Here is a 57671-nt window from a genome sequence, read left to right as displayed (position 1 = left end):
ATGTATCATTATTCGTCTCCCTTTATCTTACATTTTATATCATCTTCGCCTATTCATGGTTCTTACGTCAATTCTATTGAGTCAATTTCATTCAAAAGTACGACGATGAGAGGATAAGATCTATATAAAGAATGCAGAATTGAGGAGACTAGATTTTTTATAAAAAATGAAGAACCCCACGAAATGGGGCAATCAGTTTACTGAGTAACTTTGAGGCTTTCTTTCTAATGATCTATTGATAGAAATACCCTCCAAAAAGGGAAATTCAGTTTATGTACTTCTTCACAAGTTCCCCTTCACAATCGTTCTTTTGGCTTTCTTGACAATCCTCCTAGTTGCTTTTGTATCAGAATCTTTTAACCACTGTTCACACAGGTTTATGACCCAATTTGGTTGTGTTTTACTAGCGTCATTGAGCCAGTTTCCAACAGAATCTTGAACATATGTTGATGGATCAGATTTGAGCAAATCTAGAATAGGCTGTGCCCTCATTGGCTCTTGTTTTAATGACTCAATATGCTTTGTCCAAACACCTCTTGGGCGAATAGCTTCTACTGAGAATCGGCGAATATTTTCATCTTTACTTTTAGCCCATGCTGTTAAATGTTCTATACTTTGATCGAGCTGATCCTTTAGGCTTTCTCTCACTGACATCCACGCAATTTCTCGAACTCCAAAATGATGATCAGCTGCAAATGGTTGAATGTACGCCAATTTCTCTTCCAAAGTTGATAAACGGTGTTTGTTCATATAAGCAGCCCAACAGCGGACGCTATCAGATACATGGTGAGTAAATGCCTGTAGCACTTCCGCTTGTTTTTCCCCATTCTCTTTCTGTAGCCATTCATCTAACAATTGACCGATGAGACGAATTGCTTTCATTCCAGACTCAGCCTTTTGTTGAGTGATCTTAGATGTTAAACCGTCTAAATGATGGTCTAAACCAACGGATGGCAAAACATGACGTAATAACGTCATATGATTGACAGCCAGCCATTCAGTTAAATTCACACTCTCTATTTTTCCCTGATTCAAAAGGAACAAGACGTCATGAGGGATATCAGTCCCCTTTCGAGCACCTTTTCGATTGATGATCTCCTCGCTTATTTGCATTTATTTTCTCTCCTTGTCTAGTGGTGCTTTTGTTTGATATTCATCGTTTTTAAAAGAAATATATGAATGCCTTCAATCTTTGGATATTGCCCCCTATTGTATCAAATAAACAACTTTACTGGTGCATTCTTCAAACCAAAAAGGAACTACCCGAAATAAGTAGTCCCTTCCATACAAAATTGAATTTAAGTTACCTTCCTTGCTCGATCACCTTCAAACTCTTCTGCTGAGAGATTCTGTCAAACGCCACCATCAAGATGGTCATGAGTAAAGCGAGAAGAACCGTTCCAGCACTGATCCAGCTCAGGTGCAATATAGATGTCCTGCTCAATACAATCCCCCCTAACCCCGAGCCTAAAGCAAATCCGAATTGAATAAATGATGTATTGACACTTAATGCGATATCAGGAGATTTCGGAACAAGGGTTACAAGATATAGCTGCTGAGCTGGTGATGTACTCCATGTAGCGATCATCCATATCATGATAACAGCCACCATGACCACGAGATTCCCTGTGACAAATGCTAGTAGCATGAGCATCATGATTTGCAAAGTGATGCCAGAAAAAATCGTGAAGATTGGCCCTTTTTTATCTGCTGACATCCCTCCAAGGCTTGATCCTAAAAAGCTGCATATTCCCGCTAGTAACAAAATGCCACTGATTTCTGTGATGCTTAGGTTGGCTGATTTTTGCAGGAAGGGCGTTAAATAGGTAAATAACGTGGAATATCCCCCTACATAGAATAACGTGACTGCCACTGCAAGTAATATTCGCTTGTCTTTTAAAATCGATAATTGCATACGAAGCGTCACCGGTTCTTGTTCTTTCATAGAAGGGATCCGCCTATACACCACAATCAGCGGAATAAGCGTGATCACTCCAATGGCTGCGAATAATCCTTTCCATCCGATCACACTGCTTAGAAATGTCCCGATTGGAACGCCTAAAACCAAGGAGCTGCTTAATCCCATTAAAATGATGCCAATCGCTGTTCCTCTTTTTTCCCGTTCTACAAGACGAGTTGCAACCGCCATCGCCACTACAATCGCCGTTCCCCCACTGATTCCTTGTAAAATTCTTGTGATCATGACCATTTCAAACGAATGGCTGATACTTGTGATGAAGTTACTTAAAATAAAAATGATCAGCGTCCATGTTAATATTTTTCTGCGGTCCATATTGATGGTTAGTGCGATGACAATCGGTGCACCGATTGCGGCCGAAAGTGCTAAAGATGTGACCAATAAGCCAGCAGTAGACGTTGTGACATGTAAATCATGTGCGACCATTTGAATAATGCCAGTAATGATGTATTCGATCGTTCCGATTAAAAAAGCTGCTAAAGCAAGTAAATAGACAACGGTTTTATTTTGCATCGTGACGTTTCTCCTTTGGGCCATGTTTACGATTTGATTTCATTTTTAATAGGAATTTGAATTTCAATGAGTCTGCCTTCTTCATTTTCTGACAATGGGTAATAGATTTCTCGGCCCGGCTGATCATCTTTCACGCGGTATCCGTTATGTTCAATCCATGTCGCCAGGTCAACACAAGCAGTTTGTGCGGATGGAGAATGGGAATGAAATAAGAGTGTTGCCATGGTGTCTTCTGCAGGTAACGTGCGAATTGTCATTCCCTGAGGAAGCGAGCACCTTAACGATTTGACGGAATACCCCACCTCAAATTCGAACTCACTTTCTTTATCCAGTGATTCTCTCCATAACACTACTTGTGGTCCCGAGATCGATTCTTGTTGATGTTTATGTAATAAATGATGAAACATTTGAAAGAATGAAGGGATTTCTTCAACAGTTCCGTTGGATTGAAAAGACATGATGCGTTTGCTTTCAACCGATTTGATGATAACCTCCTGTTCTTTTTCAACACACCCCTCTCGTTTGATGAGATGCATCCGCTCCTTAATACGGGCTAATTTCTGTTGTTCTTTTTCGATCAATTGCTGAATCTCACTCTCTTTCAAGAGAAACATGCCCTGAATTTGCTCTACTGAGATATCTTCACGAAGAAGCTGCCCCATTTGTTTTAACGTAAAGCCTAATTCCTTATAAAGAAAAATTCGATTGACCTCAAGTAACTGCTCAGCTGAGTAATAACGGTATCCCGAATCTTGATCGATCTGCTGAGGCTTTAATAAATCAATTTGGTCATAATATCTTAAGGTTTTGACAGGCACTTTACTTAACATAGAAAAATCGCCGATCTTGAACATCCTGCATCTCCTCCGATTTGTTGATCTGTTCACAGTATAAACCTTTCAGTTAAGGGGAAGGTCAACATGAAGTTGATTAAATTTTTCAAAAGCACAAAAAAACCTAGATTTCTCTAAAATCTAGGTTTTGCTCATTATCCTACTATTTTTTCTAACAATCCCATCTCTTCAACAATCTTTATATCATCCATAAATCGTTGCAAACTTACTTTATGCTCTTTCTTTTGTAAATGTGTTGAATAACCTAAGCATAGATTAAAAATACAATCTAACCTTTCTCCGACCCCACTATAAAAATAATTCGTCAATATTCCATTATTTTCACTTGCAAGAACCACAACTGTAGCGATCTCTAATACATATTCTATATCTTCTATAGAAATCGTTCGCTCCTTTTTCTTAGCAGTCATGAATTCATGACTATGAATAGAACGAATCCTACCTTCAAGTAAATTGAGTATAGACCTTTTATAGATGACATACACACTGTGAATATGATGTTTATCAGGACAATAGGGATCTTGTAAAATGAATTTTATACGTTCATCTTCTTTTTCCATTTTTATTGCATCAAGATCATATAATAAAATATGATCAATTTCTTCTATTTTCATAGGAGGAAACATGTGGGCTACATCTGTTTTGTTTTTCATTTGATCACCCCGAAATCTAGTCTCTCTTACTCCAAACGTTCCAATCTTTCAAGCCACTTGACAATAGTTCCGTTTGTAAAGTAATCGAGTATGACACCATCGCAAAATCGTTCAGCTCTCAGAACCCCCATGATGAGAGCCAGTACACACTGCGCATTTACATTTGAGGTGTCCACATTCTCTAAATCGTTCATTCCACCCTCAATGCCATTTTCTTTGAGGATCTCACTGTAGCGGGTAAGCTCCATTTCTTGATGTTGTTCTGCAAAGGTATAGACATCCTCGATAAAACGACGGACCGTTTCGGAATAATTCACAAAGGGCATCTGAATCGGGTGTTCCGCTGTTCCATCATTTTCTTGATCGATCACCCATTCTCCGATATGGTCCTCGTGAAGCATCGGTATGTATTTTGTTAGAATCTCGAATTGACTCATTCCATCCTCCTCTACCTCATTCATATGGTTTACTCTGATCGACACCTATGGATTGGTATATAAAAAAATCCGTAATTATCCTACCAGCTAGACACCAGTATTCAAATTACGGACAGTCTTTTATTTACTTCACTTTTTTACAGTCTTACCATTGATACAACACACTCCACATGCGCCGTATGCGGAAACATATCCACTGGCTGCATGTATTCGATCTTGTAGTCTTTTGACATATATTCGAGGTCTTTTGCTAGTGTAGATGGGTTGCAAGAGACGTAGACAAAGCGTTTTGGTTTGACTTGTTTAACGGTGTCTAGGAAAGTGCGTTCGCAGCCTGTTCTTGGCGGGTCGACGACGATAACATCGGGACGGAAGCCTTCTTTGACCCATTTTGGCAGCCAGTGTTCAGCTGTGCCTGTCACATAAGTTGCGTTTTTCATGCCGTGTTTTTTGGCATTTTTCTTCGCGTCATCAATTGATTCTTTGATAACATCCATACCTCTTACTTCTTTTGCTCCATCTGAGAGCCACATTCCAATGGTTCCAACGCCGCAATACGCATCGACTACCTTTTCTTTGCCAGTCAGTTTGGCCGCTTTTTTCGCTTCGTCGTAAAGCTTTAATGTCTGCTTCGGATTCAATTGGAAGAAAGCCCGTGCACTCAATTCAAAGGAGACGTCTCCTAAAAATTCTTGGATGACCATGTTGCCAGCTAGGAGCGATGTTTTATGCCCAAAGATGACTGACGTTTTTTCGCCATTGATATTGTGCATAATAGACGTCACTTCTGGCAGACGTTTTTGAATGGCTTCGGCGATTTCTTTTTTCTTTGGAAACTCAGGCTTTGATGTGACAAGGACGACTTGTACTTCACCTGTTTCAAAGCCGACACGCACAACAATCGAGCGCACGTCGCCTTTTCTTGTCCGCTCGTTGTAGACAGATACGCCGAATTTCTCTAAAATTTTGCGGACGACGCCTGTTGTTTTGTTCGTTTTCGGATGCTGGACGATACATTCCTTGATCGGGACAAGTTTATGGGAATTCAGCCCATAAAGCCCTGCGATGATGTCCCCGCTATGTGATCTTCCGACTTGGAACTGACTTTTATTCCGGTAGTGCCACGGATCTTCCATACCGATTGTTGGTCTAATGTCGATCTTTTCAACCGACAGCTTTGTATGACGCTCCATTGATTGAATGACAATATCCCGTTTTTCCTTTAACTGCTGCTCGTATGCCAAATGCTGAAGCTGACAGCCTCCGCACTCTTCGTATACTGGGCACGGCGGTTTCACTCGATGTTCTGAGCGCTTGCGGACTTTCCTCACCGTACCTTCTGCATATTTCGCTTGAACATTCGTTGCTTCAACTACTACTTCCTCACCTGGAAGTGCACCTGGGACAAAGACCACTTGCTTTTTAAAATAACCGACCCCTTCCCCATTAATGCCAAGGCGTTTAATGGTAAGCGGGAACTGCTGCCCCTTTTGCAGAAGGGCTCCTTGCTGTTTTTCTTTCACGTTTATTCTCTCCGTTCTATTTAAACCTTTATCGGTTGTCCTCATTTTATTCCATCTGAATAGTATATCACGACTTGGACGAAGAGAGAAAATGCCTTTCAATTATTTATCTGTCTCTATACTTCTCCATAAATAAAGGGAGGCGTAGCTTAAATACGGAGCCCACTCCTTGCTTAAAACTGCCATCTCTTCTTTTGTTGGCTTTTCTGGCAGGTCAAAGTGACGTTTGATCGCATTTTGAATCCCGATATCTGCCATTGGAAAGAGATTTGGTCTTCCAAGTCCATTCATGAGGACATTTTGAACCGTCCAAGGTCCAATTCCTCTAATCGGAAGCAGACGTTCTTCAATTTCAATATCCGTTAAGTCGTGTAATTCTTCTAAATTCAGAGAGCCGCTCACTATTCGCTTTGAGACATCAATCACATATTCCGCTTTTCGCTGACTGAATTGCAGTTTTCTCAAATCATCGGTTTCAAGTGATGCAATGGTTTCCGGTAAAGGGTCAAACCAGATGCCGTCGATTTGCTCACCATACGTATGAACAAACCGTTTCGTCAGCTCATAAGCAAATGCAAGATTGAGCTGCTGATGAATGATGCATTTCATCAAGCAATGATATAGATGGAAATCCAGCATAAGCGGCGTTCCGATATGACGTTCAAAAATGGGCGCAAGATTTGTTTGAGCAAAATGGTCATGCACGGCGTGTAATTGATGCTCCATGCCAAATATCCGCTTCACCTCAGAAAGGATCGCTTCCTCCGGCCCGTTAGCCTGTATCCGGAACGAAGGTGCTTCTTTTGTTCCTGTCGCTTGAACGACTGCAATGTACGGTTTATGATTCAGCCTCATCGGTACTTTGATTTCTCTTTTATCCAGATCGACCGCCTTTAATGGATCGCTCGACAAACGTCTCAGCACTTGATCGAAGTGATAGGGCGGTTCAACCAATAGGTGTTTTTCCCACATGTTTTTCCTCTTCCTTTCTGCCAACACACGCAGATGTGATTGTTTCACTTTGCATGAATGATTCTCTATATTGAATACTTTTAAATATAAAGAGTACAAGAATTTATCAGTTATATCTTCCTTATTTATGGTCATTCTCCTTTTGGATAGATGAAAATTTTTAGTCGAATTCAGCTAAAATTCGACAGCAATCTTCAACATTTTAGGATCATTTTCCTTAAATTAGAAATAGAACCTATGGGTGATATCTTCTATTTCAAAAATATTTGTATAATTATGACATATCAAGGAGGTGAACAAAGGAATTAGCGGATTAGGCAATCATTTGTTTCATCTTGCAGGAACATATTTACCTCATTGATAACCGGCTTCACCTAGTTTCACGTTTTACTAAAAGAAGACCCAAAATTTAAAAACAAAGGAGATCCGACCAATGAAAAAAACAATTCTTTCTGTTGCCCTTGCCACTGCTGTTTCTTCGACACTACCAGTATTCGCTGACGCTGCTGAGCAAAAAACTGCTCCAGTTTCAACAACTATTCAGCAAACTGTGTTAAACAAAGCTGCTGAAGGTAAAGCTTCAACAAATGCGACAAATGTTAACATTAACTTTGACGTACTTGGAATTGCCAATGCATTAATTAATGCTGCAAATGCTAACACGAACCGTGAAGGCTTTGTCAAAGGATTAATGGAGTCTGCTTTCTATGCTGCTGGCGCAAAATACAATGTCATGGTCTTTAACTTAAGCCAAGGCTATGAGACTCGTTTCAACGGTGTTAAAACGTTTGCTACTGTTAAATACGGAAGCATTACGTACGGAGTTTGGGTATTTGAAAATGGATCTTTCACAAACAAAGGTGATGGCGGTTACATCAACTGGGCATTTAGAGGTTGGTTCGACCGTAACGGTGGTTTCGTCAACTTCCGTCGTCCTTAATTCTCGCTTTATCCATCAATCATACACGCACATTGGACCGATCTCAGCGATGAGATCGGCTTTTTTATGGTGAAAACGTATAAGTTCACCGCCGGTGCTTCATGATATAATGCAAGTCTGGAGGGGTGCATATGCTGAAAAAACTTGCAGTGACAAAAAACGGCGACTTGATTGAACATGCAACATTGCAGCAGCTTTCAAGCCCCGATATTGCCTGGTATTGGATTGATTTTTATGCGCCAACGGAAAAAGAAGCAGCACTGTTAAAGGAATTTTTTCAGTTCCATCCGCTTGCGATTGAAGACTGCTTCCATTATTTACAGCGGCCAAAGCTTGATTTTTATGAAGGGTATTTATTTTTCGTCCTTCATGCCCTCAATCAAAAAACACTTCGATCTGAAGAAGTCGACCTGTTTGTTGGAGAAAACTATATCGTTACTTTTCATTTAAAGGAAGCACCCTACATTGATCGAGTCATTCGAAAGCTCAAAGGGTCTGATAAAGCACGAAAGAGCGGGCCAGAGCATATGGCTTATATGCTGATTGACCAGCTCGTCGATGATTATTTTCCTATTATTTATCAAATTGAGGACAGGCTCAATGAAATCGAGGATGAAGAAGGACATAAAACGTATGGTACATTAATGAACGAAGTATTCGGTATTCGATCCGATTTGCTCAAACTGCGCAGAACCATTATCCCGATGAGGGACCTCTTATATCGAATTGTGAACACGAATATGATGAAAAGCGATGCAAACCGGCAAGCATATTTTAATGATATTTATGATCATCTATTGAAACTAACAGAGATCGTTGAGTCAAACCGTGATATGACAGCCGATTTACGAGACAGCTATCAAACACTAAATTCCAATCGAATGAATGCCATCATGATGACACTGACCATTGTCTCGACGATTTTTATTCCACTGACCTTTATTGTTGGGGTATATGGGATGAACTTTGATAACATGCCTGAGTTACACTGGAAATATGGCTATTTTGGCGTACTGATTTTCATGGGTTTGCTTGTCTCAGGGATGCTTTTGTGGTTTAAACATAAAGGATGGTTTAGGATTTTTAAATAGTTTTTTGAGAGAAGTGCTTGAAAGGGAGATACTATGGAAAACTGGATTCCACTGACAGACAAAGAACTAAAGTACGCATGGAAAACATTTGATCAAAAGTTTAAATTTAACCCAAGCATCTCTCGCTTTCCCGGTTTTCAAGCACCATCTCCTTACATCACATATGATATCTCTGCTTATTTCGAGGACCCTTCTCTCCTAAGTGGGGATGAAGACCTTGAAAAGAAGGCACTGCTGTCTTTTCAGGAGAATATCACGATCACACCATACGGCTCATTTGAAAAAGATGAATTTGGAGAATGGAGAGTTCCTGTGCTCCCTATTTCTTTTTATCAAAAGAGATGACCTGGGGTTTACTAGGACATCCTTGGGAGCAAAGCATCACGATTTTCGGTGAGGGCTTGATTGACTCCTTTACTCGTCATCGTCCCCTTTTGTTCCAGCGTAAAATAAGAGAAGGATAAGTCAAAAAGCTTGCAGATGTCTGCAAGCTTTTTCTATAGCTGAGGGAGATGCCATACTTTTTCAAGCATGAGATCGTCTAAGCTTTTAAAGGTATATCCTTGTTTTTTTAAAGCAGTGATGGCATCATCAAGTGCCTCGGCATTGTCCCTTGAGACGGTATGAAGTAAGTAAATGGCACCCGGATGCGCCTGTTTCATCATTTGATTGTACGCATACTGTTTTCCTTTTTGATGGTGGATGTGCCAATCTACAAACGCTACTGACCAGAAAACGGTTTGGTAGCCAAGCTGTTTCGTTTCCTTTAGTACCCTTTCACTGAACACTCCGCGTGGTGGACGAAGGTAGAGGTTATCTTGTTTTCCTGTGATTTTGTATACCGCTTCATTGACACGATCCAGCTCTTCTTTGATTTCTTTCGTGCTCTTTGTTGTTAAATCTGGATGGTGATAGGAATGGTTGCCAATAATATGACCTTCCTCTGCCATACGTTTGACGAGCTTAGGCTGGTCCTTTACGAAGTGCCCAGTCACAAAAAAGGTGCCGGGTACTTGATGTTTTTTCAGCACGTCCAAGATTTTGGGTGTGTACCCATTTTCATAGCCATTGTCGAATGTAAAATAAATCTCTTTCTTTTTCGTATTTCCTAAATAGAAAGCATCATATTTCTTTAAGAGTGTCGTCAGTTCCTTGCCGGCATCTGCTGGCTTGTGCTCTTTGCTTTTAGCAAATCCCCAATGAATCGGCTGATTAGACACGGCTTCTAAGTTTGAAAAAGGCATCGATACAAAAAGCGCACATAGACAGATCAGTATGCATTTTTTCATTTACGTCACTTCCCGGTTTTTCTTCTATTGTGCAGAATATACCGGGTACTCATACACTTTTTGACCTGCCAATTTAAAGAAAAAAGCCCGCATCAGCGCGAGCTATTCTTCCTTCCAATCGGTTTTAAACCGTTCATATTTCGCTTCCAGGTCGTCGATCATCTGGATGAGTCTGTCTATATCCTCAACGTCTGTGGATTCAGGATCTAATGAATCAATCACATTCATAAACATATCTAATCGGTTCTTTAAATAATCAACCTGCTGTTCTTTGCTGTCTGCTGCCTTGCCCATAGATACACTCCCTTTAGCATTTGTTTATAGCTTATCTTTTTTTCCTTTGTAAATCAATTGTGTCCCCTCTTGCGTATAACGGTGATGGGGCTTAAAATTAACTGTTGGCGGGTCTATGTTTGCCCGAATGAAAAGGAGATAGATACCATGAACCAAAAAACAGCACTTCGCCCGATTACACCTGCATTCGACCCTTGGGAAGCCTATCTCGATGTGCAGGATTACGGAGAAATGAAGCTGACAAATATTGAATTGACGACAACGACGTTGTGTAACATGAGATGTGAGCACTGTGCGGTTGGCTATACTTTGCAGCCAAAAGATCCGAATGCACTGCCACTCGATTTACTGCTTCGCCGTTTAGATGAAGTACCGCTCTTGCGTTCCCTTAGCATCACAGGCGGAGAGCCGATGCTGTCTCTGAAATCTGTACGGGAATATGTCGTTCCTTTATTAAAGTATGCCCATGAACGCGGCGTCCGTACCCAAATTAATTCGAATTTAACACTTGATTTGGCTCGATATGAAGAGATTATTCCATACTTGGATGTCCTACACATTTCACATAACTGGGGAACAGTCGAAGAGTTTGCTACGGTTGGTTTTGCAATGATGGACCGAAAGCCAACCTTTGAACAGCGCGAGAAATTGTTTAACCGCATGATTGAGAATAGTCAGGCACTTGTGAAAGCGGGTGTAACCGTATCTGCTGAAACGATGCTGAATAAGCGTACGCTTCCTTATATTGAACACATCCATCGTCAAATCGTGGACGAGATGAAATGCCAGCGCCACGAAGTTCATCCGATGTATCCAAGTGATTTTGCCAGCGCCCTTGAATCATTGTCGCTTCCGCAAATGCGGGATGCGATTCATCAGCTGCTCGATGTTCGTGATGAGAACACTTGGATGCTGTTTGGCACATTGCCATTTTATTCATGCAGCACAGATGAAGAAGACCAGCGCCTCTTGACTCGATTGCGTCAAGCGAAAAATGTGACAGTACGAAATGACCCTGATGGCCGTTCACGGTTGAATGTGAATATTTTTGATGGGAATATTATTGTGACAGACTTTGGCGATACACCGCCATTAGGAAATATTGAAACCGATACGTTGCAATCAGCTTATACACGCTGGATGAACACAAAATTGGCAAAAGAACTGAATTGTCATTGCCCAAGTGTGCAATGCCTTGGTCCGAATGTTCTTGTGAAAAACAGTTATTATCAAGATGTTGATTTTACTTCTCGTACAGCCAGGGGGTAACCGATAGATGGACGAAACATTTCTGACAGTGGTCAAGAACAAATACATTGAAATTCTCCTTGTTGGCCTCATTCTTTGGCTTGCCGTCTTTATGATCAACAAAGCGCTTCAGATTTTCTTTAAACGCACTGAATTCATTGAAGACAAGAAGAAAAAAACGATTGAGAGCTTGGTCAAATCGGTTTCAAAGTATACAGCTTCCATATGTTTTGTCTTATATGTGATTTCTCTATTTTTTCATGACTTTGGGAAGATTCTTGCGGGGGCTGGTGTCGCTGGAATTGTCATTGGTTTTGGCGCTCAGACCTTGATTCGTGATATTTTAGCCGGCATCTTCCTCATTTATGAAAGGCAAATTCATAAAGGTGACTATGTGACGGTCAATAATCTTTTTAACGGAACCATTGAAGAAATTGGTCTCCGGTCTTTGCAAATTAGAGAATGGAGCGGCAAGCTGTTAACCATTTCAAACGGAGACATTCGTCAAATCCAAAACTACAATATGCACTACATGCGTATCACAGAGTCAGTCTTGATCAGTGCAAACCAAAATCCTGACATTGCTTTCAAGGCGCTAGAAACAGCATGTGATCAGTTAAATCAAATGCATCATGATTTACTGAAAAAAGATGAATTCCAAAACGCCATTGAACCTTTTCAGGTTCATGGCATTATGGGGCTCAATAAATTGAATCGCGGGATTGAGATCACCGTAAAAGGAATGGTCGAGGATGAAAAATACTTCGAAGCCGCCCTCGCTGTGCGAAAAGAAATGATCACACAACTTCATCAGCATGATGTGAAATTGCTTGAGGATCTCGTCTATCCACAGCCTGCAAAATAACCTCATTTGTGATGGGGTTGTTTTTTTGATTGTTTTTAGTTAACCAGTTAATTATAATATTATATAGTTAACCAATTAACTAAAAGGAAGGATGTTTACATTGAGAAAAACTGAAGCGATTTTTTTATTAAGCAAATGTATCAAGAGGTGTTAATCCAATTAGATATAGAAAAGGTGGAGACTTATTTTTCTTCAGATTATCAGCAAGTCACTGATGGAAAGGTCTCTTCCCTTGATGAATTTAAAAAGCATCTCTCCACATTAAAAGTCATGACAAAACAGCTCGACATCCCTACCTTTCACGATATGTTGTTTGATGAAGAGACTCAGCAAGGGTGTTTTCGTTACACTGTACATGTTGAGCTGTCCACAGGAGACCACGGTCTAATAGATGTGATGGCGTTATTTACTTTATTAGATGGTAGAATCATTCGGTGTGATGAGCTGACTAGACCGCATGAGAAAAATAAGACGCTTGAACAACTTGGACATATCAGCTAAGGAATTCTTTTCTTTTCAGCCCTCTTACTTCTATCCTCTTGACTGATTCATGTATAATAGAAAGCAGATTGATTTCATGCAGCATGGGGACCCTCATACTGTGTATTTACTAATTGAAAGAGAGTGAATAAGATGGGTCGTAAATGGAACAACATTAAAGAAAAGAAAGCATCAAAGGATGCCAATACAAGTCGTATTTACGCAAAATTCGGGCGTGAAATCTATGTGGCTGCCAAGCAAGGTGAGCCAAATCCAGAATCAAACCAAGCACTTCGTTTTGTCCTAGAACGTGCAAAAACATATAGTGTCCCAAAACACATTGTGGACCGTGCGATTGAAAAAGCAAAAGGCGGTGCAGAAGAGAACTTCGATGAGCTGCGTTACGAAGGATTTGGGCCAAACGGATCTATGGTGATCGTTGATGCCCTGACCAATAACGTCAACCGCACAGCGTCTGATGTTCGTGCAGCATTTGGGAAAAACGGCGGAAATATGGGCGTCAGTGGATCTGTTGCTTACATGTTTGACCAAACAGCGGTGATCGGTGTCGAGGGGAAAAGTGAAGAAGAAACGCTTGAACTTTTAATGGAAGCAGATATTGATGTACGTGACATTATGGAAGAAGATGATACGGTGATCGTCTACGCTGAACCAGATCAATTCCATCAAGTTCAAGAAGCCTTCAAACAGGCAGGCGTAGAAGAATTTACTGTCGCTGAAATCACAATGCTGCCTCAAAACGAAGTGACATTAGATGATGAATCGAAAGCACAATTTGAAAAACTCATCGATGTATTAGAAGAGCTTGAAGACGTGCAGCAAGTTTATCATAATGTGGATTTAGGGGAATAATGAGCTAAGCCATCGTAGTTGTTGGATTCATTCAACTTCTGCGTTGGCTTTTTTATTGTCTAGGTAAGGTTTACGTTCTACTCAAGACCATGTAATATGAAGAAAGAGTCGTTTCCACAAATAACCAAGGAGCTGAGTTTCATTTTTAAAACATGGTGGTTTTCGTATTATGGCTTTATGATCCTCCCTTTTATTGGTCTATGCTTAATTTTCAACAATTTGACGATATTCACGAAAGTCTTTCTCTTTCTTTTCTTTGTATATCTTTTATATAACGCCTTTGATTTTTACATTCATGAAATGAAAAAGAAAAAAGATAGGACATCTTAATCAAAAAACAGTCATCTCCCCTTGGTAAGAGGAGATGACTGTTTTTAATTCATCCCTTGAAACCCAAACGTCAGGTGATCCTGAACAGGAATCCAAGCGCCGATTCCTTGTGAGGTCACATTTTTTACGACAAGTTTGCGTTTATTTCCCTTGAGCACAAGATACACTTCTCCGTAAGTAACCTTTCCTTTTTCGTTAATCGCTGGAGCGTACGCATGCAGGGTTGCTGCTTTTTTCGGAGATACGTGGTAGGACTGATCTCGCTTTGTTCCTGCACCAATCACTGTGTCGAAGGCGAGCGGAAGTTTTGTTTTTTGGATGGCTTTTTGCATCATCAACGTTTTCACATCTTCTGGGTTTGGTACTTTTGCTGTGAGCCCTCCACTTACTTTTACTTGTTGCTTTTGCACATATTTGCCGATGGCTGTTTTGTTTCCGCCTCTATTATCAATGTGATTCGTGTTCACCTTTTTGTATTCCCAATTGGCGACGGTTTCGTTTGAATCATAGCTGAGTGCCCATCTTCCAAGAAAAATCGTTGCCCTGTAGCCAACTGCTAGCGGTGTACCTGAGATACTGGATTCATTCAGCATTTTAATTAAATGTGTATTTTCAATTGGTACACTTGTTGTTTTAAATAATTCGGCCGTCAGCTCGCTCGGCTGGAGCAGCGGTTGATCTTGCGACGCATTTGGATACGTATTTTCCTTTGAGATACTGGCGACAGACGATGGCACCTTAAACGGCTTTACTGCCTCGGCTGGAAAACTGTATAGAAAACTTAAGGATAAGAGAACAACAAACATGATGCGGGGCATCTTTTTCATATCATCACTCTTTCTCATTCATTTTTCCATAGTATTTTCCCGAAAGACGTCCCTTATCCACAAAAGATTATAAAAGGAAAAATCCAATCGCCATAATGAAATAGGCAGCGAGCAATGTAGCACCTTCAAACCAGTTCGTATCCCCATCATTTGAAAGGATGACCGTTAGTAAAACAGCGGATGCCATGGCAATGAGCTCTGGTAATGAGAAGATCAGTGGCATTTGCTTTTCAAAAAACAGAGAGCTGATCACAAGGATCGGTGCGACCATCATGGCGACTTGAAGCGTAGAACCGAAAGCAATTTCGACCGCGACATCCATTTTGTTTTTATACGCCATAATGACAGCAGAAGCGTGTTCTGCTGCATTACCGACAATCGCAACAATGATGACCCCGATAAACAGTTCACTCCAGCCAAACTGTTCTCCGACTGTGTCAAATGTATGGACGAGCCGCTCTGAAATATACGCCACAGCAATTGTCGCAAGGAGTAAAATCGTCGTGGCAAACTTCCCCGACCACTCTGGTGTTTCTTCTTCCGTCGCTGCTTCCCCTTCAGCAATTTCCTGCTTGGCAACATAAACACCTCTGTGGCTGACCAGTTTGAAATAGAGTGCTGCGACATAAAGCAAAATCATCACGATGCTAATGCCGATACTTAAAACAAATTGACGATCTTCTGCCATCCCTATGGAAAAGACTTCTGGAATGACAAATGCCACAATAATCGCAAACATAAGAAGCCCAGAGTTATGCCTTGCATCGTGGACATTGAACTCTTGTCGTTTAAATTTCAATCCGCCAACGAAAAAAGACAGTCCAGCCACAAGCAGTAAATTGCCGATCACTGAGCCAGTGAGTGAAGCAAGGACAATAGCGGTGAGTCCTTGTTTTAATGCAAAAAATGAAATAATTAATTCCACTGCATTTCCAAAAGTAGCGTTTAACAAACCGCCAATTCTTGGTCCCGCTATAATGGCAAGACTCTCTGTCGCTCTTCCCATAAAACTTGCAAGACCGATGATGGCGATACAATAGACGGCGAACATGACAGCCTGCGGGAAATGAAGAAAACTGCCAATTACAGATAATGGAACACCAATTGCGACAATCACAAGAAACAAACGATTCATACAGCCAATCTCCTTTACATCATATCTGACTGTTATTCTTTCGTGAGTGCCGGCATCATATACATTTAGATTCGTTCGTGTGAAAGGGTGATATCAATCGTTCCTTTCACGGATTGCACCATGGAGCAATGCTTCAACGCAAGTTTCATTACTTTTTCCAGCTGTTCATCAGAGGTGCTGATGCTTTCAAAGATCATATGTAAATGAATATGAGTGATTTTGTTTACAGTTCCTTCTCTTGTCGTTTCAGGTGTAATGGTCAGCCCTTGATAGGATATTCGTTTTTTCCGGCATACATGAATGACCATTTCTCCAAAACAGCCCGCAATAGCCGAGGTGAACAATTGATACGGCCTGTATCCCGCTTCTTCATTTCCTGAAATATGTAGCTGCCTTTGATCAGCATTTGCGATCCACCGATCATTTTCGTATATCAGCTTCATTCCTTTTCCACCTTTCTATTGAAACCCCTATGGTTCCATTGTACGATGAAAGCATGAACTTGTAAGGAGCTTCTTATGTCGAGAATTCATTTTATGATTTTAATTTTACTTGTATCCGTATCTGGTTTTTCGCAGGGAGCGTTACTGCCAGTTATTTCGATTATTTTCGAACATGCCGGCACTTCCCCGACGTTAAACGGACTGCATGCCACCGGTTTATATCTCGGCGTGCTGCTTGCGTCTCCTTTTATGGAAGCGCCGCTGCGCCGCTTCGGATTTAAACCATTGATCGTCATTGGGGGCGCTGCTGTCTTTTTAAGTTTGTTTAGCTTTGTCTTTATTGAATCTTATGTGGTCTGGTTCTTCTTGCGGCTGATGATCGGCATCGGTGATCATATGCTTCATTTCTCCACACAGACGTGGGTAACCTATGCCTCATCATCTAGAAATCGCGGGCGAAATATTTCATTGTATGGGTTATCCTTTGGACTCGGTTTTGCCGCTGGCCCTTTTTTAACACCACTCATTGAAATCAATCCATCCTTGCCGTTTATTGTGTCTGGTGCAGTTAGTTTGTGTATTTGGCTGCTTGTGTTTGTTTTAAAAAATACATATCCTGATACAGGTGAAATGCAGACGTCAGAGCAGACAAATAGTTTGAAGCGCTTCAAGAAGGCGTTTCAATTTGGCTGGGTAGCGTTTATGATGCCGTTTTGCTATGGCTTTTTAGAAACGACGCTCAATAGTAACTTCCCTGTGTATGCGCTGAGAAGCGGGGTGACGATAGATGCTGTTGCGTTTATTTTACCTGCGTTTGCGATTGGGAGTATTGTTTTTCAGCTTCCTCTCGGGATGCTGAGTGACCGTTTCGGCAGACGACGCATGATTTTAGTTGTGACACTCGTCGGTTCATTCTTTTTCCTTTTAGCAGGGATTTTCATTCAGTCCGTTTTGGCTGTTGCGATCTGTTTCTTTATCGCAGGTATGGCTGTAGGTTCGACCTTCTCACTTGGCATCAGTTATATGACGGACTTATTGCCAAAGCATCTGCTGCCTGCTGGGAATTTGATGTGCGGGATGGCGTTTAGTGCAGGAAGTATTCTCGGTCCGGTTCTTGGCGGATTCTTTGTGCAGACGTTCGAGGGCATGAATTTACTTTACCTTGTCAGCATTGTGATTTTATTTGTGTTTTGTTGTGTTCGATTTGGGAAGACGCTGGCAGTGGTTGAAAGTAACTAAATGGAGGATCTATTTTGTTTACATTTAACATTTCAGATGACTTAAAATTGGCATGTTTACAAGTAGCCGATGCAGAGGCATTATTTGCACTTATCCAGCAGAATAAAGATCACTTGGGAGAGTGGCTACCATGGGTGAATCACTGTCATCGCATAGAAGATGTTCAATTATTTATTCAATCTGCCCGCGCTGCCTATGCTGAAAAAAAAGATATAGAAGCGGGTATCGTATTAAACGATCAATTAATTGGGGTATTCCGCATGACGTTTCTTCATCGGATAGGCAATATTGGGTATTGGATTGGTGAAGATGCGCAAGGGAAAGGTATTGTGACCAAAACAGTGAAATGTATGACAGATGCCTTTGCTCCTGAAGTCGATGGATTTGAAATCTTTTGTCCTGTTGGGCATGTCAGAAGTGAACGTGTTGCGATGAAAGCAGGCTTTCAGCTCGATCCAAACTATCAGCCAAAGCCTGATGCAACTTTTCTCCTGAAGCGTTATATACGGAAATTGAATCATTAAAAACTCCCCTGCACCTATGCAGAGGAGTTTTTTCATCTAGTGATACCCATTTTGCCCATTCGCACTTCCACTTGTTTTGTGCTTTGGCTGATGGCCTTTGTTTTGTTTTGTGTTGCTTCCGCCTTTTTTCGATTGTTTAGACATTCGGTATTCCCCCATCCGTCAAGATTGAACATGTTCGTTCTCCTTTAGGATGCCCGGATTTCTTCACACCTTGCCTGGTACGATTTTACGCTTATGTAAAAGCGCATTGAGCTCGCCGCCGAGGATGATCATAATGCCGGTTAAATAAAACCAGATCATTAATATAATGATTCCCCCAATGCTTCCGTACATCGCACTATAGTTAGCAAATTCGCCTACATAAAATGAGAACAGCATGCTGACGAGAATCCAGCCAACAGAAGCAAATATGGCACCCGGCATCACAAATTTCAATTTCAGCCTAATGTTAGGGGCAAAATAATATAGGGATGTAAAAACAATCAGTAAAATCAGTGGACTAATAATCCATCTCATGGCTGTCCAAATGGTGAGAAACGCATCTGACTGCCCTACTAATTTGGCAACGAATAAGCCAAGTTCTTTTCCAAAGACAGGCAGCATCAAGGCAAAAATAATCGTAAGCACCATCGCAATGGTTAAGATAATCGATGTTAAACGTACGAGAATGAAGGAACGATTTTCCTCAACTTCGTAAGCGTGGTTAAATGCTCTGACCACCGCATTAATGCCGTTGGATGCAGACCAGAGTGCCGCAATAATCCCGAATGACAACAATCCGCCGTTACGGTTATTCAGCGTCTCTTCGGCAATGGATTCAATCATCGAAAGCGCTCCCTCTGGCGCATAACCAGAAATGACGCTTAGAACATCCTTTGATGTCAGCGGCAAATAACCAACAAGCGTCAGCACGAAGATGAGAAACGGAAATAATGAAAGCAAAAAGAAATACGCAAGCTCAGCTGATTTTGCCGGTCCTTCATGCAGCAAAAAGCGTCCAATTAACGCTTTAACAAAACCCATACGCCTCATCTCCAATGATCAATCTTTCTGTTTCTTTTGAAAGTGATCCTTTGTTTCTTCAATAATCTCTAATACCTTTGGTGTTGTTTCCTTTAACTGATTCACCTGTTCATTCAGAAAAGACAAATCATCTGAGACCGTTCTCATCAATTGCTTCGTTTCTTCCATTTTTTCCTTCACGCAAGCAGACATCTTGCCAGGCTCCAGGCGGTATTCATCCAGCTTTTGCTGGCAGTCATTCCATTTTTCTTTCAGTGCAGTTCTTGTTGGACGATGAAATAATGTCAGCAATATGCCGCAGGCTGCGCCTATAACAGCTCCCCGAAGCACGATTTGTTTGTTCTCTTCCATCTCATCTGATCTCCTTTCCGTTAAAGGTGTTTCTCTTTTTTTACATACGTCAAAAAACGATCAATTCCTGTTTCAATTAAATCATGTACTTCCTCAAAGTTCCCAGTGTAATAAGGATCTGGCACATCGTCTCGATCGTCGTCTTCTACAAAGTCAAGAAGACGGCCAATAAAGTGATGTTTTCCATAGCCGGCTAAACTGCGGAGGGCGCCTACATTTTCAGCATCCATCGCAATGATATAGTCGTATGTGGTGATATCCTTATCCATGATTTGTCTTGCAGTCATTCCTTCATAGCTGATGCCCTTTTCATCAAGTAGCTTTCGTGTTCCTTCATGCGGAGGACTGCCTTGATGCCAGCCGCCAATGCCTGCTGAATCAATCACAAAGTGTTCACTCAGCCCTTCGTCTTCGACTCGTTTTCTAAACATCGCCTCTGCCATCGGTGACCTGCAAATATTGCCGAGGCACACAAATAATAAATGAATCATCCTTCATTCTCCTCCTATCTTTTCCCTAAGAATCCCTTTGGAAAACCTTTTCTCTATCATATCAAGCCCTTTTTCTTTTGGAAACTTTGCAAGAAAAACTCCCATCGGCATTGACAAAATACACAAAAAAAGGAGAAACTTTAGGAGAATTACACAAACAAAGGGGGACATTAGATGGGAATCATTGAGCAGTTTGTCACGACGATGAACAATTTTTTGTGGGGGCCTCCCCTATTAATTTTAATTGTTGGTACTGGAATCTACCTCACCTTTCGGATCCTCTTCATTCAAATTAGATTACTTCCTTATTCTTTAAAGCTCGCTTTTTCAAAACAAGACAAAACATCAGAGGGAGATATCTCCCATTTCCAAGCATTAATGACGGCTCTTGCTGCAACTGTCGGTACAGGGAATATCGTCGGTGTTGCCTCAGCTGTCATTGCAGGTGGTCCTGGTGCAGTATTTTGGATGTGGTTTGCTGCATTTTTCGGGATGGCGACCAAGTTTGCAGAAGCTGTTCTGGCTGTAAAATACAGGGTCAAAAACGAAAAAGGCGAAATGTCTGGCGGACCTATGTATTATTTAGAGCATGGCTTAAAACAGAAATGGCTAGGGGTGCTATTTGCTGTTTTCGGTGCCAGTGCTGCCTTTGGGATCGGCAACCTGGTACAGTCTAATTCCATCTCAGGCGTCATGAATTCTACTTTTCAAATTCCAACATGGGTAACAGGTATCATCATTACCGCCTTTACGGCACTCGTGATTTTAGGCGGAATTAAAAGTATCGGCCGAGTGACATCTATTTTTGTACCAGTCATGGCTTTATTTTACGTCATTTGCGGGCTCATCATTCTTGTCATGAATGCTGATCTTGTTCCGGGCGCAGTCAGTCTTATTTTCTCAGATGCCTTTACAGGTCAAGCCGTGGCAGGTGGTGCAATTGGAACTGTCATTCGCTGGGGTGTCGCACGAGGAGTCTTTTCCAATGAAGCTGGTCTTGGATCAGCACCAATTGCTGCTGCAGCTGCGAAAACGGATATGCCTGCCCGTCAAGCTCTCGTCTCTATGACGCAAGTGTTTATTGACACCATCATTGTTTGTTCTATCACTGGCATTACGATTGTCATGGCAGATATGTATTTAACAGTGAAAAGTGATGCGCTGACTTCGTTATCCTTTGCTCACTTCCTCGGTCCAGCTGGCTCAACCATCGTGGCAATCGGGCTGCTCCTGTTTGCCTATTCAACCATCATTGGCTGGTCCTATTATGGAGAGAAATGCTTTACATATTTGGCGAAGGATTCGTACGTCATGTATTACCGTATCGTGTTTGTGATAGCTGTCTTTTTCGGTGCCGTGTTTAAGAATGACTTCGTCTGGGGCGTAGCAGATATGCTCAATGGACTGATGGCCATTCCAAACTTAATTGGCCTCATCGGTTTATCAGGTGTTGTGGTGTTTGAATCCAAACGAATCATTGATAAGATCAAAGAGGAGAAAAAGGAAAAAAACATTTCAGTGTCGTCATAATAGCCCTTTTATTCTTTTGCTTTTCTGTTAAAATAGACATATTATTCGACACATGCAGGAAAGGACGTGCCGCCCTTGTCACAGCAAAAAGCGGCTGAAGTCAATCAGCTGATTGAAGACATTTCGCAAAAGCTCAATATGCTGAATATTGGAGTCATCAAAGCCGAAGACTTCAGTCCAGATAAGTATGAAGATATTGAATTTCTTCACCAAATGGTGATGAAAAAATCTTCATTCAGCCCAAGTGAAATGCAAGCCATTGCAAGCGAGCTGAAAAGCTTAAGAAAATAATCGTGCACCTGATACTGGATTGCGGTTGACGCCGCTTTCTTACATCCATGCACAGAAAAAGCCAGCACCTCGCAAGGTGCTGGCTTTGTTTATCCTGTCAAAACTACTTATTTTGCGAGCAGTTTTAATGATTCACGGTTAAATGCTGGAATGTCATCAGGTGTACGGCTTGTGACAAGTTGATCCTGACAAACGACGACTTCTTCATCTTTGAATTTGGCGCCTGCGTTTTCCATATCTACTTGAATGGATGTATAGCCGGTCGCGCCTCTTCCTTCCAGCGTCTTCGCTGTAATAAGCAATTGCGGTCCATGACAGATCGCAAATACTGGTTTTTTCTCGTCCATAAAGGCTTTTGTGAATTGCACGTAGCGATCATCCGCACGCAGAATGTCTGGTGAGAAGCCGCCAGGAATCAGAAGTGCATCGAAGTCTTCTGGTTTCACGTTATCGATAGACGCATCGACTCTTACTTCTGCCTCTCCTTGCTTTCCTTTCACTGTTTTTCCTTTTTCGTTTTCAATTACTGTGATCTCATGGCCTGCGTCTTTAAAGGCTTTTGCAGGCTCGGTGAATTCAACATCCTCAAAGTAATCTGTTAAGACAACTGCAATTTTCTTACCCATGTAGAAACCCTCCTGCTTGATTATCGTTTACACTACACACTATACCCCCGCCAATTGAAATCAAACATCCTATCCTATCCCTATGAGAAAACCCCCTTTCAGAAAAATAAGCATTTAGACTCATTCACATTCCCTTAACAAGGTAATTCGTATGATTTATGTTATCTTTACAATAATCTGCAAAAAATAACTACAAAAGTTAACGAAACATTTCTACAATAGGTATTGTGGTCAAAAAAATTAGAAAGGCGGAGATCAGGTGAAGAAGCAAGCACATAGGTCTAAACGAAGGAAAAACCTGTCTATTCTGCTCACTTCCATTATGTTGATTAGTCTCATTCTCCCAGCAGTACCTACTCATGCAGAAACAGAAAGCGGCAGCGCCGTAAAGGTCAGTATCTTAGCCACAACGGATGTTCATGCGAACATGATGAATTACGATTACTACAGCGACAAAGAAACAAATGAATTCGGTTTGGCAAAAACAGCCGAGCTGATTGACAAGCACCGTTCACAAAATCCCAATACACTCCTTGTTGATAACGGAGACCTGATTCAAGGAACCCCTCTTGGAGAATACGTTTATAAAAATGAAAAAGACAGCATCATCAATCAAACAAAGGTTCACCCCATTATTCATACACTCAACAAATTAAAATATGATGCAGGTACACTCGGCAATCATGAATTTAACTACGGTTTATCTTTTCTTGACGGTACCATTGCGGGCGCCAACTTCCCGATTGTCAATGCGAACGTCAAAAAGTTAAACGGAGAACACCGATTTACTCCTTATGTCATTCAGGATAAAACCTTTAAAGATGCAAACGGAGCCTCCCAAACTGTGAAAGTCGGTTACATAGGATTCGTACCACCACAAATTATGACGTGGGATAAGAAACATTTAGATGGACAAGTTCAAGTGCAAGATATTGTGGAGTCTGCCAATGAAACCATTCCAGAAATGAAAGCAAAAGGCGCAGATGTCATCGTCGCTCTTGCTCATACAGGAATTGAAAAAACAGCTTCACCTAAAGGATCAGAAAATATGATCTTTGACCTTGCCACGAAAACAAAAGGCATTGATGCGATTGTGTCTGGCCACCAGCATGGCACATTCCCAAGCGCTGAATATAGCGGCGTTGACAAATTTGATGTCGCAAAGGGAACCATTAATGGCATTCCTGTCGTCATGTCAAAAAACTGGGGAAGCTACCTCGGGGTCATTGATTTAACGCTAGAACCAGACGGAAGCAACTGGAAAGTCACAGATGGAACAGGCAAAATCGAATCCGTTGCCGGGGTGACATCTCAAAACAGTACAGTGAAAGATGCCATTCAAACAACTCACCAAAACACCCTAGATTACGTCAGAAAGCCAGTTGGAAAAACAGAAGCAGACATTAACAGCTTTTTCGCTCAAGTGATGGATGACCCTTCTATTCAAATCGTGACAGATGCCCAGAAATGGTATGCACAAGAAAAAATGAAAGATACTTCGTACAAAAACTTGCCGATACTCTCTGCGGGTGCGCCATTTAAAGCCGGCGGACGCAATGGTGTGAACTATTATACAAATATCGCAAAAGGTGATTTAGCGATTAAAAACATCGGCGATCTCTATCTTTACGATAACACCGTACAGATTGTAAAACTAAAAGGCAGTGAAGTAAAAGACTGGCTTGAAATGTCTGCAGGTCAGTTTAACCAAATTAAACCAAATACTTCAAATGAACAGCCTATTTTAAACGAAGAATACCGCTCATATAATTTTGATGTGATTGATGGTGTGACGTACCAAGTAGATGTCACACAGCCTGCTAAATACAACACAATGGGCACACTTGTTAACGCTAGTGCGAACCGCATCAAAAACTTGTCTTACAATGGAAAACCCGTTTCTGACAATCAAGAATTTTTAGTCGTGACAAATAACTACCGTGCATCTGGCGGCGGAGGCTTCCCGCACCTCACACAAGATAAAGTCGTGCTTGCCTCAGCAGATGAGAACCGCCAAGTGCTGATGGATTATATTATTGAACAAAAAACCATTAACCCAAGCGCAGATCAAAACTGGTCCATTGCACCAGTAAAAGGCGCAACCGTCACCTTTGAATCTTCTCTACTTGCAAAACCGTTCGCAGAGAAATCAAGCAGCGTCGACTTTATTCGGAATGCCAGCACAGACGGACTTGGCGTGTACAAGCTAGCGTTTAAAGATGATGGTACAACAGAACCACCTGCAACAGACAATTGGCATTTAACGGTGATGCATACAAACGATACACATGCCCATCTGGATGATGCAGCAAGACGCGCAACCAAGATCAAAGAAGTTCGCGCCCAAAGCGAAAACAATATTTTATTAGACGCTGGAGATGTCTTCTCTGGTGATCTCTATTTCACAAAATGGCAAGGACTTGCCGATCTGAAACTGATGAACTTAATGAAATACGATGCCATGACGTTTGGGAATCATGAATTTGACAAAGGTCCATCTGTCCTTCGTCAATTCCTGACAGGTGACGCATCCAGTGTAGATGCTAAAAACCGTCATCAGTTTGAAAAACCGAACTTCCCGATCGTGTCATCAAACGTGAATGTCTCTAAGGAAAAACAGTTAAGCGACTTAGTGAAAAAACCAGCAACATTTAAAGCTGGTGAGAAAAAAGAAGCTGGCATTTACCCTTACATTCTACTTGATGTAAATGGTGAAAAGGTCGCTGTATTCGGTCTCACCACTGAAGACACAGCCATTACATCCAGCAGTGGTCCCAACATTCAATTTCAAGATGCATACAAAAAAGCAAAAGAAACAGTCAAAACCATTCAAACTGAAGAAAAAATCAATAAAATTATTGCGCTCACACATATTGGCTATAACCGTGATCTAGAGCTGGCTCAAAAAGTAGATGGCATTGATCTCATCATTGGTGGTCACACCCACACCCTTGTTGAAAAATTAAAGGTCATCAATAAAAAAGAACCAACGATTGTTGCGCAAGTAAAAGACTACGGACAATTTTTAGGAAAAGTAGACGTGGCCTTTGACAAAAAAGGCGTCGTACAGCCAAAAGAATCTACTTTTGACCTCATCACGATCGACGACTCTGTGAAAGAAGATGCGGACGCAAAAGCGATTCTTGATCAGTACAAGGCAGATATCCAAGATTTAAAAACCGAAAAAGTCGGGACGTCAGATGTCTTCTTAGATGGACAGCGTGAACACGTCCGTGCAAAGGAAACAAACCTTGGAAACTTTATTGCAGATGGCATGTTAAAGAAAGCACAAGAATCTGCTGGGGCTGACCTTGCCATTACAAACGGCGGCGGTATTCGAGGCAGCATTGAAAAAGGAGATATCACATTAGGGGATATTTTAACTGTGATGCCTTTTGGAAACACACTATATGTCGCAGATTTAAAAGGCAGTCAAATTAAAAAAGCGCTTGAACAAGGTCTTTCAGGCATTGAAGAAGGCGGAGGCGCATTCCCTCATGTAGCCGGTATTGAATATACGTTTACACTGAGTAAACCAGCTGGCAGCAGACTGATTGATGTCAAATTGAAAGATCAAAAGGGCAATCTGACTGACATTGATGATCAGAAAACATACCGCGTGGCGACTAACGCATTCGTCGGCACAGGCGGTGATGGCTACAGCGTCTTTACAGAAGCGTCTCATGGTGAAGACTTAGGCTATGTTGACTATGAAATTTTCAAAGAGCAAATTGAACAGGCAGACGGTCATATTTCTCCAGTCATCGACCATCGAGTGAAAGAAGTATTCCTTCCTCGCTTGAAAGGAAAAGGCGCCTATGACATTCAAGATGATGAGAAATTCCAAACGTATGTGCAGCATACGAACAAAGCATTGCTCTATTTAGACAAAGCAACCGAAGCGAAAAAGGTTCAATTGTCTCTATCAAAAGGGCAAATAGCTGAACTGAAGAAACGAGAGCAAGATCCAAACGTCACTATCTATCATGACAAAGTCGGTCTAGCATTACCGCTCTCCAATTTATCAGAGCAACAAACAGATATATCAATGGCAAAAACAAATAAAGTGAAAAACGCATTAACCGACACATACGATTTCCAAATCAAACAAGATCAGAAAAATGTCTCTACCTTTAAAGATCCCGTCACACTGTTCTTTACATTAGACGCGCCTGAAAAAGCGAAGAAACCAGGTGTCTATTATGTCGATCGTGAGAAAAACCGCTATGCCAAAACAAGTAACGGTTCATTCGAAAACGGGATTGTCTCAGGTAAAACGGAGCACTTTAGTGAATACACCGTACTCAATCAAAGTGAAGCGGCTGGAACAGCTCCAGACCAAACTGGCGGAGACGGTGGAACTTCTGCTCCAGGCGGTTCGGATCCAAGTCAGGATGGAAGCGGCATGCCAGGCGGCACACTGCCGAATACGGCAACAATGATGTATACAGCGGTATTAATTGGCTTGCTCATGCTCGCCTCAGGCGGTATCCTTTATTACTACCAGCGCAAGCGTACAAGAAACAAAGTATCATCTTAATAGAAAAGGACAGAGCATTTGCTCTGTCCTTTTTTGCATCTCACTATTAATCTTGGGATAAATACATCCAATGACGATCATCAAATTCTTTCACATCATCTGACCCTATATGACGCAGCATTCTATTAAAGAACGTGATATCATCTTCATCATCAACGGCATATAAATCCTCTTGAACATATTCTCTCGTAATGAAATTCGTTAAGTTCGTGTTATTCACAAATTCAGCAAAGTACGATTTCACAAGGGTTAAATCTTCTTCACTTAATGTTTCATCACTGATAATTGAGATATGAAATACATTCAAAATCGCTTGAATGTCTTCTTCATCCATATAACATAATGGCTCTAATTTTCTATCTTCTTCCGTAAACGGTTTTCGCGTGTCTTCAATGATGACATAACATAAAATCCTGTGATCTTTCATCACGCTAAAAATTTCTAAATCTCGTAATTTTAATGGTCTATTCAGTCTGATCATTTGTCCTCCTAGAATGTTGCTCTTGTTTCCCTAAAACCTGAAATAGACAGAGCCTCGGCCCTGTCTATTTCTCTCTTCTAGCAAAATCCACGAATCTGAAACGATCTAGCCGGTGGCGGCTTTCAGTGTATTGGAATAGACTCGTATCCTCCAAGAACACATAATTCTTCACCACCACCACATGATCAAACCCGTTCAAATCGAGATACCTCTCATCTTCTTCAGTACATGGCTCGACCACAAATTCCTTTTGTGCGTAACTAATCGAGACCCCAAGTTCTCCTTCAATATACTCATAGATCGATCCTTCACAAATGTCCTTAGACAAGAACGGTACATGTTTTTGCAAGAAGTAATCTTTGTCTAAAATGACTTCTTCTCCGCTAATATTGCGAGAGCGAATGACTTCCCAAACGTCCTCCTGCCCACTGATTTTCAGCTGAGACTGAATATACTGATCTGGCTTGATTAAACCGAACTCATGAACCGTTGTTACCGTCTTTCGCCCAAGCGTTTGGGAAAGCTCTTTAAAGCTGACAAGACCCGAAACTGGGAACTGCATTTTCTCCCGATTCAGCAATACTGAGCCTTTCCCACGAATTTTTTGGATATAGCCATTTTGCACAAGGATGTTTAATGCCTTTCTCACCGTCTCACGGGATGTGTCATACATGACAGATAGCTCATGTTCTGATGGGAGGATGCCTTTATCCTGCCATTCACCTTGTTCAATTCGTCTAGCGAGCTGATCATAAATCACTCGAAACTTATTCTCTTTCATTTTCCCTCCGCCCCATTTACTAGCGTTTGGTTAAATGATAAACGATTGACTCATATGGGCGCAACGTAAATCCCTTGATATCTGCCGGCACATCCTCATAATTGGACAGTAAGACTTGCCCTTCCATTTCATTGACATCCTTTGCAAGCTCATCTGGAAGTGTAAAGTCCGTCTCGCCTGCATAAAAATGGTTGATCACGAGAATCTTCTCATCTTTGCCTTCTCGGACATATGCAAACACCTTTGGATCATCTGAAAGCAGTAAAGTAAAGCTTCCATAGGTGATTACATCAAGTTCCTTACGAAGCCTACAAAGGGCTTGATAATGATAAAAAATCGACGTCTCATCTTTTAAGGCAGCTTCTACTGAAATGCCGTTTTGAGCTGGTTCAATCCAAGGCGTACCTTTTGAGAACCCCACATTTTTTTCCGAAGTCCATTGCATAGGTGTCCTTGCGTTATCTCTTGATTTGACCTGTAAAATCGCCAAAGCTTCTTCCTTTGTTTTCCCTTTTTCAAGCATGACTTCGTACATATTGAGTGATTCGATATCGCGGTATGACGAAATGTCCTCAAAGCGAGGATTCTTCATCCCAATTTCTTCACCTTGATAAATATAAGGAGTGCCTTGCATCAAATGAATGGTGGTCGCCAGCATCTTCGCTGATTGCTGATGGTACGTGCCATCATCACCGTATCTAGACACGATGCGTGGCTGATCATGGTTGCACCAAAATAGTGCGTTCCAGCCGCCGCCCTCATGCATTTTCGTCTGCCATTCTGACAGAATTGATTTCAACTCTAGAAAATCAAATGGCGCAATGGCCCACTTTTCACCGTTAGGATAGTCAACTTTTAAATGATGAAAATTAAACGTCATATCCAGCTCCTGCCGATCAGGTCTTGTATACCGAATGCAGTCTGCAATATTCGTTGAAGACATTTCCCCCACGGTCATGCTATCGTATTTCGAAAACACTTCCTGGTTCATTTCATGCAAGAATTCATGAATTCTCGGCCCATCTGTATAGTACATACGCCCGTCACCTTGCACTGATTGCCCGGCATCATCTAAAAAGCGTTGATCCTTTGAAATGTTATTGATGACATCCAGTCTGAATCCATCGATCCCTTTTTCAAACCAAAAGTGCATGATGTCATATACTTTCCTGCGCACTTCATCATGTTCCCAATTGAGGTCTGCCTGGGTAACATCATATAAATGAAGATAATAGTCACCTGTCGCTTCATCTAATTCCCACGCTGGCCCGCCAAACTTTGACTGCCAGTCATTCGGAGGAGAGCCGTCCGCTTTCGGCTCCTTCCAAATATAATAGTCTCGATACGGGTTTTCCTTCGACTCTCGGGAGGCTTGAAACCACTCATGGAAAATAGATGTATGGTTCACAGCGAGATCCATGATGACACGAATCCCTCGTTCATGTGCTTCTTTCAGCATGTGCTCAAAATCGGCCATTGTGCCGTACATGTCATGGATTTTTGTATAATCACTAATATCATAACCGTTGTCATGCTGTGGTGACTCATACATAGGAGTCAGCCAAATACAATCCGCCCCTAGCTCTTTAATATAGTCGAGCTTTTTCGTCACACCATTGATATCACCTGTACCAGAGCCTGTTGTGTCTAAAAAGCTCTTCGGATAGATTTGATAGACCACGGCTTTTTTCCACCACGGTTCGTTTGTTTGTTGATTCAATTTCCTTCACCACCACTAGTTAAGTTCTTGTGATACATCCTTCTTCTTAAGTTTTGCATATAAAAGGGTACCAATGAATGGGACGATCAGCACAATCACCATTCCGATGGCAAATGCCCCCCAATATTTCGGAATGATCGAGAAGATTCCTGGAATGCCTCCAACGCCGACTGAACTTGCCAGTACCCCTTGTGAGGCAATAAACATACCAGCTATCCCTGAACTGATCAGGGCAAAAATAAACGGGAATCTATAGCGCAAGTTCACCCCAAACATCGCCGGTTCAGTAATCCCCAAGTAAGCAGAAATACTTGATGTCAGCGAGAGCCCTTTTTGCTTTTCATCTTTTAAGACAAACATCATCGCAAGTGCCGCTGATCCTTGAGCAATATTAGATAGTGCGAGCATTGGCCATAGGAACGTGCCGTGCAGTTTTGAGTTAATCAGCTGAATATCGACAGCTAGGAACGTATGGTGCATGCCTGTAATGACTAACGCTGCATATAATCCACCATATAAAAGGCCGCCAAGTGCTGCGAATTGCTGGAATACAGTGACGAGTCCAGATGTTAATACGTTTCCGATCGCAAATGTAACGGGACCAATGACGATAAATGATAAAAATCCAATGAGTAGTAATGTAATTGGTGCAACAACTAACAACTGAATACTTTCAGGTGTCCGCTTTGTAATAAATAATTCGAGCTTTGCGAGTAAATAGGAGGCGACAAGTATCGGAAGAACCTGCCCTTGGTAACCTACCTTTTGTACTTCAAGTCCAAACAAATTCCAGACAGGAATGTCACCTGTCTTTTCCGCCGCTCCATACCCCCACGCATTCAGCAGATCTGGATGTACAAGCATCAGTCCGAGGACCATCCCTAAAAGCGGATTACCTCCAAACCGCTTGACAGCCGACCAGCCGATTAATGCTGGCAAAAAGGTAAAGGCAGTACCTGCAATCAAGTTGATCATATTTGCTAAATCCGCCCATGCCGGATACACATCCACAATGGATTTTTGATCAAAGAAAATATCAGGAGCTGTTAAAATATTATTAATCCCCATCAATAAACCGGCTGTCACGATAGCTGGAAGGATTGGAATGAAGATATCTGCAAGCGTTTTCACCGCACGCTGCAGTGGATTTAATTTCTGATCAGAGGCACGCTTGACGTCCTCTTTTGTCGCTTCGCCGATTCCCGTCTGTTTGACCATTTCGGCATAAACCCGATTCACCACTCCTTGACCAATGACGACTTGGTATTGGCCATTCGCTGAGAAAGATCCCTTCACTTCATCAATTTGTTCTAGTGCTTTCTCATCCACCTTACCTTCATCTTTTAGCACAAAACGAAGTCTTGTCACACAATGTGTGGCTTGATCAATGTTTTCTTTGCCGCCAATGGCTTTCACAATCTGATCTGCCGCTGCCTGATAATCAGCCATGCTATCCCCTCCGAGATCGTTTTTTTATAAGAAAAAAGAATCAAAACTTGTATATACATGTTCACTTCATATTTTATATTTGTATATACATGTAGTCAACAAGAAAATGTAGCGCTTTCATAAAAAAAGCTCCCTCAATGTGCTCAAAGAGGCAGCGTGTCATCATCTTTTTTTATGCTCCGTTAGTTTTTCGTAGACCCTATTCTTATAAAAGGAGGAGGCTGGTCGAGCAAACGTTTGGCGCTTGGATGTGAGTTCATCAAGGCGTTTTTGTTTTTCCTCACATACGAGAGAGAGTTTTTTTCTTTCTTCTCCATCTATACTCGTTTTCAGTAACTCTTTAACCGTCATTAGTTCTTTTTTCAAAGCTGTTTCTTCCCCGGCAAAGCCAGCATTTTTCATGATTCGATAGCCCATCCTCAGTTCTTCAGGTACATGAGCAGCATCATCCTTTGGCAGAGGTTTCCCAAAACCTGCTAGTCCTTCAAAAGCTCCATGGTCCATCGCCTTTTTGATCCGTTCTTCTGACAATCTCTGCGCAAAATCCATGACACGTCTCCTTTCAGATCGTCTGATATTTTGGTTAAGCATAGCAAAAAAGCTGACTCTCTCACAAGAGCCAGCTTTCTCGTTATTTTTTGTCGATTTTAAAAGTAGATACCATTTGTGCCAAGTCCTCTGACATGTCAGAGAGCTGTTCAATCGCACTTGAAATTTGCTGCATGCCAGCACTTTGTTGTTCTGTTGCTGCCGCTACTTCTTGAGAGCTTGCCGCATGTTCTTCTGACACGACCGAAATTTGTTCAATCGATGTAGAAATTGTTTGATAAGCGCGTTCTACCTGCTTAATAGATTGAAGCAAATTGTTCGTTCTGCTTGCAAATTGAGACACTCCATCATAAATACCAGCGAAGTTCTGCGAGGTGCCTTTCATTTGCTCACGGCCTTCTTCCACTGCTTTACTGCTTTCCTCCACGCTTTCAAGGACACGCTGACTATTTTCCTGTGTGCCAATGACTAAGTCTGAGACCGTTTTAGCTGCATCAGCTGACTGTTCAGCTAACTTACGGACTTCATCAGCCACAACAGCAAATCCTTTTCCTTCTTCTCCTACACGTGCGGCTTCAATAGAAGCATTCAGTGCAAGCAGATTCGTTTGCGCTGAAATGTCCGTAATAATGGAGATGACACTTTCAATTTCTGTTGAATGTGATTGCAATTCTTCTGCCGCCTGCTTTGAGCTTGTCATCATGTCGTGTAACATGTTGAGATGTTCAAGCACATGCTGCACCAATTTTTGACCAGATTCTGACTGCTCTTGTACTTCTGATGAAACAGATTTCATTTCATCCACTTCTTTTGTCACGCCTTCGATTTGAGTATCAATTTCCGCAACAGATGTTGTGCAGTCTGTAATGTTTGCGACTGAATCATTGATTCCTTCACTCATATTCGTCATCGCTTCTGACACTTGTTGTGCACTTTGACTAGATTCCGTTGTCACTGTGCGAAGCTGTGAAGACATTTTCGACACTTCACTTGATGAGTTTGAGATCTTTCCAATAAGCTCTTTGATCCGTCCCTGCATTTTCTGGAAGGAAGCCGCTAATTGACCGATCTCATCTTTACTTTGAACTTCTACCATGCCAGTTAAATCACCATCTGCAATTCGATCCGCTGATTCCATTAATGAACGTGCTGGTTTTGCAATTCTTCTTCCCATGAAGAATGAGAAGAGTAATCCACCGATGAGCACAATCGCAGATGCTACTGTGATATAAATTGTCAGCTTTTTCGTTGTTGCTGGAACAACAGACGCATCTAAGTCAATTCCTAAAATCCCCGTGAGTTCACCGCCTGAATCTTTAATCGGTAAAAAGACGGATTTATGAGTCCCATACGAATCAACATAAATGTCACTTTTGACCATTTTATCTTCAGAAAGAGCTTGTTTCATTTCATCTGAAAAGACATAATCTTGATCAAAATCATTGTCTTCCCCTGTTAGTACGATGATTCTTTCTTTGCCGCCCTTATTTGATAACACGTATAAGTTCTCAAGCGTATGATCTTTTTGTAGTTCTGTGAATTTCTTTTTGATCTCCACATAAATAGGATCATCCTTCCCGCTAATGCTAAGGACATTTCCATCCATATTATCGATTTCTTTTTTCGCTGTATCAATATCTGTTGTTAATCGATAATCAAATTGCTTTAATAATTGGGAAGATAAATCCTGGCTAACTAAATAAAATGTTAGAACGAATAATGCAACGGTTGCGAGTAATGTTACGACAACGACTGACATGATTTTGGAGGATATCGTAAGTCCCCCAAACTTCCTTTGTTTCGCCATTTTTTTCTACATCTCCACTCTCAATTTTAATTTAAGCCTCTACACTTTCAAATTGTCCACAAACAGATGCAATCACATCTTTTAAATAAGATACGATATGAGGGATATGCTCCGGTAACGTATAAGGTGAAATCACAAAAAATTTACTCACACTTAGATAGAATTCTTGACCTTCTTTGGCATTGACTTGTAAAAACTTCGTTGTATCGCCAAAGAACATTTCGTCTCTTTTCTCTCCAAGCTTTTCAAAGAGGATTTTGTTCAAATCATTGTTGCGCTCAATTTCCATAGCAGTTGCTTCACCAGACACTTCTTCCTTAAAACGAGGAGAGCCGTCTAGGTAAATTCTAAACAATGTAGCCATTCCGACATTGTCATCATTGACGACTTCTGCTTGTGGAATTTCCTGACGAAGTGCTTCTCTAAATGCAAGGTTCACCTCTAAAAATTGACCGAGCAAGCGCTGGTATCCTTCAATTCCAAACGTTAGCAGCACACTTAGCATGCTGATGGAGCTTCCCATTCTTGAGCATTCCAGTGTATAACCGGTATGGTATTCCCCGTAGCCTCTATGTCCAACGTATGGTGTTTCTTGTTCTTCTAGGTCCAAGCGCTTTAAGTCAGCAGCGTTTTTCACCAAGAATAAACTAGATGTGTACGGTGTTTGTCCGAGCTTTTGAAAGTCAAAGCACATCGTGTCAGCAAGAGAAAGATGCTGGAATTTCGCTTTGATTTCTTTTAGCATACGAAGAACACCGTCTGAGAATTGCAGCGGGTTTTCAGATACATCATACTCATTAAAGAAAGCAAAGAATCCACCAAGCGCCGAATCCGCATGAATATGCGGCACCTTGAGACCATACTCCTCAGCAATGGCTTCTGCCGTTTCACGTACCCCTTTTACATCATCAATTGCAATGGCATCTGTTGTTCCGGTTGTTGCCACAATATAAACGGGAATTCCGCCATTTTGGGCTACACGTTCCATTTGACAACGCAAATCTTCCATATCCATCGAATGATCTTTATTCGTCTTAATTCTGATTAAGTTGTCTGTGCCAAGCCCTGTTGCTTCCATTGACTTAAATAAGCTGTAATGTGCTGCATCAGAACAAAACGCATAAAGATTTTGCGGGACACCTTTTCGTAATGACTCCGGTGCAACTTTCGAAATTGCTAAACGAAGCCCCGAGAAAATAGCCCCTTGACCTCCCCATGTTGTGTAGCCCCCGCTCACATTTGGATCATATCCGATGAGCTTAGACATCATTGAGACCACTCTGACCTCAGCTTCTGCGCCTGCTGGTCCATACACATCCCATAGGTTGTTTCCGTTAACCAGCATAGCCGTCAGCATGCCTAGAATTCCTGGTGTACTTGCCATTGGCAAAATGTTCGTGAAGAAATACTTCGTGTGGTATGGATGATTATGTAAAAGCTTCAGTAATTCTTCATTCACAAGTTCCGCTTGTTGTCCGTTCATCGGAATTTGACTTGTTTCAGTGAGCTTTTTGTAAAAGTCCTCCTCACGATTCTTTTCACCTTTTAGGTGAGCACGGTTCGGATCCTTCAGGTCATCGACCCCTGAAATGATCTGTTCCATTAATTTAATGAGTTCTTTCCGCTCTTCTGCATTTCCGTCCTCACTCGGAAACCAGTTCTGAACGAGGTTCTGTGCTCGTACAGTCATATACTATCAATCCTTTCAATGGAAGATTTCCTGTCACTGTCTATATCGACCCCGTTTCAAAAGTTTATAGTGTCGAACTGTTCGCTTAAGTATATTTAGATAATTTGTTCGCTCGTCAAAACGAATAAAACCCTTACAATACACATCAAAACCATTATGTTTGTGAAACAATAAAATATATTAATATACTTCCATGAAGGAATTATTATCCAGACAATTCAGCTGCTTATTCATTCATTTTTTTTACTTAACCTGCATAAACATTAATAAACACTGGAAATCCGCCTAAATGCACCATTGTAGAAATCAAATTAATTCTTTAGACTTGTGTCTTTTTACCTGTTTTATTGATATAGCAACAGGAAAAATACAGAATTTTCTGTAATTATTAGGATAGATTTCACAAAAAGTTTTTCGGAAATCGAATGTTTTCGATGTCTTCCCAACTCTAGCGCGGACAGGCTTGCTTTACCCGCTCACCGGTTATGACTTTTCTATTTGTGCATTTCATGGTATATTCTAATGGTTCGTTTTCTTTCGTTCCGCCTCTTCCGTTTAACGGAGAAAAGGAGTGTTTAAATGAAAACATTTATTCAAAAAAGAGGCCTCGGCTTCTTTGTAATTGCAGCCATCTTGTTATGGCTCAAGACGTATACAGCTTATTTAATTGAATTTAAACTTGGTATATCAAATGTGCTTCAGCATATTTTGCTTTTTGTGAATCCTATTAGCTCCAGCTTGTTCTTTCTTGGCTTTGCTTTATTGTTCAAGAAAAAATGGCAGCCTGCCGCTATCATTGTGATTCACTTTTTCATGTCTTTTTTACTTTACGCAAACATCGTGTACTATCGATTCTTCAATGACTTTATCACGCTGCCTACAGTGATGCAGGCAGGAACGAATGGCGGACAATTAGGTGATAGTGCATTTTCACTCATGCGTTGGACTGATATGTTTTACTTTCTCGATACCATCATCTTGATCGTACTCGCAGTCCGCATGAAAAGACAGCAGCAAACAAGTACAGCGACTGTACCTGTTCAAAAAACAAAATCGTTTAGACTCGTTCTTGTGTCCTCTGTTCTGATTTTTGTTGTCAACTTAATCGCAGCAGAAATTGATCGCCCAGAGCTTTTATCAAGATCGTTCGACCGCAATTATTTAGTCAAATACTTGGGTGCTTATAATTTTACGGTGTTTGATGCCATTCAAAATGTGAAATCAAACAGCCAGCGTGCCCTGGCAAATTCAAGTGACGTAACAGATGTAGAGAATTATCTAAAGGCGAACAGCGCTGATCCTAACCCAGCTTATTACGGTAAAGCGAAAGGCATGAACGTCATTACGATTTCTCTTGAATCACTGCAAAACTTTGTCATTGATTACAAGGTGAATGGAAAAGAGGTCACTCCTTTCCTAAATTCATTAGCCCATGACAACAAAACGTTTTATTTTGATAACTTCTTCCATCAAACAGGACAAGGAAAGACATCTGATGCGGAATTTATGATGGATACGGGGCTTTTCCCATTATCACAAGGCTCTGTGTTTATTAACAAAGCTCAAAACACATATCAGGCGCTTCCTGGCATTTTGAAAAAGGACCAATACACGTCCGCAGAATTCCACGGGAATACGAAAACGTTCTGGAACCGAAATGAAATGTTTAAGTCCTTTGGATATGACAGATTTTACGATTCTGAGTACTACGATATGAATGAACAAGATACGAAGAACTATGGATTGAAAGACAAACCGTTCTTCAAAGAATCCATGCCAATGCTTGAAAATCTGAAACAGCCGTTTTATTCAAAATTCATTACGCTGTCAAACCACTTCCCATTTGGTATGGATGAAGGTGATACTGATTTTGAACCTGGCGACTTCGGAGACTCCGTCGTTGATAACTACTTCCAATCTGCTCATTATTTAGATGAAGCCATTGAACAGTTCTTTAATGACTTGAAGACATCTGGTCTCTATGACAATACCGTCGTCATTATGTACGGTGACCACTACGGCATTTCAGAAAACCATAATGAAGCGATGGAAAAAGTGACTGGCGAAAAAATTGGAGACTATGAAAATGCCCAGCTTATGCGTGTGCCGCTCTTTATCCATGTGCCAGGCGTAAAAGGCGGACAGATTCATAAATACTCTGGTGAAGTCGATGTTGCGCCTACCCTTCTCCACCTGCTCGGAGATGATACGAAGAACTATTTAATGTCTGGTTCTGATATCTTATCGAAGAACTTTAAAGAGCTTGTGCCATTTAGAAATGGAGACTTCGTGTCTAAGGACTACACGAAAGTAGGCAACAACTATTACAGCAACAAAACAGGTGAAAAAATCGAGCCGACTGAAAAGGCATCACAAGAAAACGAAACGGTGAAAAAGATGCTAGAGACATCTGATAAGATTGTCACGGAAGATTTACTCCGTTTCTACAAACCTAAAGGCTTTACACCAATTGAACGCAATGATTATGACTACACAAAGAAAGTACAGGATGAAAAAGATTCCTCTTCCGCCAAAGATGAATCCAGCTCGTCTTCCAAATAACTTTCTCTTTTAAAGCCCCAGCCGATCAAGATCAGCTGGGGCTTTTTACGTTTGATCCACATGGCACCGGGTATAGTTGAAGAAGGAGGGATTGATTAATCATGAAAAAAACAGCAGCTTTTGTCGTGACCGCTTCACTCGCTTCTTCCACCTTATTCGGTTTTAGCCCGGCGATTTCAGCACACACCATGACCCAAACGGAGACAGAACAGTCCATTCCTCAAGGGCCGAAAGCAGCGCTAAACAGCATTTATCAGCTAGCACATCAAGGACAAATGCCATACTATGCAGAAGGACTCAAAATAGGGGTTCAAACAAAAAAAGACGTTCGGCATAAACTAGGGCAGCCTTATCCAGAAACCGGTCAAAGCGGCTTTGATTTGTATCATGCTGAGATGGGCAACCCTGGATTTGCTTTTCACTATGACAAAAAAGGCAAGATTAACGAAATCCGTTATTTTGGAACAAATGTAGAAAAAGAAACGAATATCGGAGGAATGACTCCTTCCCTATTAAAGAAACAGCTTGGATCAGCAGATTCAGTCAGCACCATCCCGCAAACAAAAGAGAAGAAATACGTTTATCAGACCGGTGATTATGAGCTCGAATTTATCGTCGGACATGATCCAGATATCAGTCAGCACGAGCTGACTGTGGTGCATATTAACCTCATCAAAGCCGGTTCCTAAATAAAAAGCATCCTGAATTTTTGCTCAGGATGCTTTTCTTTATTATGATGCCACTTCTAAATGCGGCTTTCTTTTCAGTTTTCGCTTAAGGACTGGACCTGCTACATAATCAAGACCAAATTTTCCGGCATTTCCTTTCGCTGCTATGATAAAGACGGCGATCAGAAGAAGAAGCGGGTTAACAGAGACGGTTCCAGCTAGTAAGAAAGAGACATTCATCACGCTTCCAAAAAAGGCTGCCGTTGTTGTGAACAATCCAACAATTAGTCCTAGACCAACTAAGATTTCTCCCCACATGACCATGACACTGAAGAGTCCGGCATTTGGCAACGCGACATTTTCTAAAAACCAAACATAGAATGGATAAACAAGATGTCCATCTTTCACAACAGGTTCAGCTATGGCAAATTGCAAATATCCTGATGCATCGAATCCGCCTGTTAGTTTTCCAATACCAGATGTCAGCCAAGTCCATCCGATATAAAGTCTTGCTGCCAAAAGGATAACCGCTGCCCATACATTCGTTTGTAAGAATTTTGTAAACATGATGATGCCTCCTTTTAAATTATGTGAAATATTTCACATTTTATTTATGATCTTATTATACTATGTAAATATCATTTGTGATCCTTTTCACATATATATTCACAAATTGTTCATGAATATCTAGTCGAGGTAAACTTTTCCCTTGCTATTTCCGTCTAAGTTATTTCAGACAGTAAAAAGGGGTTACATTTAGTATGAAAACATTATTTCATTTTGCTTATTTACAGGCTATTTCATGTCTATTCCCCGTCATGATCTTTACAGCGCTTGCCCTATCAAAGATCGTGTCTATTCCTTTTCTTCCTCGATATGATGTTATTCTTCTGCTTTGCCTTATCGCACAGCTCCTCATGCTGATGCTGCGGCTTGAGACACTGACAGAGTTGAAGGTTATTTGTCTCTTTCATGTGATTGGAATAGGCTTAGAAATCTACAAAGTACATATGGGTTCATGGTCCTATCCTGAAGAAGCTTATACGAAAATTTTTGGGGTTCCGCTCTACAGCGGTTTTATGTATGCGAGCGTGGCAAGCTATATTTATCAGGCACTGACTCGGCTTCGCGTGAAGGTGAATGCGTGGCCTCACCCGTTTCTTTCAGTGGGGATCAGTTTATGTATTTATCTCAATTTCTTTACTCATCACTGGATTTATGATCTACGCTGGTGGCTGACCTTACTCCTAGTGGTTGTGTTTCGAAAAACAACCGTGTCCTTTCAGGTCGGTTCATCGACCTTTCGCATGCCGCTTGTTATCTCGTTTTTACTGATTGGCTTTTTTATTTGGGTGGCCGAAAATGTCACGACCTTTTTAGGAGCATGGCAATATCCAAATCAGCAGCATGCTTGGTCTCTCGTCCATCTTGGTAAAATCAGTTCATGGTTTTTACTTGTTGTCATCAGCATTGTACTGGTGATCGAACAGCGAAAACAAAAAAACGTTCAGCCCATTTGATCTGGCTGAACGCTTTTTTTAGTCCCGAGCGACTTCCTTGCGAAGATCATCGGCGACAAATTCGACATTTGTTCCAATGATGATTTGTACGGAAGTTTTTCCTGACGTCAGTACCCCTTTGGCACCTGCTTTTTTCAATGTACCTTCATTTAATAAATTGGTATCTTCTACTGTTAAACGAAGACGGGTTGCACAATGGTCAATTGTGGTGATATTGTCTTTGCCGCCTAGTCCCTCTACGAGCATACTTGCTCCAGCAGTATGTGTATCATCACCTGAGATATCTTCGATGTCATCATCTTCCCTGCCCGGTGTTTTTAGCTTTAACAATTTAATCAGGAAATAGAAAACAACAAAGTAAATCACGCCATAGATGACCCCAACTACAAGTAACAGAATGGGCTTTTGTGCTATTCCAAAACTTAAAACGTAATCAATCGCACCCGCTGAAAAAGCGAAACCGCTATGAATGCCTAAGGTGTTGACAATAAAGAGCGAAAGACCAGTTAATATCGCATGAACACCATATAAAAGTGGAGATAAAAACATAAATGAGAATTCAATTGGTTCTGTGATTCCTGTAATAAATGACGTCAGTGCCATTCCAATCATAAGACCGGCTGTTGCTTTTCGTTTTTCAGGCTTTGCGGTCACAACCATCGCAAGACATGCCGCTGGCAGCCCGAACATCATCACTGGGAAGAAACCAGTCATAAAGACACCTGCACTTGGATCGCCTTTGAAGAACCGTGCTAAATCACCTGTCGCTCCGCTGAATTCACCGAATTGAAACCAAAATAGATTATTCAACACATGGTGAAGTCCTAATGGAATGAGCAAGCGGTTAAAGAAGCCAAACAGCCCGGCACCCGTTGCTCCAAGACTTAAAATCCACTCTCCCAAATCATTGATCACACTTTGAATTGGAGGCCATACATATCCAAAAACGGCTGCTAATAGAATGGTAAAAAGTGCTGTCATAATTGGCACAAGCCGTCTTCCACTAAAGAAACCTAAGTATTCCGGCAGTTTCGTGTCCTTAAATTTATTGTAAACGTAACCTGCCAAAAGTCCGCACAAAATACCACCCAATACCCCCATATTGTTGGTCGAATTGATCGACGTGGTACCAGCTGACAAAATAAAATAAGAGATCGCTCCAGATAACGCCGCTGCCCCGTTACCGTCCTTTGAAATACCAATCGCTACACCCATAGCAAAAATTAAAGCCAAATTCGCAAAAATTGCATTTCCTGCTGCATGAATAAACGGGATGTTGAATACATCTTCACGCCCAATAGCCAAAATGATACCCGCTGCAGGAAGCACAGCGATTGGAAGCATAAATGATTTTCCTAACTTTTGAAAAAACTGAAACACCATCTTATTTCTCCCCCCTTCGTCATCATCATGAACAAATCTCTCATGATGTTCATAAAAAATATATCATATGCACATCTAGTTATCTATACCAATTTGTCCACATCTCACCCGAATCTCAGCCTTTACTCTTTTGGCGTAAAATGTGGTAAGCTATTGAATAGAATGAAGTTATAGAAAGCGGGAATGAACAGTGATTGTCAAACATGATCATGAGTTAGAAGCCTTAAAAAAAGTCGGCCGAATTGTCGCTTTGGCAAGAGAAGAAATGAAAAGCCAAGCGAAACCAGGCATGTCTACAAAAGAATTAGATTTGATTGGGAAAAAAATATTAGAAGAGCATGGAGCCAATTCAGCTCCTGAAAAAGAATATGATTTCCCCGGTACGACTTGCATCAGTGTCAATGATGAAGTCGCACATGGCATTCCAAGTGAAAAAACCATTTTACAAGAGGGCGACCTCATTAATATTGATATCTCAGCAGAGCTTGATGGATATTATTCCGATACTGGGATTTCATTCGTTTTAGGTACAGGAGATGCTCGTCTTGAAGCATTATGCCAGTGTGCAGAGGATGCATTCCTTGAAGGATTAAAGCACGCGAAAGCCGGTAAAAGACAAAATCAAATTGGCCGTGCGGTCTACAATACAGCGAAAGAACAAGGATTTACCGTCATTAAGAACTTGACAGGACACGGTATTGGGAAAAGCCTGCATGAAGCACCTAACCATATTTTGAACTATTATGATCCATTCGATAATGCTTTGTTTAAGAATGGGACAGTCATCGCCTTTGAACCTTTTATTTCAACAAATGCTGAATCGATTTATCAAGCGGATGACGGCTGGACATTTAAAACGCCTGATAAGAGCCTGGTCGCACAGATTGAACATACGATTGTGATCACAAAAGACGAACCGATTATTTTAACAAAGCTGTAAGTAAGCGGGTCCCTTCCTTCACTGGAGGGGATTTTTTCATGCCCGTTTCACGAATCTGTCACGACTAAACAAAAATGCCTGTGGTAAAATAGGCAAAGATATGCGAAAGGGGTCTTATTTGATATGTGGTTCATCATCATCGGTGTTATCTTCTTTATTGAAAGTATTATTTTAACGGTTGTAGGTATTAAGAAAAAACAATCCATGATGACCTACCTCGGGATTGTCATCATGATTATGACAGTCGGCATGATCATCGTTACCCTCAACCCGCCAAATTCATAAATAATTATTTCCAGCATATACATGGATCATAGGCAGATAGAATCAGTTTTCATTTCTTGACACCTGCACACTTTTCACGTCCTTTTTTGAGATGTTACAATGCAGGCAGTTTCCATTGAAAGGAGTTTTCTATCATGCATTATGGTAGCAAAGGCTGGTATGTCGAAGAATTAAAGAAGCTTGGTGTGACCAAGCATGAAGGAAGAAAGCTTCAAAGCTTTAAAACTTATTTCCTTGCAAATCTTCTTGAGCAAAAGAAAACGAGCTCTTAAATGTTGAAAAGCCGTACATCCATATCAGATGTACGGCTTTTTTATATGGGCTGAACACGTTTTTCTAAAGACTTCCTGACCACATCTGCTAAGGCATCTACGTCAAGAACTGCTTTCAGCCTGTTTTGATCTACTTGACGGTATTTAACTTCATTGACTTCGTGGACTGTGATGGGATGGGGCGCTTTTTCGACTAACACAAGAGCTTCATCAGGAGAGACCATTCCTTCTTTCAGCACACGCAAATAAAAACCGGTATATCCCGTTTGCTGTACTTCCTTCACAAGCTTCATGTTTCCATGCTTAAGAGAGAGCTTCACACATGGCTGTCTTGGCTGGCTGACCTCAACAATCGCTTCCCCAAACTGAAATACATCTCCAATACGGACTTCTGTCTCTACAAGCTGATGCACGGTCACGTTCTCACCGAAAGCTGCCTCCTGTAACGACACTCCTAAAAATTGCTCAAAATAAGTATAGTGATCATATGGAAAGACGCAAATGGCTTTATCATCACCTCCGTGATGGACCAAATCACCCTGGCCATCTCCATCAAAATTGAGCTTACTCAAATAAACAGGCTCGAAAATACGCTTTTTGTTGATGGCTGTTTTGATTTCTTTACCATTCACATAGGTGGTGATAGGTTGCCCTACTTGAATTCCTTCGATGTCGTACCTTGTCTGCCCCACTCTCGCCATCTCCTTTGATTGTCTGATTGCCTTTTATTTTACATGGTTTGACAGTCAAATCATAGTCGGTACGTGAAGGAACGAGGCAGGTTATGGTACGATGAGAAAAAAGGAGAGATGACATTGGTTCATTATCACGCTATTGTAAAAGGACGAGTGCAAGGAGTCGGTTTTCGATATTTTGTTCAAGGAGAAGCCGTCAATCGAGGGATAAAAGGCTGGGTACGCAACACAGATGAGGGTCACGTGGAGTTAAAAGTAGAAGGAGAGCAGCAGGAGGTTTTTGACTTTTTAGAGACCGTCCGTAAAGGTAGTCCTTTTTCAAAAGTCACACATTTGGACATGGAGCCGCTCACCAAGTTCGCCCATTATCAAGACTTTCGGATTAGAGGATAGTTGATGTGTACCCTTTATTTCACAACAGTAAATGGGTTTGCAACATAATAACCAATCAAGGTTGTACGTGAAGCATCTTTGTAGAGACTCACATGAACATCATAGTTGGCTGACCCACTGTTAGGAAGTAATAAACGAGTAGGTGCTGCGAAAGCGTTTTGTCCAGAGATAGACCCTTCGTGTGTAAAGACTGGTGTCACTGGGAAAGTAAGTTTTCGAATAGCAGCTGTATAATAAAGTGTTTCATTTGTTGTTGCGGTCATGTTGACGTTGACCTGAGGATGGAGCGAAGTATAAGTTGAACGATCGGTTGTCACCTTTAAATCGATGACATTCTGAACCATTGTTCCAGTAGTTGCTTTAGCTCTTTCATTACCTAGTGGTAGAAATCCGTTGAAACTGAATACAGCCAAAAATATGAGCAACGTTATTTTTTTCATCTATATTCCCCCTTTTTGATTTCACCGACATTAAACCATCATTTTCCAAATCAAACAACATTCAAAAGACTCATTTCATACAAAAAAACCTAGCTTTTCGCTAGGCTCTTTCCGTCCCATGGTAGGGTTTTTCCTGATAAAAATAATTCGGTTTCACGATCGTATTGTCATAGTGACGATGGAAGATATGCGTAGCAGCTGGTGATACTGGCGGAATCAGCCATGTCCAATCACCAGTCAGCTTACGGTCAGCCTTTTCTTCCTGTTTTTCAAATTGTTTGAACTGATGGGCAGCTGTATGATGATCCACAATGGTCACCCCTGCTTCCCGGTAAGAATGAAGAACCGCCACATTCAACTCGACAATGGCTTTGTCCTTCCAAAGTGACGCATTCTTTGTCGTGTCCAGTCCTAAAATAGAAGCAACTTTTTTCAGCATATTGTAGCGGTTTTCGTCAGCTAGATTTCGCGCGCCAATTTCTGTTCCCATATACCATCCATTAAACGGTGCCGCATTGTAATGAATGCCGCCAATTTCTAATTTCATATCAGCAATAATCGGAACAGCATACCATTTCAGTCCTAAATCACCGAATCCATCATATTCAGGATGGGTGATCTCTACCTCTTGAACGATCTCTCTCGGAAGATCATACAAAACCGGCGGCTGATCTTTTAGCTGAAACATAAGAGGCAGAAGGTCAAAATGCGTGCCTTCGCCTTTCCAGCCATGCGCTTCACACAACTTGGTTAATTCAAGTGATGCCTCGTCCCCAATGATGCCATATTCCGACTCATATCCCGCATAACGAACGAGCTGATGATTATAAATAACGACTTCCTTCCGTCCCTTATTCTCTGGTGGGAAGATGGTAATGGACGGTTTGATTTTACCCCCATTTGTCGCATACTCAATATGATGAAAGAGTGCCTCTTTCACCTCATCTTCTGTTGTCACGTGCCGGCAGTCATGCACATGCAGTGTTGACCAAAACAAGCGCCCAATGCACCGGTTGCTGTTGCGCCATGCCATTTTTGCCCCGTGAGCTAATTCTTCCTGCGTATGAGTATACATCCCGTCAGACTCAATTTCTTTTTTTATTTCATGCAGACGTGCTGCTTTTTCTTCATTTGACTTGCCTAATTCTTCATAGCATACAGAAATAAAAGCTTCTGCTTCATTCCACAACGCTTCTTGGTTACTCAAACATACTCGCCTCACTTTAATACGAATATATCCATTGTAGCGGTTTCTATTGATAAATTCACTTGTTTCAAACCATTTTTTATCATATCGTGCGACGATTGTCCTTAGACAATGGATGAATCAATGACTTCAAGGGTCTTTTGGAGCCAGCGAACATACCCTTTTTCCCTTTCAATTGCTCTTGTCAGCACTAAATAATGCCCGAATTGTGTTGAATGCAGTGATTGGGCAGATGGGTCTTCTTCTGTTAAAACGTTCAGTTTCTGTTCAAGCATCTCTACTTTCTTTGTTCGCTCCTGCAGCTGATGTGAGAAGAGACCGGCCGCTTCTATTTGATCCATAGATGAGATAAAGAACGTTTTTAACATAAATTCATCTTTTGTTGTGTCTGGAATCGGGCCTTTTTTCCTTAACCACTCATGCAGTTCTCTTTTTCCTGCATCAGTGATTTGATAGACCTTCTTCTCTAGCTTCTTTCCTTGTATGTGAATATCAAATTCAATAAAACCCTCTTCTGTTAGCCGCTTTAATTCAGGGTATATTTGACTATGCTTCGCACTCCAAAACTGTCCAAGGGAATCTTCAAAGTGTTTCTTCATATCATATCCCGTCAGCTCACGCTGATCTAGTAAGCCAAGAATGGCATATTTCAGTACTCTCATGACATGCCTCCAACGCATATTCTTTGACAATAGTATACCATACACCCTAAAATAAACATGTAAATTGTGACATGTTTGAAACAACATCATTTTAATTGAAAGAAGGAATAAACATGGATCAATTCGTTGGACTTCATATGATTTATACGTATGAAAATGGCTGGGAATATGAGATTTACATTAAAAATGATCACACCATTGATTACCGCATTCATAGCGGAATGGTTGGAGGCCGCTGGGTTCGTGATCAAGAAGTGAATATTGTGAAACTGACAAAAGGGGTATACAAAGTTTCCTGGACGGAACCGACTGGGACAGACGTGTCTTTAAACTTTATGCCTGAGGAAAAACGCATGCATGGCGTCATTTTCTTCCCAAAATGGGTGCATGAACGTCCAGATATCACCGTTTGCTATCAAAATGACTATATCGACCTCATGAAAGAATCCCGTGAAAAATATGAAACCTATCCGAAGTATGTCGTACCAGAATTCGCAGACATTACGTACATCCACCATGCTGGGGTAAACGATGAAACGATTATCGCAGAAGCACCGTATGAAGGCATGACCGATGAGATCAGAGCTGGACGAAAATAGAAAAAGCGGCACGCACTGTGCCGCTTCTAGGGTGGTTGACAAAGGGCTAAAATGAACTTGATTTTAGTCCTTTTTATTTATACCTAACGTCTTTTGAGATAACAAGAATCGGTAAACTGGTAGTTCATCGCCTACTTTCGATGCAATAAAACCTGATGACATATAGCTGTCTTTTGATTCTGGTTCAAGGGCAAGTGACAACAAATTGGTCTCTGGCTGTGCAGTCACATATACCTTTGTTCCTTTTGGTAGCTGACGTTTCTTTTCAACGAGTCTCGTTTCAAGCTGAATATCTGTTTTGCTTGTTTCCACTCGTTTTGTCACCTCATAGGCTTGAACTGGCACTTTCATGCCAACTGGCAAAGTCACACTTTTCAGTCCTAAAGTTCTAAGTTTTCGATCTACCCCTTCATGTCCAGGGAGAATGAGATAAGCTGTTGGCCGTTCTCTTGTCAATACAGGAACCGCATCACTTGCACTATGAAAACGTACTGGGACATTGGTGGTTTGTCCTTTCTCAATATCCACCATTTCAAGTGAATCGTTCACAGGCGCCTTGAAAGCATCTTGAATGACTACTTGATCATCATCGTTTGATTGAAGACCTTTTTTCACAAGTTTCAGCCGCTCCGTCACCATTTGCTGCTTCACCTGCTTAGCATGCTTCACTGTTGTCTCAATGATTTTTTCATGAGTGGTGACTTGTGCTGCCACACGCCGAGTAAAGTCCTCTCTGCCAATTCCAATCCCCCTACTTTCTACAAGAAATGATAAAGCTGGTGAAAGCGCCAGGGCATTTCGGCCAATTCGTGCATCGGTTCCGCCTTCATAAAGGTCGATCTTTCCGTCCTTCCCTCTTGTGTTTGTATAATATAAATCGTTGGAAAATCCCTTATTCGTCAATGTTTCACGTACTCCGTTGACGTACAATTCATTTGACGTGAAACGAATGCTTTCAGGAATGTTCAAATTCTTACCGGATAATATCAGCAAATCGTGATACTTGAGAGCACCTGATGCACCGATATCTTCAAACTGCTTTTGACCGACATCATATTCATGGGCATCAATGACGACCTCGGGCGCATAGCGATTAAATTCTTGATGAAGAGCTGTCAGCTCTGGAGATTCTAATGTCATGTGGTCACGGTTGCCATCCATTCCGTTTGCAAGCCTGCGGTCAAATGCATAAGAACCATCTGGGTTGATTCTTGGGACAATGATGACGTTGACATGGCTCAGGATGCGCTCTCCTTCATCACCTGCTAGTCGTTTGGCGATGACAAGGGCAGATTCACCGGAGGCTGGTTCATTTCCGTGTATTTGTGCTTGAAGCCAGATCGTTGGCTTTTTTGACAGTGGAGAGATGTGGCGATCCTTTGTAAAATAGAGGGCTGGAATGGACCTGCCTTCAATGGATGTTCCAATCTGTTTCTGCGTGGCGTAAGGACTTTTACTGACAATGTCACGTAAAAAATCTTGAAGCTCTTCTTGTGTGGTAAATGCTTTTCCTTTTTTCTGAAAAGCAGGGGTATCAAACGTTTCGTCAGGCTCAGGATACAGTTTTTGAACCGAGGCTGGCTGCTCATAGCTTTTTCCATAATAAGGGGTCTCTGCATTCGCTGAAGCTGGGGTCACCATCGACAAACTTCCTGCCATGAGGCATACAGCAGCAAAAAGAATGGTACTTTTCTGTTTGGACATGCTATCCTCTCCCTTCGTTGATTTGCATTATAAAGAAAAAAACAGCAAAAGTGTCAGCATTTTTCAAAAATATATCTTTTGGAGGAATCATGCATGTCTTTATATAGGGCAAATGAATGGAGCTTGCCCTGCAATAGGACCTAAAAAAGAGCGCCTGCATGAGCAGCAGACACTCTTCTCATTACCAGATCGAAATGGCCCCAATGAGAACCGCCATCACTGTCATGGCGACGACTGCAAGAACCGCCCATTTCATGCCAAATTTCTGATGCTGATCTAGTGATACCCCAACGAGTCCAACAAGTAAATGAGTCGATGGAACAAGTGGGCTTAACATATGAATCGGCTGACCAATGATAGATGCCCTCGCAATCTCAATTTTATCGACACCGTATGCTGCCGCTGTTTCTGATAGGATCGGCAGTACCCCATAAAAGTATGCATCATTCGGCATAAAGAAAGTGAAGATCCCGCTTGTTAGCGCGACAATGACTGGAATAAACCCGCCAAGCTGCTCTGGAATAGCTGAAACAATCGAAATCGCCATTTCATCAACCATTTTCGTCCCAGTTAAGATGCCTGTAAAAACACCTGCCGCAAAAATCATCGAAGCAATCGCCAAAACATTTGTTGAATGAGCCGCAATCCGCTCACGCTGCTGCTCTAAATTCGGATAGTTCACGATAATGGCGACACAGAAGGCAAGAACAAACAGAACCGTTAAGCTTACTTTTCCTGACACAAGCAAGAGAACCAATAGCAAAGTCAGTGTCAGGTTAAACCACCAAAGTTTCGGTCGCTTAATATCATCTTGCAGTGCCGCTGCCATTTCATTGGCATGAATCGGCTGTTCGAGCTCAATAACACCAAGACGTTTTCTTTCAGACTTCCCAAGAAAGTATGCCACCACAATCATGCTCAAAACCCCTGCGCCAATGACTGGAATCATCGGGCCAAATAAAAGTGATGGATCAACGCCAAGTGCACTTGCCGCTCTAGGTGTTGCCCCTCCCCATGGAATCGTATTCATAATCCCCATGCCGACTCCGGCTATACCCGCTAAAATAATCGGACGAATGCCAAGCAGTGTAAATAACGGAAGCATGGCTGTTGTTGTAATCATGTACGTTGTGGTTCCATCACCGTCAAGTGCGACAAGCATCGTCAGGACAGCTGTTCCGACAACAATTTTTAATGGATCGCCTTTGACGATGTTTAAAATTTTTGCCACCATCGGATCAAATAAACCTGCATCAATCATAATCCCGAAGTACAAAATGGCAAACATGATCATGACCGCCGTTGGTGCAACTTGCTGTACACCTTTGACAATCATGTCTGAAATTTCTGTAAAATGAAAACCTGCAATAAGAGCAAATGCAATCGGTGTTAATACCAATGCCGTTAGAACAGACATACGTTTCGTCATAATTAAAACCATAAATACAACCATCATAAGAAATCCTAAGATCGCTAACATTTTGTTCACCCCTTATGTTGTATACGCTTTCATTAAATGTTGGTATCCCATTTCCAACCCTTTCTGTCATGATATCTGACGCCTGAATTGAAGTAAATATTATGAATTTTAATTCTTTTTTGGTCGATAAATGCTTTTTGTTCATTTTGTGCAATTGTTGTTCTTTGTTGGTTCCATAAAAAAAAGCGGTCTCATTTGACCGCTTGTTCTCCTTGTATAAATTGCTCATATCGCCTTAATTGATCTTCCATAAAGACCTTTGCTTCTTTACTGTTCATATAACGGCTTGTCCAGCCTTTTTGTTTTAACTGCTTTTTCCATAACTTCGTTTGCGTCATTTTTTGAAGAAGCTGATCCCATGCTCGAATGTCGTGCTGATTCATTTGCTTTGGTCCCATCACACCACGCCAATGAGAGAAAATGAGCGGAATCCCCTGTTCTTTCCAAGTGGGCACGTCTTTGAATCCTTCTAAACGCTGATTCGTTGTGGTCGCAACAAGCTTCAGCCTTTTCTTTTCATAATCATGACGAACCTCTGTAATGGTCGTGGTTGCCGCATCTACCTCATGGTCAATGAGTGCTTGAAATAAATCATCTGCACTGTCAAATTTTAAAAACTGAATGCGGTACGGATCAATTCCTGCCATTTCGGCAGCCCGTGCGAATGAGATTTGATCATCATTTCCAAAGTCCGGGGCAAACCCAATTTTTAAGGAATCTGGTTTCTTTTTTAATTCGTGTAATAGCTCCTTTCCATTTGAGAAAGGAGAATCAACTGGCACTGCGACTACCTGCCACTCTTCCGCAAGAATAGCAAGCGGGGTGACATCATTCATGGTCACGTTACTGCTGCCCAGCAAATTACGGCTTAATAATAAGCTTGAATTTAAACTAATATAATTGGCATCTCGCTCCATCATATAGGTCCATCCTTTATCAACCGTTCCGCCTCTTTGATAAAGAATATGCACAGGCTCTTCCACTAGCTTTTCTTGTTCTAGCACGGTTTTCATCACTTGAGCTGTTTGGTCAAATCCGCCATCAGGTACACCTGATACCACAATATATAATGGGCTGTGCTCCAGGAAAGAATCTTTTGCTGTTTTTTCATTAAAGGTGAGCGTTGTACAAAGGCAGACCAAAATGAGTAAGAGTATTCCTTTTTTCATTTTTATGACTCCGTTTGTTTTTTGGCGGGATAATATTTTCGTTCTGGTCTACCGATGATTCCATACGCCAGCTCTGCCCGGCATTCTCCCGTTGTCACAAGATACTCTACGTATCGTCTTGCTGTTGTGCGTGATGCGCCCATTTTTTCTCCGAGTTCTTCCGCTGTAATTCCGTTCATCTCTGCTGCCATGAATGTTTTCACTTTGTCCAAAGTCAGTGAATTAATGCCTGTTGGCAAGTCTCGCTCATCCTTTTGCTGCGATTCTTCCTGTATTTGACCAAAAAACAGATCAATCATCGTTTGATTGACTTCCTCTTTTGAATTGATTAACTCTCTCTTCTCTTTATATTCGGTTAAAACCTGCGTGAATTTTTGGGCGGTCACTGGTTTGATTAAATAATGAACGACTCCATAATGCAATGCGTCTCTTAACAGCATCGTTTCCGTTGCAGCCGTGATAATGATCACATCCACTTCAGGATGGCGCTCTCTTAACAGCGGCAAAAGGTTCGTGCCGAGCTCATCAGGCATGTAGACATCAAGTAAAATGAGATCCACTTGTTCTTTTTGAAGTGCCTCCCACAGATCCTTTGCACTCTTTGCCTTGCCGGCCACTTGAAAGCCTTGTACCTTTTGTATATAAGATTCATGAATCGCAGCGATTCGAAAATCATCTTCCGCAATGAGTACCTTTATCACAACCTATTCCCCCTTTGTGCCTTTCGGTATGTAAACAGTGAAGATGGCACCGCCTTCTTTTTGGTTCGCAACTTCAATCCAGCCCCCAAGTTCATCTAGCACTTCTTTGACATTGGCAAGTCCATAACCTCGCCCTTCTCCCTTTGATGAATGTCCTCTTGTGAAAAGTTGTGAAATGGCTCCTTCATCTACACCGTCCCCTGAATCAGATACCTCTATGATAATATCAAATCCAATATCTGTGATGAACAAGCTGACTTCTCTTTTCTCTTTATTCAATACAGCCTCAAACGCATTGTCTACGAGATTGCCAATGATGGTAATAAAGTGAGATAAACTTAAATGGGCTGGGAGCGGCTCCAATGAACTATTTTCATCAATGTGAAAATGAACCTTTTTCTCAGATGCCTTTCCTAACTTCCCAAGTAAAATGGCTTGAATCTTCGGAGAGCGAATTTGCTTCATGAGTAAGTCATGCTGGCGATTTTGAAGTGTATACTCTTCTTTAATTAACTCAATGGCTTCATCCACTTGTTTCAACTCAAGCAAGCCTAAAATAGCGTACAGCTTATTCGAAAATTCGTGTGTTTGTGCTCTCAAGTCTTCTGAATATTGACTGACCTCTGTCAATGTATCCAGCAGCTTTGTCAGCTCGGTTTTCTCCCTGAAGCTCACAATCCCTCCAAATACTCGATTGTCCTGCACCACTTTTTTGACATTTAGCACGAAGGTTTTATCATTGACGATTGATTCTATGTTAGGTTCAATCATCTCTACCTTTAGATAGGAAAGAAGATTGGCATTTGGCAACACTTGATCAATATGAAGAGGCAGCGTTGAAGAGACGCGCAGCATCTGTTCAGCTGACGTATTCATCATCGTAATGGCACCTTTACGGTCAAATGCAATGATTCCCTCTTTAATCGCATGCAGCATCGCTTCTCTTTCTCGATATAATGAAGCAATTTCATGCGGTTCAAGCCCTAATATATCTTTTCGAATACTCCTTGTTAAAAAAATCGCTCCAAAAACCCCAGGCAAGAGCACAAGAAGGGCAATATAACTTAATTTGAAGAGTTGATGAGCTGTCGCTTGGTCGATATCTCTTTTTAAAAATTCGACACTGACTGTCCCAATAATCTCTTCATAACTGCCAGTTTCTTTCATGATCGGAGCACTTCCTCTGACAACGGTTTCACCATCAGAATCACCCGTTGATATGGAAGTTCCTCCAAATAGCAGTGTACTTCTTCCTTCCGACACACTGATGGTTTTCCCTACATCCTCATGATTCGTATGAAAAAGAACCTTTCCTTTTTGATTGGTGATAAAAATGGCATGCGCTCCTACTTGCTCTTTCATTTGCTCAAGCACAGCCTGTTCTTCATTTTGCGAATCTCCCGTGGCCACCGATGTTTTAATGGGCGGCATATAAGATATCGTTCTAGCAGTTTGCACCGCCAGCTGTTCAGCTTGGCTCTGCCTTTCTGATGTCTGCAAAAAACCAAAACAAATGGTCAATAAGGCAATAACAACAAGTAAAAGACCAATAATTAACCCCAAAATTTTTGTTTGTAAAGTGACTTTCCTTTTGTCCATCCTCACCGCCACAACCCCTAATTCAGTAGATTCACCCGAATAGACTCTAAGAAAATCATATCATTTTTTCTCATGAAGTTAAGAGAAAATTCACACAGACAAAAAAGGATGACTCAGTATTGAGTCATCCCTGTGTGCCTATTACGTGATGGATAAACCAGCACTTGCATAGCCTGCTACGGTATTCACTAAGGAAAGACCTGTAGCTGATGCCGAGAATACGACAAGTAATCTTGTTTGCGGTGTGACCGGTACATTCAGACCTGTAGCGATACCGTTTGTAATAGCCCCTAGCGTTAAAATCCCGGTTAACGCTGGAGCCAATGTGACGCTCGCTACTTGTGTGAAGCTGTTATCTGGTGTTGGTGAAGCAAACAGACTAGCAGTTACAGTAATACTCGTGCCAACTAAAGAAAGGGCTGCAGTCGTGCTAAAATAGCCGGCAAATGACGTAATGGTTCCAGCTCTTGGAACGGAGAATGCCATGTTCAACAATGTGCCTGCTGCTCCGGTTAAATCAATGATTCCGCCTACAATACTGACACCTGTCGCCGAGTTACCGAATCCGACCAAGCTAGATGTTCCAACTAGACCGCCTGCGATTGTGGTTAAAACAGCTGGCGTACCAGATGCAAATGGAATAATCGCACTTGATCCTGTCGCACCTGTGGCGCCTGTTGCACCGGTTGCTCCCGTGGCACCTGTTCCTGTAGCCCCTGTTGCACCCGTATCTCCCGTTGCACCTGTAGCTCCGGTTACACCTGTGGCTCCGGTTACTCCAGTATCTCCCGTTACACCTGTGGCTCCGGTTACTCCGGTCGCTCCCGTATCTCCTGTTGCACCTGTAGCTCCGGTTACTCCGGTCGCTCCCGTATCTCCCGTTGCACCCGTGGCTCCGGTTACTCCGGTCGCTCCCGTATCTCCCGTTACACCTGTGGCTCCGGTTACTCCGGTCGCTCCTGTATCACCCGTTGCACCCGTGGCTCCGGTTACTCCGGTCGCTCCTGTATCTCCCGTGGCGCCTGTCACACCTGCGGCTGCCAATAACGTATAATCTGGAGACGTATCTGGTGTGCCAGTTGGTGGCGCTGTATTTACGATATAAGTTCCACCTTCATATGTCACCACTTGACCTACTGGATAGGTTGGAGCTGTTGCTGGGTCAAATGCCAAAATACCAGCTAACCCTACTCCGGTTGCCCCGGTATCTCCCGTTGCTCCTGTGGCTCCGGTTACTCCAGTCGCTCCCGTATCTCCTGTTGCACCTGTGGCTCCGGTTACTCCGGTCGCTCCCGTATCTCCCGTTACACCTGTAGCTCCGGTTACTCCAGTCGCTCCCGTATCTCCTGTTGCACCTGTAGCTCCGGTTCCGGTCGCTCCCGTATCTCCTGTGGCTCCTGTGGCTCCGGTTACTCCAGTCGCTCCCGTATCTCCTGTTGCTCCTGTAGCTCCGGTTACTCCGGTCGCTCCCGTATCTCCTGTGGCTCCTGTGGCTCCGGTTACTCCAGTCGCTCCCGTATCTCCTGTTGCTCCTGTGGCTCCGGTTACTCCAGTCGCTCCCGTATCTCCTGTTGCACCTGTGGCTCCGGTTATTCCAGTCGCTCCCGTATCTCCCGTTGCACCTGTCGCTCCGGTTACTCCGGTCACTCCCGTATCTCCCGTTGCACCTGTGGCTCCGGTTACTCCAGTCGCTCCCGTATCTCCTGTTGCTCCTGTGGCTCCGGTTACTCCAGTCGCTCCCGTATCTCCTGTTGCTCCTGTGGCTCCGGTCGCTCCTGTTCCTGTTGCTCCGGTTGCACCCGTATCTCCTGTGGCTCCTGTGGCTCCGGTTACTCCAGTCGCTCCCGTATCTCCTGTGGCTCCGGTTATTCCAGTCGCTCCCGTATCTCCCGTTGCACCTGTCGCTCCGGTTACTCCGGTCACTCCCGTATCTCCCGTTGCACCTGTGGCTCCGGTTACTCCAGTCGCTCCCGTATCTCCTGTTGCTCCTGTGGCTCCGGTTACTCCAGTCGCTCCCGTATCTCCTGTTGCTCCTGTGGCTCCGGTCGCTCCTGTTCCTGTTGCTCCGGTTGCACCCGTATCTCCGGTGGCTCCGGTCGCTCCGGTAGCACCTGTATCTCCTGTGGCTCCGGTCGCTCCGGTTGCGCCTGTATCTCCAGTAGCGCCGGTCGCTCCTGTTCCTGTTGCTCCTGTGGCACCCGTCGCTCCGGTGGCTCCGGTCGCTCCAGTTGCACCTGTATCTCCGGTGGCTCCGGTCGCTCCTGTTCCTGTTGCTCCTGTGGCACCCGTCGCTCCGGTGGCTCCGGTCGCTCCAGTTGCACCTGTATCTCCGGTGGCTCCGGTCGCTCCTGTTCCTGTTGCTCCTGTGGCACCCGTCGCTCCGGTGGCTCCGGTCGCTCCAGTTGCACCAGTTGCACCTGTATCTCCGGTGGCTCCGGTCGCTCCTGTTCCTGTTGCTCCCGTTGCGCCCGTATCTCCTGTTGCTCCGGTCGCTCCGGTTGCGCCTGTATCTCCGGTGGCTCCGGTCGCTCCTGTTCCTGTTGCTCCCGTGGCACCCGTGGCGCCCGTATCTCCCGCAGCTGCTAACAATGTATAATCTGGAGACGTACCTGGCGTACCTGTTGGTGAAGCTGTATTCACCACATACGTACTTCCATCAAATGTCACCACTTGACCTACTGGATAGGATGGGGCATCCGCTGGATCAAATGCTACGATACCAGTTAAGCCTACACCGGTTGCGCCGGTTGCTCCCGTGGCGCCCGTTGCTCCTGCTGGACCCGCTGGGCCTACTGGACCCACTGGACCCGCCGGACCTGCTGGGCCTCTCCTTCCTCTTCCCCCTGGCGGTCCTTGAATGACACACACACAAGGATCTTTTCCGCAGCATGGATTTTTTACTGGTTTCCTTGGTTTGTCTGATTTACCTTTCTTACAACTATCACATTCCCAGCCATCATCCTTATACGCATCATACCAGCTTCCTTTTTGGTAGTGGTCTGTCGAATGAGTTGGGTATATCTTTCCGCATTGTCTACATTTTCTCATAGAATCACCCCCATCCATCGTATTCATCATGATCGATAAAGGTGTATGTACAATTTTATTTTTATCAAAAAATTTGAAAGGTCTTGCACTCTACGTGCAAGGACCTCTTTCCATCGTTAAAATGTCATCGTCATTTTTAAATCTTTTCCTACCATACTATATTCAATATCCGCTGGACGGATCGCCTTTTTTAGTTTTTTCACACCTTCTCCTTCAAAAAAAGTAGGTGCATCTTTCCCTCCGATTAATAAAGGTGCCATATAGATAACAGCTTCGTTCACAAGGGATGCTTCTAAAAATGACGCACTCACACTGCCCCCTGCCTCTACAAGCACTGACATCACAGAGCGCTTCTTCAACATGTGTAACACATCCTGAAGATCTGTCCGGTGTTCTCCGCTTGTGACAAATACTTGATGACCTTTTTGTATCAACTGTTGATACTTTTGATGATCATAATTTTGTGATGTACAAATTATGGTTTCTGCCCTATGATCTGTTAAG

56 protein-coding genes and 1 pseudogene (2 of these 57 running past the window's edge) are annotated in these 57671 nt (G+C 42.2%); 20 read left to right on the top strand and 37 right to left on the bottom strand.

Annotated features, from left to right (window positions below):
• The 8 genes from MKY11_RS03975 to MKY11_RS03940 all read right to left on the bottom strand — a co-directional run.
• A protein-coding gene (locus MKY11_RS03975; protein ID WP_342501877.1) for a DUF1835 domain-containing protein crosses the window boundary here: on the bottom strand, window positions 1–9 show its start. It extends 1176 nt beyond the left edge of the window; the window shows 9 of its 1185 coding nt (coding positions 1–9); its start codon is at window positions 7–9; the stop codon falls past the left edge of the window.
• A 273-nt stretch (window positions 10–282) separates the two neighbouring features.
• Window positions 283–1113, bottom strand: a complete 831-nt coding sequence (locus MKY11_RS03970) for a DNA alkylation repair protein (RefSeq protein WP_342501876.1) — start codon at window positions 1111–1113, stop codon at window positions 283–285.
• Between the two features lie 190 nt (window positions 1114–1303).
• Window positions 1304–2491: an MFS transporter gene (locus MKY11_RS03965; protein ID WP_342501875.1), complete on the bottom strand. Its 1188-nt coding sequence runs from the start codon at window positions 2489–2491 to the stop codon at window positions 1304–1306.
• 26 nt (window positions 2492–2517) lie between these two features.
• Entirely contained in the window at window positions 2518–3345 is an 828-nt protein-coding gene (locus tag MKY11_RS03960) for a MerR family transcriptional regulator (RefSeq protein WP_035391322.1), read from the bottom strand.
• Between the two features lie 134 nt (window positions 3346–3479).
• A complete protein-coding gene (locus MKY11_RS03955) occupies window positions 3480–3998 on the bottom strand; it encodes a hypothetical protein (RefSeq protein ID WP_144667990.1) in 519 nt (172 codons plus the stop codon).
• Window positions 3999–4024: 26 nt separating this feature from the next.
• On the bottom strand, window positions 4025–4435 hold the full coding sequence (locus tag MKY11_RS03950; RefSeq protein ID WP_144667988.1) for a DUF6508 domain-containing protein: 411 nt from the start codon (window positions 4433–4435) through the stop codon (window positions 4025–4027).
• A gap of 137 nt (window positions 4436–4572) precedes the next feature.
• Window positions 4573–5964 carry a 23S rRNA (uracil(1939)-C(5))-methyltransferase RlmD gene (rlmD, locus tag MKY11_RS03945; protein WP_301232271.1) on the bottom strand — a complete coding sequence of 464 codons (1392 nt, stop codon included), beginning with the start codon at window positions 5962–5964 and terminating at the stop codon, window positions 4573–4575.
• Window positions 5965–6060: 96 nt separating this feature from the next.
• Window positions 6061–6930, bottom strand: a complete 870-nt coding sequence (locus MKY11_RS03940; protein WP_160758132.1) for a DNA-3-methyladenine glycosylase — start codon at window positions 6928–6930, stop codon at window positions 6061–6063.
• 433 nt (window positions 6931–7363) lie between these two features.
• On the opposite strand from MKY11_RS03940, the gene MKY11_RS03935 reads away from it, so the two are divergent.
• The 3 genes and pseudogenes from MKY11_RS03935 to MKY11_RS03925 all read left to right on the top strand — a co-directional run bounded on the left by MKY11_RS03935 (window position 7364) and on the right by MKY11_RS03925 (window position 9425).
• Window positions 7364–7870: a hypothetical protein gene (locus MKY11_RS03935; RefSeq protein ID WP_024720250.1), complete on the top strand. Its 507-nt coding sequence runs from the start codon at window positions 7364–7366 to the stop codon at window positions 7868–7870.
• 131 nt (window positions 7871–8001) lie between these two features.
• Window positions 8002–8961: a magnesium/cobalt transporter CorA gene (gene corA / locus MKY11_RS03930; RefSeq protein ID WP_041506595.1), complete on the top strand. Its 960-nt coding sequence runs from the start codon at window positions 8002–8004 to the stop codon at window positions 8959–8961.
• 33 nt (window positions 8962–8994) lie between these two features.
• Window positions 8995–9425: pseudogene (locus MKY11_RS03925) on the top strand (DUF2716 domain-containing protein).
• A 33-nt stretch (window positions 9426–9458) separates the two neighbouring features.
• Here MKY11_RS03925 and pdaA read toward each other — a convergent pair.
• The gene (gene pdaA, locus MKY11_RS03920) at window positions 9459–10250 is read right to left on the bottom strand and encodes a delta-lactam-biosynthetic de-N-acetylase (RefSeq protein WP_039168013.1); all 792 of its coding nucleotides are present in this window, start codon (window positions 10248–10250) and stop codon (window positions 9459–9461) included.
• Between the two features lie 102 nt (window positions 10251–10352).
• Window positions 10353–10544, bottom strand: a complete 192-nt coding sequence (locus tag MKY11_RS03915) for an SE1561 family protein (protein WP_003218031.1) — start codon at window positions 10542–10544, stop codon at window positions 10353–10355.
• A gap of 147 nt (window positions 10545–10691) precedes the next feature.
• On the opposite strand from MKY11_RS03915, the gene yfkAB reads away from it, so the two are divergent.
• The 4 genes from yfkAB (at window position 10692) to MKY11_RS03895 (ending at window position 14010) form a co-directional block, all read left to right on the top strand.
• Window positions 10692–11813 (top strand): radical SAM/CxCxxxxC motif protein YfkAB, encoded by a 1122-nt coding sequence (gene yfkAB / locus MKY11_RS03910; protein ID WP_017358799.1) that lies wholly within the window; start codon window positions 10692–10694, stop codon window positions 11811–11813.
• 7 nt (window positions 11814–11820) lie between these two features.
• Window positions 11821–12657, top strand: coding sequence for a mechanosensitive ion channel domain-containing protein (locus tag MKY11_RS03905; RefSeq protein ID WP_025206933.1), 837 nt, complete (start codon window positions 11821–11823; stop codon window positions 12655–12657).
• A gap of 147 nt (window positions 12658–12804) precedes the next feature.
• Window positions 12805–13158, top strand: a complete 354-nt coding sequence (locus MKY11_RS03900; RefSeq protein WP_342501874.1) for a nuclear transport factor 2 family protein — start codon at window positions 12805–12807, stop codon at window positions 13156–13158.
• A 132-nt stretch (window positions 13159–13290) separates the two neighbouring features.
• Window positions 13291–14010 (top strand): YebC/PmpR family DNA-binding transcriptional regulator, encoded by a 720-nt coding sequence (locus tag MKY11_RS03895; RefSeq protein ID WP_007496614.1) that lies wholly within the window; start codon window positions 13291–13293, stop codon window positions 14008–14010.
• A 374-nt stretch (window positions 14011–14384) separates the two neighbouring features.
• Here MKY11_RS03895 and MKY11_RS03890 read toward each other — a convergent pair whose 3' ends face one another.
• The 3 genes from MKY11_RS03890 to MKY11_RS03880 all read right to left on the bottom strand — a co-directional run bounded on the left by MKY11_RS03890 (window position 14385) and on the right by MKY11_RS03880 (window position 16745).
• A complete protein-coding gene (locus MKY11_RS03890) occupies window positions 14385–15146 on the bottom strand; it encodes a YfkD famly protein (RefSeq protein WP_256689339.1) in 762 nt (253 codons plus the stop codon).
• A gap of 88 nt (window positions 15147–15234) precedes the next feature.
• On the bottom strand, window positions 15235–16302 hold the full coding sequence (cax, locus tag MKY11_RS03885; RefSeq protein ID WP_342501873.1) for a calcium/proton exchanger: 1068 nt from the start codon (window positions 16300–16302) through the stop codon (window positions 15235–15237).
• 65 nt (window positions 16303–16367) lie between these two features.
• Window positions 16368–16745: an OsmC family protein gene (locus MKY11_RS03880; protein WP_035703685.1), complete on the bottom strand. Its 378-nt coding sequence runs from the start codon at window positions 16743–16745 to the stop codon at window positions 16368–16370.
• A 75-nt stretch (window positions 16746–16820) separates the two neighbouring features.
• Here MKY11_RS03880 and MKY11_RS03875 point away from each other — a divergent pair, with 75 nt between their 5' ends.
• Both MKY11_RS03875 and MKY11_RS03870 read left to right on the top strand, forming a co-directional pair.
• Window positions 16821–17984: an MFS transporter gene (locus tag MKY11_RS03875; RefSeq protein ID WP_008341750.1), complete on the top strand. Its 1164-nt coding sequence runs from the start codon at window positions 16821–16823 to the stop codon at window positions 17982–17984.
• A 14-nt stretch (window positions 17985–17998) separates the two neighbouring features.
• Window positions 17999–18508 (top strand): GNAT family N-acetyltransferase, encoded by a 510-nt coding sequence (locus tag MKY11_RS03870; protein ID WP_342501872.1) that lies wholly within the window; start codon window positions 17999–18001, stop codon window positions 18506–18508.
• A 207-nt stretch (window positions 18509–18715) separates the two neighbouring features.
• On the opposite strand, the gene MKY11_RS03865 is transcribed toward MKY11_RS03870, so the two are convergent.
• The 3 genes from MKY11_RS03865 to MKY11_RS03855 are packed head-to-tail and all read right to left on the bottom strand — an operon-like array spanning window position 18716 to window position 20376.
• Window positions 18716–19534 (bottom strand): YhjD/YihY/BrkB family envelope integrity protein, encoded by an 819-nt coding sequence (locus MKY11_RS03865; protein WP_342501871.1) that lies wholly within the window; start codon window positions 19532–19534, stop codon window positions 18716–18718.
• Between the two features lie 18 nt (window positions 19535–19552).
• Window positions 19553–19885 (bottom strand): hypothetical protein, encoded by a 333-nt coding sequence (locus tag MKY11_RS03860; RefSeq protein ID WP_035391343.1) that lies wholly within the window; start codon window positions 19883–19885, stop codon window positions 19553–19555.
• Window positions 19886–19905: 20 nt separating this feature from the next.
• Complete coding sequence (locus MKY11_RS03855; protein ID WP_342501870.1) at window positions 19906–20376, bottom strand: low molecular weight protein-tyrosine-phosphatase; 471 nt, start codon at window positions 20374–20376, stop codon at window positions 19906–19908.
• 174 nt (window positions 20377–20550) lie between these two features.
• On the opposite strand from MKY11_RS03855, the gene MKY11_RS03850 reads away from it, so the two are divergent.
• Both MKY11_RS03850 and MKY11_RS03845 read left to right on the top strand, forming a co-directional pair.
• A complete protein-coding gene (locus tag MKY11_RS03850; protein WP_217967436.1) occupies window positions 20551–21906 on the top strand; it encodes a sodium:alanine symporter family protein in 1356 nt (451 codons plus the stop codon).
• Between the two features lie 75 nt (window positions 21907–21981).
• Window positions 21982–22197: a DUF1128 domain-containing protein gene (locus MKY11_RS03845; protein WP_008341757.1), complete on the top strand. Its 216-nt coding sequence runs from the start codon at window positions 21982–21984 to the stop codon at window positions 22195–22197.
• Window positions 22198–22304: 107 nt separating this feature from the next.
• On the opposite strand, the gene MKY11_RS03840 is transcribed toward MKY11_RS03845, so the two are convergent.
• Entirely contained in the window at window positions 22305–22823 is a 519-nt protein-coding gene (locus tag MKY11_RS03840; protein ID WP_007496591.1) for a type 1 glutamine amidotransferase domain-containing protein, read from the bottom strand.
• A 259-nt stretch (window positions 22824–23082) separates the two neighbouring features.
• Between MKY11_RS03840 and MKY11_RS03835 the strand changes: the two genes are divergently transcribed.
• Window positions 23083–27363 (top strand): multifunctional 2',3'-cyclic-nucleotide 2'-phosphodiesterase/3'-nucleotidase/5'-nucleotidase, encoded by a 4281-nt coding sequence (locus tag MKY11_RS03835; RefSeq protein ID WP_342501869.1) that lies wholly within the window; start codon window positions 23083–23085, stop codon window positions 27361–27363.
• Between the two features lie 46 nt (window positions 27364–27409).
• Here the strand turns inward: MKY11_RS03835 and MKY11_RS03830 are convergent, their stop codons facing one another.
• From MKY11_RS03830 to MKY11_RS03800, 7 genes are all read right to left on the bottom strand, one after another.
• Entirely contained in the window at window positions 27410–27844 is a 435-nt protein-coding gene (locus MKY11_RS03830; RefSeq protein ID WP_159145502.1) for a terpene synthase, read from the bottom strand.
• A 64-nt stretch (window positions 27845–27908) separates the two neighbouring features.
• Window positions 27909–28625: a trehalose operon repressor gene (gene treR / locus MKY11_RS03825; RefSeq protein WP_017358787.1), complete on the bottom strand. Its 717-nt coding sequence runs from the start codon at window positions 28623–28625 to the stop codon at window positions 27909–27911.
• Window positions 28626–28644: 19 nt separating this feature from the next.
• Window positions 28645–30345, bottom strand: coding sequence for an alpha,alpha-phosphotrehalase (gene treC / locus MKY11_RS03820; protein ID WP_017358786.1), 1701 nt, complete (start codon window positions 30343–30345; stop codon window positions 28645–28647).
• Window positions 30346–30360: 15 nt separating this feature from the next.
• Window positions 30361–31794, bottom strand: coding sequence for a PTS system trehalose-specific EIIBC component (gene treP, locus MKY11_RS03815; RefSeq protein ID WP_017358785.1), 1434 nt, complete (start codon window positions 31792–31794; stop codon window positions 30361–30363).
• A 162-nt stretch (window positions 31795–31956) separates the two neighbouring features.
• On the bottom strand, window positions 31957–32343 hold the full coding sequence (locus MKY11_RS03810; RefSeq protein ID WP_008341761.1) for a DUF1992 domain-containing protein: 387 nt from the start codon (window positions 32341–32343) through the stop codon (window positions 31957–31959).
• Window positions 32344–32425: 82 nt separating this feature from the next.
• The gene (locus MKY11_RS03805) at window positions 32426–34150 is read right to left on the bottom strand and encodes a methyl-accepting chemotaxis protein (RefSeq protein ID WP_160758124.1); all 1725 of its coding nucleotides are present in this window, start codon (window positions 34148–34150) and stop codon (window positions 32426–32428) included.
• Between the two features lie 31 nt (window positions 34151–34181).
• Complete coding sequence (locus tag MKY11_RS03800; RefSeq protein ID WP_008341763.1) at window positions 34182–35840, bottom strand: pyridoxal-dependent decarboxylase; 1659 nt, start codon at window positions 35838–35840, stop codon at window positions 34182–34184.
• A gap of 579 nt (window positions 35841–36419) precedes the next feature.
• Here MKY11_RS03800 and MKY11_RS03795 point away from each other — a divergent pair.
• Together MKY11_RS03795 and MKY11_RS03790 are read left to right on the top strand one after the other, a co-directional pair.
• A complete protein-coding gene (locus tag MKY11_RS03795; RefSeq protein WP_008341764.1) occupies window positions 36420–38402 on the top strand; it encodes an LTA synthase family protein in 1983 nt (660 codons plus the stop codon).
• A gap of 101 nt (window positions 38403–38503) precedes the next feature.
• A complete protein-coding gene (locus MKY11_RS03790) occupies window positions 38504–39091 on the top strand; it encodes a YjgB family protein (RefSeq protein ID WP_335352860.1) in 588 nt (195 codons plus the stop codon).
• Window positions 39092–39133: 42 nt separating this feature from the next.
• Here MKY11_RS03790 and MKY11_RS03785 read toward each other — a convergent pair whose 3' ends face one another.
• Window positions 39134–39637, bottom strand: a complete 504-nt coding sequence (locus tag MKY11_RS03785) for a DoxX family protein (protein WP_017366814.1) — start codon at window positions 39635–39637, stop codon at window positions 39134–39136.
• A 194-nt stretch (window positions 39638–39831) separates the two neighbouring features.
• On the opposite strand from MKY11_RS03785, the gene MKY11_RS03780 reads away from it, so the two are divergent.
• Window positions 39832–40590, top strand: a complete 759-nt coding sequence (locus MKY11_RS03780) for a DUF817 domain-containing protein (protein WP_041090679.1) — start codon at window positions 39832–39834, stop codon at window positions 40588–40590.
• 18 nt (window positions 40591–40608) lie between these two features.
• Here the strand turns inward: MKY11_RS03780 and nagE are convergent, their stop codons facing one another.
• Complete coding sequence (gene nagE, locus MKY11_RS03775; RefSeq protein ID WP_048002726.1) at window positions 40609–41973, bottom strand: N-acetylglucosamine-specific PTS transporter subunit IIBC; 1365 nt, start codon at window positions 41971–41973, stop codon at window positions 40609–40611.
• A 190-nt stretch (window positions 41974–42163) separates the two neighbouring features.
• On the opposite strand from nagE, the gene map reads away from it, so the two are divergent.
• The 3 genes from map (at window position 42164) to MKY11_RS03760 (ending at window position 43470) form a co-directional block, all read left to right on the top strand.
• Complete coding sequence (map, locus tag MKY11_RS03770) at window positions 42164–42913, top strand: type I methionyl aminopeptidase (RefSeq protein WP_008341769.1); 750 nt, start codon at window positions 42164–42166, stop codon at window positions 42911–42913.
• A 123-nt stretch (window positions 42914–43036) separates the two neighbouring features.
• Window positions 43037–43198 (top strand): hypothetical protein, encoded by a 162-nt coding sequence (locus tag MKY11_RS03765; RefSeq protein WP_008341770.1) that lies wholly within the window; start codon window positions 43037–43039, stop codon window positions 43196–43198.
• Between the two features lie 134 nt (window positions 43199–43332).
• The gene (locus tag MKY11_RS03760) at window positions 43333–43470 is read left to right on the top strand and encodes a YflJ family protein (RefSeq protein WP_008341771.1); all 138 of its coding nucleotides are present in this window, start codon (window positions 43333–43335) and stop codon (window positions 43468–43470) included.
• 41 nt (window positions 43471–43511) lie between these two features.
• Here the strand turns inward: MKY11_RS03760 and MKY11_RS03755 are convergent, their stop codons facing one another.
• The gene (locus tag MKY11_RS03755) at window positions 43512–44162 is read right to left on the bottom strand and encodes an MOSC domain-containing protein (RefSeq protein ID WP_342501868.1); all 651 of its coding nucleotides are present in this window, start codon (window positions 44160–44162) and stop codon (window positions 43512–43514) included.
• Window positions 44163–44285: 123 nt separating this feature from the next.
• Between MKY11_RS03755 and MKY11_RS03750 the strand changes: the two genes are divergently transcribed.
• Complete coding sequence (locus tag MKY11_RS03750; protein ID WP_039962563.1) at window positions 44286–44558, top strand: acylphosphatase; 273 nt, start codon at window positions 44286–44288, stop codon at window positions 44556–44558.
• A gap of 14 nt (window positions 44559–44572) precedes the next feature.
• Here the strand turns inward: MKY11_RS03750 and MKY11_RS03745 are convergent, their stop codons facing one another.
• The 3 genes from MKY11_RS03745 to MKY11_RS03735 all read right to left on the bottom strand — a co-directional run bounded on the left by MKY11_RS03745 (window position 44573) and on the right by MKY11_RS03735 (window position 46867).
• On the bottom strand, window positions 44573–44998 hold the full coding sequence (locus MKY11_RS03745; RefSeq protein ID WP_024719346.1) for a hypothetical protein: 426 nt from the start codon (window positions 44996–44998) through the stop codon (window positions 44573–44575).
• A gap of 100 nt (window positions 44999–45098) precedes the next feature.
• The gene (locus tag MKY11_RS03740; protein WP_047946767.1) at window positions 45099–46205 is read right to left on the bottom strand and encodes a nitric oxide synthase oxygenase; all 1107 of its coding nucleotides are present in this window, start codon (window positions 46203–46205) and stop codon (window positions 45099–45101) included.
• 104 nt (window positions 46206–46309) lie between these two features.
• The gene (locus MKY11_RS03735; RefSeq protein WP_135226995.1) at window positions 46310–46867 is read right to left on the bottom strand and encodes a PadR family transcriptional regulator; all 558 of its coding nucleotides are present in this window, start codon (window positions 46865–46867) and stop codon (window positions 46310–46312) included.
• 113 nt (window positions 46868–46980) lie between these two features.
• On the opposite strand from MKY11_RS03735, the gene MKY11_RS03730 reads away from it, so the two are divergent.
• Complete coding sequence (locus MKY11_RS03730) at window positions 46981–47466, top strand: phenolic acid decarboxylase (RefSeq protein ID WP_008341777.1); 486 nt, start codon at window positions 46981–46983, stop codon at window positions 47464–47466.
• Window positions 47467–47529: 63 nt separating this feature from the next.
• Here the strand turns inward: MKY11_RS03730 and MKY11_RS03725 are convergent, their stop codons facing one another.
• The 7 genes from MKY11_RS03725 to ribD form a co-directional block, all read right to left on the bottom strand.
• Window positions 47530–49170, bottom strand: coding sequence for a M14 family metallocarboxypeptidase (locus tag MKY11_RS03725; protein ID WP_135010350.1), 1641 nt, complete (start codon window positions 49168–49170; stop codon window positions 47530–47532).
• A gap of 181 nt (window positions 49171–49351) precedes the next feature.
• Window positions 49352–50650, bottom strand: coding sequence for a citrate:proton symporter (locus tag MKY11_RS03720; protein ID WP_024719341.1), 1299 nt, complete (start codon window positions 50648–50650; stop codon window positions 49352–49354).
• A 191-nt stretch (window positions 50651–50841) separates the two neighbouring features.
• Entirely contained in the window at window positions 50842–51819 is a 978-nt protein-coding gene (locus MKY11_RS03715; RefSeq protein WP_342501867.1) for a tripartite tricarboxylate transporter substrate-binding protein, read from the bottom strand.
• Between the two features lie 2 nt (window positions 51820–51821).
• Complete coding sequence (locus tag MKY11_RS03710; protein ID WP_025206910.1) at window positions 51822–52520, bottom strand: response regulator; 699 nt, start codon at window positions 52518–52520, stop codon at window positions 51822–51824.
• A 3-nt stretch (window positions 52521–52523) separates the two neighbouring features.
• A complete protein-coding gene (locus tag MKY11_RS03705) occupies window positions 52524–54119 on the bottom strand; it encodes a sensor histidine kinase (protein WP_342501866.1) in 1596 nt (531 codons plus the stop codon).
• 141 nt (window positions 54120–54260) lie between these two features.
• A complete protein-coding gene (locus MKY11_RS03700) occupies window positions 54261–57167 on the bottom strand; it encodes an exosporium glycoprotein BclB-related protein (protein WP_342501865.1) in 2907 nt (968 codons plus the stop codon).
• Between the two features lie 116 nt (window positions 57168–57283).
• Window positions 57284–57671, bottom strand: partial view of a bifunctional diaminohydroxyphosphoribosylaminopyrimidine deaminase/5-amino-6-(5-phosphoribosylamino)uracil reductase RibD gene (gene ribD, locus MKY11_RS03695; protein WP_342501864.1) — the end only. It continues 695 nt past the right edge of the window; only the last 388 of its 1083 coding nucleotides appear in the window; its start codon lies off the right edge, out of view; it ends in the stop codon at window positions 57284–57286.

Source organism: Bacillus sp. FSL W7-1085, assembly GCF_038595035.1.
Classification (GTDB): domain Bacteria; phylum Bacillota; class Bacilli; order Bacillales; family Bacillaceae; genus Bacillus; species Bacillus altitudinis.
This window is presented reverse-complemented; position numbering and strand designations above follow the sequence as displayed.

Coding starts and splice junctions, on each gene's coding strand:
- MKY11_RS03950 (WP_144667988.1), bottom strand. CDS start 4,435: ATGAGTCAATTCGAGATTCTAACAAAATACATACCGATGCTTCACGAG.
- MKY11_RS03865 (WP_342501871.1), bottom strand. CDS start 19,534: ATGGGTTTTGTTAAAGCGTTAATTGGACGCTTTTTGCTGCATGAAGGA.
- MKY11_RS03850 (WP_217967436.1), top strand. CDS start 20,551: ATGGGAATCATTGAGCAGTTTGTCACGACGATGAACAATTTTTTGTGG.
- MKY11_RS03855 (WP_342501870.1), bottom strand. CDS start 20,376: ATGATTCATTTATTATTTGTGTGCCTCGGCAATATTTGCAGGTCACCG.
- MKY11_RS03915 (WP_003218031.1), bottom strand. CDS start 10,544: ATGGGCAAGGCAGCAGACAGCAAAGAACAGCAGGTTGATTATTTAAAG.
- MKY11_RS03715 (WP_342501867.1), bottom strand. CDS start 51,819: ATGAAAAAAGGAATACTCTTACTCATTTTGGTCTGCCTTTGTACAACG.
- MKY11_RS03840 (WP_007496591.1), bottom strand. CDS start 22,823: ATGGGTAAGAAAATTGCAGTTGTCTTAACAGATTACTTTGAGGATGTT.
- MKY11_RS03880 (WP_035703685.1), bottom strand. CDS start 16,745: ATGAAGCTGATATACGAAAATGATCGGTGGATCGCAAATGCTGATCAA.
- nagE (WP_048002726.1), bottom strand. CDS start 41,973: ATGGTGTTTCAGTTTTTTCAAAAGTTAGGAAAATCATTTATGCTTCCA.
- MKY11_RS03780 (WP_041090679.1), top strand. CDS start 39,832: ATGAAAACATTATTTCATTTTGCTTATTTACAGGCTATTTCATGTCTA.
- MKY11_RS03725 (WP_135010350.1), bottom strand. CDS start 49,170: ATGTCCAAACAGAAAAGTACCATTCTTTTTGCTGCTGTATGCCTCATG.
- pdaA (WP_039168013.1), bottom strand. CDS start 10,250: ATGAAAAAATGCATACTGATCTGTCTATGTGCGCTTTTTGTATCGATG.
- MKY11_RS03760 (WP_008341771.1), top strand. CDS start 43,333: ATGCATTATGGTAGCAAAGGCTGGTATGTCGAAGAATTAAAGAAGCTT.
- MKY11_RS03765 (WP_008341770.1), top strand. CDS start 43,037: ATGTGGTTCATCATCATCGGTGTTATCTTCTTTATTGAAAGTATTATT.
- MKY11_RS03720 (WP_024719341.1), bottom strand. CDS start 50,650: ATGTTAGCGATCTTAGGATTTCTTATGATGGTTGTATTTATGGTTTTA.
- MKY11_RS03955 (WP_144667990.1), bottom strand. CDS start 3,998: ATGAAAAACAAAACAGATGTAGCCCACATGTTTCCTCCTATGAAAATA.
- MKY11_RS03940 (WP_160758132.1), bottom strand. CDS start 6,930: ATGTGGGAAAAACACCTATTGGTTGAACCGCCCTATCACTTCGATCAA.
- MKY11_RS03890 (WP_256689339.1), bottom strand. CDS start 15,146: ATGTTTGTTGTTCTCTTATCCTTAAGTTTTCTATACAGTTTTCCAGCC.
- MKY11_RS03810 (WP_008341761.1), bottom strand. CDS start 32,343: ATGGATTTTGCGCAGAGATTGTCAGAAGAACGGATCAAAAAGGCGATG.
- treR (WP_017358787.1), bottom strand. CDS start 28,625: ATGAAAGAGAATAAGTTTCGAGTGATTTATGATCAGCTCGCTAGACGA.
- MKY11_RS03860 (WP_035391343.1), bottom strand. CDS start 19,885: ATGGAAGAGAACAAACAAATCGTGCTTCGGGGAGCTGTTATAGGCGCA.
- MKY11_RS03795 (WP_008341764.1), top strand. CDS start 36,420: ATGAAAACATTTATTCAAAAAAGAGGCCTCGGCTTCTTTGTAATTGCA.
- MKY11_RS03735 (WP_135226995.1), bottom strand. CDS start 46,867: ATGAGAGTACTGAAATATGCCATTCTTGGCTTACTAGATCAGCGTGAG.
- MKY11_RS03705 (WP_342501866.1), bottom strand. CDS start 54,119: ATGGACAAAAGGAAAGTCACTTTACAAACAAAAATTTTGGGGTTAATT.
- yfkAB (WP_017358799.1), top strand. CDS start 10,692: ATGAACCAAAAAACAGCACTTCGCCCGATTACACCTGCATTCGACCCT.
- MKY11_RS03790 (WP_335352860.1), top strand. CDS start 38,504: ATGAAAAAAACAGCAGCTTTTGTCGTGACCGCTTCACTCGCTTCTTCC.
- MKY11_RS03875 (WP_008341750.1), top strand. CDS start 16,821: ATGTCGAGAATTCATTTTATGATTTTAATTTTACTTGTATCCGTATCT.
- MKY11_RS03800 (WP_008341763.1), bottom strand. CDS start 35,840: ATGACTGTACGAGCACAGAACCTCGTTCAGAACTGGTTTCCGAGTGAG.
- MKY11_RS03895 (WP_007496614.1), top strand. CDS start 13,291: ATGGGTCGTAAATGGAACAACATTAAAGAAAAGAAAGCATCAAAGGAT.
- MKY11_RS03965 (WP_342501875.1), bottom strand. CDS start 2,491: ATGCAAAATAAAACCGTTGTCTATTTACTTGCTTTAGCAGCTTTTTTA.
- MKY11_RS03830 (WP_159145502.1), bottom strand. CDS start 27,844: ATGATCAGACTGAATAGACCATTAAAATTACGAGATTTAGAAATTTTT.
- MKY11_RS03745 (WP_024719346.1), bottom strand. CDS start 44,998: ATGAAAAAAATAACGTTGCTCATATTTTTGGCTGTATTCAGTTTCAAC.
- MKY11_RS03905 (WP_025206933.1), top strand. CDS start 11,821: ATGGACGAAACATTTCTGACAGTGGTCAAGAACAAATACATTGAAATT.
- cax (WP_342501873.1), bottom strand. CDS start 16,302: ATGAATCGTTTGTTTCTTGTGATTGTCGCAATTGGTGTTCCATTATCT.
- MKY11_RS03805 (WP_160758124.1), bottom strand. CDS start 34,150: ATGGCGAAACAAAGGAAGTTTGGGGGACTTACGATATCCTCCAAAATC.
- MKY11_RS03960 (WP_035391322.1), bottom strand. CDS start 3,345: ATGTTCAAGATCGGCGATTTTTCTATGTTAAGTAAAGTGCCTGTCAAA.
- MKY11_RS03700 (WP_342501865.1), bottom strand. CDS start 57,167: ATGAGAAAATGTAGACAATGCGGAAAGATATACCCAACTCATTCGACA.
- MKY11_RS03730 (WP_008341777.1), top strand. CDS start 46,981: ATGGATCAATTCGTTGGACTTCATATGATTTATACGTATGAAAATGGC.
- MKY11_RS03785 (WP_017366814.1), bottom strand. CDS start 39,637: ATGTTTACAAAATTCTTACAAACGAATGTATGGGCAGCGGTTATCCTT.
- MKY11_RS03935 (WP_024720250.1), top strand. CDS start 7,364: ATGAAAAAAACAATTCTTTCTGTTGCCCTTGCCACTGCTGTTTCTTCG.
- treP (WP_017358785.1), bottom strand. CDS start 31,794: ATGGCTGATTATCAGGCAGCGGCAGATCAGATTGTGAAAGCCATTGGC.
- MKY11_RS03970 (WP_342501876.1), bottom strand. CDS start 1,113: ATGCAAATAAGCGAGGAGATCATCAATCGAAAAGGTGCTCGAAAGGGG.
- corA (WP_041506595.1), top strand. CDS start 8,002: ATGCTGAAAAAACTTGCAGTGACAAAAAACGGCGACTTGATTGAACAT.